The sequence below is a fragment of the Lysobacter sp. Root667 genome (assembly GCF_001427715.1).
GTDB lineage: Bacteria > Pseudomonadota > Gammaproteobacteria > Xanthomonadales > Xanthomonadaceae > Lysobacter.
Window position 1 is genome coordinate 1 of the sequence record NZ_LMHF01000004.1, and the last position, 43,608, is coordinate 43,608.

General features: G+C 66.9%; 41 protein-coding genes and 1 pseudogene. 24 read left to right on the forward strand and 18 right to left on the reverse strand.

What is annotated here, in order from left to right:
* Positions 1-323 precede the first annotated feature (323 nt).
* Positions 324-689 carry a putative toxin gene (locus tag ASD78_RS19770; protein WP_235566433.1) on the forward strand — a complete coding sequence of 122 codons (366 nt, stop codon included), beginning with the start codon at positions 324-326 and terminating at the stop codon, positions 687-689.
* Positions 686-1,303 carry a hypothetical protein gene (locus ASD78_RS20455; protein ID WP_156087555.1) on the forward strand — a complete coding sequence of 206 codons (618 nt, stop codon included), beginning with the start codon at positions 686-688 and terminating at the stop codon, positions 1,301-1,303. Before ASD78_RS19770 ends, ASD78_RS20455 begins: the two co-directional genes overlap by 4 nt.
* 177 nt (positions 1,304-1,480) lie before the next feature.
* Here the strand turns inward: ASD78_RS20455 and ASD78_RS02920 are convergent, their stop codons facing one another.
* Complete coding sequence (locus ASD78_RS02920; protein WP_056098318.1) at positions 1,481-2,092, reverse strand: FMN-binding negative transcriptional regulator; 612 nt, start codon at positions 2,090-2,092, stop codon at positions 1,481-1,483.
* Positions 2,093-2,134: 42 nt separating this feature from the next.
* Positions 2,135-3,022, reverse strand: coding sequence for a type II CAAX endopeptidase family protein (locus ASD78_RS02925; protein WP_056098321.1), 888 nt, complete (start codon positions 3,020-3,022; stop codon positions 2,135-2,137).
* A 336-nt stretch (positions 3,023-3,358) separates the two neighbouring features.
* On the opposite strand from ASD78_RS02925, the gene ASD78_RS02930 reads away from it, so the two are divergent.
* The gene (locus ASD78_RS02930; protein ID WP_056098322.1) at positions 3,359-3,571 is read left to right on the forward strand and encodes a hypothetical protein; all 213 of its coding nucleotides are present in this window, start codon (positions 3,359-3,361) and stop codon (positions 3,569-3,571) included.
* 130 nt (positions 3,572-3,701) lie between these two features.
* Complete coding sequence (locus ASD78_RS02935; protein WP_056098324.1) at positions 3,702-3,953, forward strand: hypothetical protein; 252 nt, start codon at positions 3,702-3,704, stop codon at positions 3,951-3,953.
* A gap of 39 nt (positions 3,954-3,992) precedes the next feature.
* Here the strand turns inward: ASD78_RS02935 and ASD78_RS02940 are convergent, their stop codons facing one another.
* From ASD78_RS02940 to ASD78_RS02950, 3 genes are read right to left on the reverse strand one after another with little or no spacing between them, the layout of a single operon-like run.
* On the reverse strand, positions 3,993-4,460 hold the full coding sequence (locus ASD78_RS02940) for a hypothetical protein (protein ID WP_056098326.1): 468 nt from the start codon (positions 4,458-4,460) through the stop codon (positions 3,993-3,995).
* Positions 4,461-4,464: 4 nt separating this feature from the next.
* Positions 4,465-4,686, reverse strand: coding sequence for a helix-turn-helix transcriptional regulator (locus tag ASD78_RS02945; protein ID WP_056098328.1), 222 nt, complete (start codon positions 4,684-4,686; stop codon positions 4,465-4,467).
* A gap of 1 nt (position 4,687) precedes the next feature.
* The gene (locus tag ASD78_RS02950; RefSeq protein WP_055905879.1) at positions 4,688-5,200 is read right to left on the reverse strand and encodes a DUF2975 domain-containing protein; all 513 of its coding nucleotides are present in this window, start codon (positions 5,198-5,200) and stop codon (positions 4,688-4,690) included.
* Between the two features lie 396 nt (positions 5,201-5,596).
* On the opposite strand from ASD78_RS02950, the gene ASD78_RS02955 reads away from it, so the two are divergent.
* Genes ASD78_RS02955 through ASD78_RS02970 form a run of 4 tightly spaced genes read left to right on the forward strand, consistent with a single transcriptional unit; the run spans position 5,597 to position 12,040 of the window.
* Positions 5,597-6,784, forward strand: a complete 1,188-nt coding sequence (locus ASD78_RS02955) for an efflux RND transporter periplasmic adaptor subunit (protein WP_056098371.1) — start codon at positions 5,597-5,599, stop codon at positions 6,782-6,784.
* 12 nt (positions 6,785-6,796) lie between these two features.
* Complete coding sequence (locus ASD78_RS02960) at positions 6,797-9,991, forward strand: efflux RND transporter permease subunit (RefSeq protein WP_056098330.1); 3,195 nt, start codon at positions 6,797-6,799, stop codon at positions 9,989-9,991.
* The gene (locus ASD78_RS02965; RefSeq protein ID WP_056098333.1) at positions 9,984-11,423 is read left to right on the forward strand and encodes an efflux transporter outer membrane subunit; all 1,440 of its coding nucleotides are present in this window, start codon (positions 9,984-9,986) and stop codon (positions 11,421-11,423) included. The genes ASD78_RS02960 and ASD78_RS02965 overlap by 8 nt, the downstream gene beginning before the upstream one ends.
* Positions 11,420-12,040, forward strand: a complete 621-nt coding sequence (locus tag ASD78_RS02970) for a TetR/AcrR family transcriptional regulator (RefSeq protein WP_055905893.1) — start codon at positions 11,420-11,422, stop codon at positions 12,038-12,040. Before ASD78_RS02965 ends, ASD78_RS02970 begins: the two co-directional genes overlap by 4 nt.
* 170 nt (positions 12,041-12,210) lie before the next feature.
* Here ASD78_RS02970 and ASD78_RS02975 read toward each other — a convergent pair whose 3' ends face one another.
* The 3 genes from ASD78_RS02975 to ASD78_RS02985 form a co-directional block, all read right to left on the reverse strand.
* Positions 12,211-13,053, reverse strand: a complete 843-nt coding sequence (locus tag ASD78_RS02975) for an MnmC family methyltransferase (protein ID WP_056098335.1) — start codon at positions 13,051-13,053, stop codon at positions 12,211-12,213.
* Between the two features lie 196 nt (positions 13,054-13,249).
* Positions 13,250-13,600, reverse strand: coding sequence for a hypothetical protein (locus ASD78_RS02980; protein ID WP_055905900.1), 351 nt, complete (start codon positions 13,598-13,600; stop codon positions 13,250-13,252).
* Positions 13,601-13,787: 187 nt separating this feature from the next.
* On the reverse strand, positions 13,788-14,018 hold the full coding sequence (locus ASD78_RS02985) for a DUF4287 domain-containing protein (protein ID WP_056098337.1): 231 nt from the start codon (positions 14,016-14,018) through the stop codon (positions 13,788-13,790).
* Between the two features lie 293 nt (positions 14,019-14,311).
* Between ASD78_RS02985 and ASD78_RS02990 the strand changes: the two genes are divergently transcribed.
* The gene (locus tag ASD78_RS02990; protein WP_056098339.1) at positions 14,312-15,232 is read left to right on the forward strand and encodes a M14 family metallocarboxypeptidase; all 921 of its coding nucleotides are present in this window, start codon (positions 14,312-14,314) and stop codon (positions 15,230-15,232) included.
* Here the strand turns inward: ASD78_RS02990 and ASD78_RS02995 are convergent.
* Positions 15,229-16,083, reverse strand: a complete 855-nt coding sequence (locus tag ASD78_RS02995) for a class I SAM-dependent methyltransferase (protein ID WP_056098341.1) — start codon at positions 16,081-16,083, stop codon at positions 15,229-15,231. The genes ASD78_RS02990 and ASD78_RS02995 overlap by 4 nt on opposite strands.
* A 75-nt stretch (positions 16,084-16,158) precedes the next feature.
* Between ASD78_RS02995 and ASD78_RS03000 the strand changes: the two genes are divergently transcribed.
* On the forward strand, positions 16,159-16,581 hold the full coding sequence (locus ASD78_RS03000) for a helix-turn-helix domain-containing protein (RefSeq protein ID WP_056098343.1): 423 nt from the start codon (positions 16,159-16,161) through the stop codon (positions 16,579-16,581).
* 56 nt (positions 16,582-16,637) lie between these two features.
* On the opposite strand, the gene ASD78_RS03005 is transcribed toward ASD78_RS03000, so the two are convergent.
* The gene (locus ASD78_RS03005; RefSeq protein WP_055905914.1) at positions 16,638-17,789 is read right to left on the reverse strand and encodes a hypothetical protein; all 1,152 of its coding nucleotides are present in this window, start codon (positions 17,787-17,789) and stop codon (positions 16,638-16,640) included.
* 233 nt (positions 17,790-18,022) lie between these two features.
* Here ASD78_RS03005 and ASD78_RS03010 point away from each other — a divergent pair, with 233 nt between their 5' ends.
* The 3 genes from ASD78_RS03010 to ASD78_RS21365 all read left to right on the forward strand — a co-directional run bounded on the left by ASD78_RS03010 (position 18,023) and on the right by ASD78_RS21365 (position 22,414).
* The gene (locus ASD78_RS03010; protein WP_056098345.1) at positions 18,023-20,572 is read left to right on the forward strand and encodes an MAC/perforin domain-containing protein; all 2,550 of its coding nucleotides are present in this window, start codon (positions 18,023-18,025) and stop codon (positions 20,570-20,572) included.
* A 190-nt stretch (positions 20,573-20,762) separates the two neighbouring features.
* Positions 20,763-21,425, forward strand: coding sequence for a hypothetical protein (locus tag ASD78_RS03015; RefSeq protein ID WP_056098347.1), 663 nt, complete (start codon positions 20,763-20,765; stop codon positions 21,423-21,425).
* A 47-nt stretch (positions 21,426-21,472) separates the two neighbouring features.
* Entirely contained in the window at positions 21,473-22,414 is a 942-nt protein-coding gene (locus ASD78_RS21365; RefSeq protein ID WP_235566434.1) for a lipase family protein, read from the forward strand.
* Positions 22,415-22,517: 103 nt separating this feature from the next.
* Here ASD78_RS21365 and ASD78_RS21370 read toward each other — a convergent pair whose 3' ends face one another.
* The 3 genes from ASD78_RS21370 to ASD78_RS03030 form a co-directional block, all read right to left on the reverse strand.
* Entirely contained in the window at positions 22,518-23,027 is a 510-nt protein-coding gene (locus ASD78_RS21370; protein ID WP_235566435.1) for a hypothetical protein, read from the reverse strand.
* Positions 23,028-23,174: 147 nt separating this feature from the next.
* A complete protein-coding gene (locus ASD78_RS03025) occupies positions 23,175-24,221 on the reverse strand; it encodes a pyridoxal-phosphate dependent enzyme (RefSeq protein WP_056098349.1) in 1,047 nt (348 codons plus the stop codon).
* 112 nt (positions 24,222-24,333) lie between these two features.
* A complete protein-coding gene (locus ASD78_RS03030; RefSeq protein ID WP_056098351.1) occupies positions 24,334-24,810 on the reverse strand; it encodes an Lrp/AsnC family transcriptional regulator in 477 nt (158 codons plus the stop codon).
* Positions 24,811-24,925: 115 nt separating this feature from the next.
* Between ASD78_RS03030 and ASD78_RS03035 the strand changes: the two genes are divergently transcribed.
* Both ASD78_RS03035 and ASD78_RS03040 read left to right on the forward strand, forming a co-directional pair.
* Positions 24,926-26,389 carry a M20/M25/M40 family metallo-hydrolase gene (locus ASD78_RS03035; protein WP_056098354.1) on the forward strand — a complete coding sequence of 488 codons (1,464 nt, stop codon included), beginning with the start codon at positions 24,926-24,928 and terminating at the stop codon, positions 26,387-26,389.
* 115 nt (positions 26,390-26,504) lie between these two features.
* Positions 26,505-27,122, forward strand: coding sequence for a glutathione S-transferase (locus tag ASD78_RS03040; RefSeq protein WP_055905932.1), 618 nt, complete (start codon positions 26,505-26,507; stop codon positions 27,120-27,122).
* 49 nt (positions 27,123-27,171) lie between these two features.
* On the opposite strand, the gene ASD78_RS03045 is transcribed toward ASD78_RS03040, so the two are convergent.
* Genes ASD78_RS03045 through ASD78_RS03055 form a run of 3 tightly spaced genes read right to left on the reverse strand, consistent with a single transcriptional unit; the run spans position 27,172 to position 29,832 of the window.
* Positions 27,172-27,759 (reverse strand): hypothetical protein, encoded by a 588-nt coding sequence (locus ASD78_RS03045; RefSeq protein WP_055905935.1) that lies wholly within the window; start codon positions 27,757-27,759, stop codon positions 27,172-27,174.
* Positions 27,760-27,783: 24 nt separating this feature from the next.
* A complete protein-coding gene (locus tag ASD78_RS03050) occupies positions 27,784-29,295 on the reverse strand; it encodes a DUF2235 domain-containing protein (protein WP_056098356.1) in 1,512 nt (503 codons plus the stop codon).
* Between the two features lie 12 nt (positions 29,296-29,307).
* Complete coding sequence (locus tag ASD78_RS03055) at positions 29,308-29,832, reverse strand: hypothetical protein (RefSeq protein WP_055905941.1); 525 nt, start codon at positions 29,830-29,832, stop codon at positions 29,308-29,310.
* Between the two features lie 444 nt (positions 29,833-30,276).
* Here ASD78_RS03055 and ASD78_RS03060 point away from each other — a divergent pair, with 444 nt between their 5' ends.
* The 6 genes from ASD78_RS03060 (at position 30,277) to ASD78_RS03085 (ending at position 36,005) form a co-directional block, all read left to right on the forward strand.
* Positions 30,277-30,540 carry a DksA/TraR family C4-type zinc finger protein gene (locus tag ASD78_RS03060; RefSeq protein WP_055905944.1) on the forward strand — a complete coding sequence of 88 codons (264 nt, stop codon included), beginning with the start codon at positions 30,277-30,279 and terminating at the stop codon, positions 30,538-30,540.
* 223 nt (positions 30,541-30,763) lie between these two features.
* Positions 30,764-31,870: a hypothetical protein gene (locus tag ASD78_RS03065; protein ID WP_056098357.1), complete on the forward strand. Its 1,107-nt coding sequence runs from the start codon at positions 30,764-30,766 to the stop codon at positions 31,868-31,870.
* A gap of 130 nt (positions 31,871-32,000) precedes the next feature.
* Entirely contained in the window at positions 32,001-32,486 is a 486-nt protein-coding gene (locus tag ASD78_RS03070; RefSeq protein WP_055905949.1) for a hypothetical protein, read from the forward strand.
* A 184-nt stretch (positions 32,487-32,670) separates the two neighbouring features.
* On the forward strand, positions 32,671-33,336 hold the full coding sequence (locus tag ASD78_RS03075; RefSeq protein ID WP_056098359.1) for a hypothetical protein: 666 nt from the start codon (positions 32,671-32,673) through the stop codon (positions 33,334-33,336).
* Positions 33,337-33,456: 120 nt separating this feature from the next.
* Positions 33,457-33,819, forward strand: coding sequence for a hypothetical protein (locus ASD78_RS03080; RefSeq protein ID WP_055905955.1), 363 nt, complete (start codon positions 33,457-33,459; stop codon positions 33,817-33,819).
* Positions 33,816-36,005 carry a hypothetical protein gene (locus ASD78_RS03085; RefSeq protein WP_056098361.1) on the forward strand — a complete coding sequence of 730 codons (2,190 nt, stop codon included), beginning with the start codon at positions 33,816-33,818 and terminating at the stop codon, positions 36,003-36,005. Before ASD78_RS03080 ends, ASD78_RS03085 begins: the two co-directional genes overlap by 4 nt.
* A gap of 12 nt (positions 36,006-36,017) precedes the next feature.
* Here ASD78_RS03085 and ASD78_RS03090 read toward each other — a convergent pair whose 3' ends face one another.
* Entirely contained in the window at positions 36,018-36,218 is a 201-nt protein-coding gene (locus ASD78_RS03090) for a hypothetical protein (RefSeq protein WP_055905961.1), read from the reverse strand.
* Positions 36,219-36,369: 151 nt separating this feature from the next.
* Between ASD78_RS03090 and ASD78_RS03095 the strand changes: the two genes are divergently transcribed.
* Positions 36,370-37,137 (forward strand): SDR family oxidoreductase, encoded by a 768-nt coding sequence (locus ASD78_RS03095; protein ID WP_056098364.1) that lies wholly within the window; start codon positions 36,370-36,372, stop codon positions 37,135-37,137.
* Between the two features lie 898 nt (positions 37,138-38,035).
* Here ASD78_RS03095 and ASD78_RS03100 read toward each other — a convergent pair.
* Positions 38,036-38,335 carry a hypothetical protein gene (locus ASD78_RS03100; protein WP_056098366.1) on the reverse strand — a complete coding sequence of 100 codons (300 nt, stop codon included), beginning with the start codon at positions 38,333-38,335 and terminating at the stop codon, positions 38,036-38,038.
* A 436-nt stretch (positions 38,336-38,771) separates the two neighbouring features.
* On the opposite strand from ASD78_RS03100, the gene ASD78_RS03105 reads away from it, so the two are divergent.
* Positions 38,772-39,914 carry an acyltransferase gene (locus tag ASD78_RS03105; protein ID WP_056098368.1) on the forward strand — a complete coding sequence of 381 codons (1,143 nt, stop codon included), beginning with the start codon at positions 38,772-38,774 and terminating at the stop codon, positions 39,912-39,914.
* A gap of 251 nt (positions 39,915-40,165) precedes the next feature.
* Positions 40,166-43,608: pseudogene (locus ASD78_RS03110) on the forward strand (wall-associated protein); the annotation flags it as partial.

Sequence of the window (43,608 nt, forward strand, 5' to 3'; positions counted from 1 at the left end):
GCGTATTGGTAAAGCTGGATAGGGAGCCAAGCCGCTGGACGAAGCGGGTGAGGTCGGTGGGCTCGGGCTACTGGCGTGTGGTCGGCGAAGCCCAGGATCTGATCGAACTGGCGCAACGACTGGGTCAGCGCTGGCTTAAAGGTGTGGGTCTGGCGGTCAAACTCGCCTAAGACGCCTGAAAATGGAGGGAAGCGCGCGAGTAAGGGCTGACAATTATCCCTCCAGAGGCAATGGACCTGTGGCGCACGCGACGGGGCTGGGCATCCGTCGACCTTTTGTGAATCTCGCGATCCCTCAGGCTGTTAGTATTCGATGGGATATCTGTGGGTGTCCCATTCTTCGCTGCCGTCGGTGGTGCCAAGCTGGTTGGTGCTGGCTTGCTAGCACTGCGGTTAGGGAAGGCTGGCGAAGATGCAGTTCGGGCGACATATGCGATCGGCGGCCGCGAGTTAATATATGTCAATGGCCGCCTCCGTATTCCTGATGGCATTAATCTGGCTATGAAGACCGTCAGTGAAGTCAAGAATGTCTCGTATCAGGCATATACACGTCAAATACGCGACTACGTTGATTATGCTCGAGCAAATGGTATGCAGTTCAACTTGTTCGTTAGGCCTGGTGCGCAATTGTCAGCGCCGCTAGAAGCTGCAGTTAAGTCTGGAGAAATCACTCTGAAGGTTATTCCATGAATGAGAAGCGAAAGACTGCTGCTGAGCTTATCGCTGAGCTAGGCTCTGACCCTGAGCATCAAGCAATGCTTGCCCGGAAAGAGGAGGAGCGAAAGCAACTTCTAGAAGAAAGAGATCGAGCGGCTCGGCCCATCGTGGAAGCGCTGCGTGCGGCCGGCGTGAACGTGCAGGGAGTGGCGGACTTGCTCGATGGTCGAAAACTTGACCCAGCCATCATTTCGATCCTGCTGGAGCACGTAAAACGGCTTGAATATCCAGACCAGATCCGGGAAATGCTGCTGCGTGCCCTCGGTTCGCCGGTAGCACGGCCGTACTGGGATGAGTTGGTCGCGTTGTTCGAGCAGAACGCCGCGCATCTGCCGCCAGCGATTCATTACGTGGCTGCAATTGCGCTGGATGGCGCCTTCAGCCATGAAGCGATCGACGATCTATTGCGGCTGGTCAAGGATCCTCGCTTGGGCCATGCTCGCGCCCCGCTGCTGTTTACGCTGAAACGTTCCAAAGACCCAAGAGCGAAAATGCTACTGTTGGAGTTGCGTGACGATCCCAGCATCGGCGGCGAGGTCAAGAGAATGCGCCGCTTGGATCGAAAGCGCGACGGTGCGGCGGGTTAAAAACTCACCCACAAAAATCCGGGTTAGAACCCGCATATGGATTTCATTCTGCCGATCGGCCTGGCGGCCCTAGTGCTGGTCGCGTCGTGCCTCCATTCGCTGCTCCAAACGGAAGGGCGACACGCCTGACGCCCCGCCTCGTTACAGGTCGTTCTTGTTCCGCAGCCGCAGGCCCGACTAAAGCCCGGCGCGCCTCATCGCATCGACCAAGGCCTGCTGCCCGGTGCACTCCAAGCCTGCGAGGATCTCGCTGCGATCGTCGGGCCGTTCGTTCTGCCCCAGTTTGAACTTGGCGTAGGCGTCGACGACGCGGGCGCGGAAGGCGACTACTGCCGGTGCGAGCTTGTCGTAGCGGGCGCCCATGTCGGCGACCGACCAGGCGTTCGGGCGGCCGCGTTCCATATGGTCGACCAGCCGGGTCAGTGCGGTCCGGATGGCTTCGGCGCTGTCGTCGAACTCGACGTCGATGTCCAGCTGCACGGTTTCGTAGTTCCAGGTCGGGGCCTGGGTGCGGTCGGTCAGCCACGAAGGCGAGATATAGCCGTGCGCGCCCTGGAACACCGCCAGTGCGCGCGGTTGCCGACGCAGCAGGTCCGTGTGCGGGTGGGCGCGCGGCATGTGGCCCAACAAGCTCATCCCGCCGTTGGCGTCGCGTTCGAGCAGCAGCGGCAGCGGCGTGGCCAGTGGTGCGCCGTCGGCGGAGCTGATCACCAGCGCGAAGGGATGCGCGGCGATCATGCGATCGACGTCGGCGGGGGAGTCGGGCTTAAAGATGGGGTGGGTGTTCATGCGCTCGTCGCGTCGGTGCAGTCGGCGATTCTAGGCGCCGGCTCAGTCGGTAGCGACTGCGGCGACTGGCGCGGGCATTGCCGGCTGCGTCTTCGCGCTGCCTTTCCAGCGCCACATCAGCACCACCGCCATCGTATCCACGAGTACCGCGAAGACGCTCGCTTCCGGCCCGAACGCGCCGCCGGTCAGCCACTGCGGTTTGGCGAGCAGTTCCGGCAGCAGCCAGCCGGCTTGGTCGAAGCCGCTGACGTCGAAGCCGAGCAGGGCGCCCTGGGCCCAGTTCCAGCCGAAGTGGAGGCCGATGGGCAGGGCCAGGCTGCGGGTGCGCAGGTAGGCCAGTCCCATCAGGATGGCGCCGAGCGCGGTGTCGAGCGTCGCCCAGGCCAGAGTCGGCCCTTCCATGCCGGGATTACCCCAATGGGCGATGGCGAACAACAGTCCCATGCCCAGCAGCGTGGGCCATGCGCCGATGCCGTCCACCAGGCGCTGGAATACGAAGCCGCGGAACAGCAGTTCTTCCAGCACCACGGCCCAGGCGAACATCCAGGTGCCCATGGCCAATGCGTTCAAGCTGCGTGTCGGGTCGAGGCTGAAGCGGACGCCGCCGGCGGCGAAGATCAGGCCGGTCACCAGGCCGATCAGGGCCATGCCCAAGGCCGCGCCATAGAACAGCTCGCGCGCCCAGGTGAGGTCCGCTCGCAGCCCGACCGCGGCCAGGCCTTCGCGGCGCAGTCGCAGGCAGGCGTAGGTCACCAGGCTCAGGAACAGCACCGGCAGCGGCGCCAGCCAGGCGCCCTCGAATCCCTGATGCTGGATCGCCTTGGACACCACGCGGTAGACCGGCTGGCTGGCCAGGAACAGCACGAGAAACGCGAGGATCCACCAGCCGTTGCGCAGCGATCCGTGGCGGTCGCGAATGATCTGCTTCATCTGCCTTCCCCTGCGGTGCTTGAACCGCAGCATCCAGGCTCGACGCCGCAACGGTAAATAGCCCGTCAGGCCCGGTGCCGTTCGTCACGTAGACGGTGTCGAGGTAAACCCGTTCGCGCGGCGTCGTATCGCCGGCGCAGCGGGATACGGGCAAAGCCGTTCGGCGTAGCGGCTTGCGGACACGGCGGGAATCGACGGGTTCAGCCTAAACGGGGCGGTACGTTCGGCGGTCGTGAAGAGCCGCGAGAGTCGGCTAGACCCTGCGTTAACCGTCCAGGACGCAGCGTGCGGTATCGCCGGCCTCACCGTAACCGGCGTCCTACGAGGTCGAACGACATGGGCAAGGACACTGCAGGTCAGAAGCATCGCGATACCCAGCCGGATCGAGGCGATGGTCCGCCGGGCGGTCAGGGCCACCAACCGCTGCCGGGCGAGAACCCGCAGGACGGCGAGGGACAGGCGCGCCGCAAGCACGTGCAGAACGCGGACCTGCCGGAAGGCGAAGGGCACCAGACGCTGCCGGGCGAGGATCCGCCGTCGAAGAAGTAAGGCACTGGGTCGGTGCATGCGTTTTTTGCGCGTACGGGTTCGCAGTTTTACGAAGCGCTTACTCGGCTTTCACTGCGGTCTGCATGCGCCGTGCTCGAATGCCCGCGAACTCGTATCGGGAGTACGCGCAATGAGGACCTCTTCGATCGCTTTCGCAGCGGCGCTGTTGTTGTCTGTTTCCGGCGCGGCGTCGGCCGGCGTGGTGACCGTGAGCGGGCAGGGCCAGAGTTATGACCCGGGCATCGCATTGGAAAACGCGCGCGCCGACGCCATCGGCCAGTGCACGGCGCAAGGCGGAACGCCGCTGGAAGAGGTCTACAACCACATCACCCGCGCCAACCTGTGGCTGGCGAGTTCGATCTGGCGTTGCGACGTACCTTGAGGCGGTGATCCGCCACGCAAGGGGCCGAGTGGCGTAGCGCTATTTGGCCTCGCCCACCGGCGTCGGCTGCGTTTCTATCGCAAGTCGCGGCCAGGCGAAGTACGTCCTCCACACGTAGCCCCACGGCACCACCGCGGTCAGCAGCGGCAGCGCGAGGAAGGAGCTGGCGACTTCGCCGGTGGGCGTGCCCCACAAGCTATCGGCGCGCCACAGCGGATAGGCGACGAACGCCAGCCAGACCGCCTTGTAGCCGATGGTGAAGAGCATCAGCGGCAGCCAGCGCAGCGGGCGCAACAAGCCGAACAGCGCCAGCGCGGGGTAGGTCGCCCACACCGCGAACGTGACCGCACGCACCGGGTCCCAGGGGCCTTCGTGGGTCAGCAGCGCGCGCCAGGCGGTGGGCGTGACGAAGATCAGCATCAGCAGGAAGAACAAGCGCAGGCCCCAGATCTGGATCGGGCGGACGTTCTCGTGGCGCGGGTCGGGTGCGAACGGTCGGGCGAGCATGGCGTCACTCCTCGGAAGGCAGGGCGGGATCAAAGGCGAGCAGGTCGCCGGGCTGGCACTCCAGCGCGGTGCAGATCGCTTCGAGTGTGGAGAAGCGGATCGCCTTGGCCTTGCCGGTCTTGAGGATCGACAGGTTGGCCAGGGTGATGTCGACGCGCGCGGCGAGTTCGGTCAGGGTCATGCGGCGCGCGTGCAGCTGTTCGTCGAGGCGGACGACGATCGCCATGTCATACCGTCCCTTCGAGGTCGGCGCGCATGCGGGCGCCGTGGGCGAACACGCTGGACAGCACGAACAGCAGCAGCACCGCGAGCCACGGCGTGAACGAGAAGCCGTCGATCTTGCCCGGCTCCCACACGATCGCGGCGATGGTCGCGACGATGCAGCGCAGCAGTTCCAGCGCCAGCACGCTCCACGCGATCAGGTCCAGGCGCTTGGCGTTTTCGAGCAGGAAGGGATCGCCGGCGCGCACCGTGTCGACGATCGCCAGCAGGCGACGCAGCACGGTATGCACGATCGCCGCGCCGATTACGCCGATGAGGACGATCGCGCGCAGCCCTTGCGGCGCCAGCGGATGCAGCTTGGTCAGTTCGAAGCCCAGCGGCCGTTCCGGCCAGCCCTGGATGAAGAAGCTCCAGACCAGCAGGGCGGTGAGGGACGCGGCGTAGAGCAGGTTGAGGACGGTCAGGCCCTGGATGACCGGACGGGTGATGGCGAGGGCGCGGGCGGAGGTGCGGTTCATGGCTGATTCCCGGCTGGGTTGTCGTAAAACGATAATATATATATCGCTAAACGATAAAAATAGGCCGGAAGACAGGGGGCCTTAGGCCCTTGGCGGGCTGTGCGAGGCGGGAAGGAGACTGCCTGCGGAAACCTGCCCGCCGAGACAGAAGGCCAGGCGCCGGGCCTCGCCGGCACGGCGCGATTCGGCTTTGCGGAACAAGGCTGTTCGCTTTCCCTGCACAAAAAAAACACAAGGAAAGCCCGCAACATGCGTCGGAACCGGCCGGAAGCCGGGGCGAGGACACTTGACCTCGCCCGACCAAGAAAAGAGAATGATCGTTCATTCTACGAAGTGGCCGCGGTCCGCCGACCGCAATCAACGACCTGAGGCTCCCCCATGCCGTCGCGCAAGTCTATGTCCCATAACGCTATTTCCGGCGTCCCCACCGTACTCACCGCGGCCGTGCTGGCGCTGGCCCTGGCGGCCTGCGGCAAGGGCGGCGATCCGCAAGGCGGCCCCGGCGGCCAGAAGGGCCAGGTCACCGTGGTGACCCTGAAGCCCGAGACCGTCACCCTGACCCGCGAACTGCCCGGGCGCACCAGCGCCTCGCTGATCGCCGAAGTCCGGCCGCAGGTCAGCGGCATCGTCGAGCGGCGCCTGTTCACCGAAGGCGGCCTGGTCAGTGCCGGGCAGCCGCTGTACCAGCTCGACGACAAGACCTACGCCGCGGATCTGGAAACCGCTAAGGCCACGCTGGCGCGCGGCGAGGCGGCGTTGAATTCGGCGCGCTTGAACGCGCAGCGCTCCAGCGACCTGGTCAAGATCGACGCGGTCAGCAAGCAGGACGACGAAACCGCGGTCGCCACGCTCAAGCAGAGCCAGGCCGATGTGAGCTCCGGCCGCGCCGCAGTGCGCAGCGCCGGCGTGATCCTGGGCCGCGCGCGCATCACCTCGCCGATCAGCGGCCGCATCGGCAAGTCGGCGGTCACCCAGGGCGCGCTGGTCACGGCCAATCAGGCCGAACCGCTGGCAGTGGTGCAGCAGCTCGATCCGGTTCACGTCGACATCAGCCAGTCCAGCGCCGAACTGTTGGCGCTGCGCAAGCAGATCGCCGCCGGCACCCTGACCGAAGCCAGCACGCCGGTGACGATCCTGCTGGAAGACGGCAGCAAGTACCCGCTCGAAGGCAAGCTCGCGTTCTCCGAGGTCACCGTCGACGAAGGCACCGGCAGCTTCCTGCTGCGCGTGGTGGTGCCCAACCCCGACAACCTGCTGATGCCCGGCATGTACGTGCGTGCGCTGATCGGTACCGGCGTGCGCCAGAACGCGTTGCTGGTGCCGCAGCAGGGCATCAGCCGCGATCCCAAGGGCGGCGCGACCGCGATGGTCGTCAACGCCAAGGGCCAGGTCGAGCCGCGCGAAGTCCAGGTCAGTCAGGCGATCGGCGACAAGTGGCTGGTCGAAAGCGGCCTGAAGGCCGGCGACAAGGTGATCGTCGAGGGCCTGCAGAAGATCGGCCCGGGCATGCCGGTCGATGCGACCGAGAAGGGCGCTGCGCCGGCCAAGCCGGCCGCGGCTGCCGCCGCCGCGCCGAAGCAGTAACCGGAGAAATTCATGGCACGGTTCTTTATCGATCGCCCGATCTTCGCGTGGGTCCTGGCGATCATCATCATGCTCGGTGGCGCCATCGCGATCACCCAGCTGCCGATCTCGCAGTACCCGACCATCGCGCCGCCGACCGTATCGGTGAACGCGTCCTACCCCGGCGCCTCGGCCAAGGCCGTCGAAAACTCGGTGACCCAGATCATCGAGCAGAACATGAAGGGCATCGACGGCCTGATGTACATGTCGGCGACCAGTTCGTCCGACGGCCAGTCCAGCGTCACCCTGACCTTCGAAAGCGGCATCGATCCGGACATCGCCCAGGTGCAGGTGCAGAACAAGCTGCAGCTGGCCACCCCCTTGCTGCCGCAGATCGTGCAGCAGCAGGGCGTAAGCGTGTCGAAGGCGAGCTCGTCGTTCCTGCAGGTCATCGGCTTCGTGTCCGAGGACGGCAGCATGAACGGCGCCGACATCGCCGACTACGTAGCCGCCAACCTGGTCGATCCGCTCGCCCGCGTCGACGGCGTCGGCAGCACCCAGCTGTTCGGCACCAAGTACGCAATGCGGATCTGGCTGGATCCGGACAAGCTCAACACCTACAAGCTGACCCCGACCGACGTCATCAACGGCCTGAGGGCGCAGAACGCGCAGGTCGCGGTCGGCCAGCTCGGCGGCACGCCGTCGGTGAAGGGCCAGCAGCTCAACGCCACCATCACCGCGCAGGACCGCCTGCAGACCGCCGAGCAGTTCCAGAACATCGTGCTGCGCTCCAACAGCAGCGGCGCGGTGCTGAAGCTGCGCGACGTCGCCCGGGTCGAGCTGGGTCAGGAGGACTACAGCACCATCGCCCGCTTCAACGGCAAGCCGGCGACCGGTATCGCGATCTCGCTGGCGACGGGCGCCAACGCGCTGGCCACCGCGCAGGCGGTGCAGGCCGAGCTCGAACTGCTCAAGCCCTCGTTCCCGAAGGGCCTGAAGGCGGTGACGCCGTTCGACACCACGCCGTTCGTGCGCGTGGCGATCGAGGAAGTGGTCAAAACCCTGCTCGAAGCGATCGTGCTGGTGTTCCTGGTGATGTACCTGTTCCTGCAGAACTTCCGCGCCACCCTGATCCCGACGATCGCGGTGCCGGTGGTGCTGCTGGGCACGTTCGGCCTGCTGGCGCTGTTCGGCTACTCGGTCAACATGCTGACCATGTTCGCGGTGGTGCTGGCGATCGGCCTGCTGGTCGACGACGCCATCGTCGTGGTCGAGAACGTCGAACGCGTGATGAGCGAGGAAGGCCTGTCGCCGGTCGAAGCCACACGCAAATCCATGGACCAGATCACCGGCGCGCTGGTCGGCATCGGCCTGGTGCTGTCGGCGGTGTTCGTGCCGATGGCGTTCCTCGGCGGTGCGACCGGCGTCATCTATCGTCAGTTCTCGGTCACCATCGTTTCGGCGATGGGGCTCTCGGTGCTGGTCGCGATCGTGCTGACCCCGGCGCTGTGCGCGACCATGCTCAAGCAGATCGAGAAGGGCCACCACGCCTCCGACAAGGGTTTCTTCGGCTGGTTCAACAAGAAGTTCGACGCCGGCAACAACAAGTACCAGGGCGTGGTGCGCGGCATCGTCACCCGTTCGGGCCGTTTCATGATGGTGTTCGCGGCGATGGCGGTGCTGATGGGCGTGCTGTTCTTCCGCCTGCCGTCCTCGTTCCTGCCGCAGGAGGACCAGGGCTTCCTGTTCACCATCGTGCAGGCGCCGGTCGGCGCGACCCAGGAGCGCACCGGCGAGGTGCTCAAGAAGGTCGAGGACCAGTTCCTGTCCGACAAGGCGGTGGACTCGCTGTTCACCGTGCAGGGCTTCAGCTTCGCCGGCAACGGCCAGAACGCGGGCATGGCGTTCTCGCAGCTCAAGCCGTGGGAAGAGCGCGAAGCCACCTGGGGCGACCGCTGGCGCTGGCTGACCAGCTTCGGCAAGACCCCGATGCCGGACAACAGCGTCAACGGCGTGGTCGGCCGCGCCATGGGCAGCTTCATGCAGATCAAGGACGCGTTCGTGTTCGCGCTGGCGCCGCCGGCGGTGTTCGAGCTGGGCAATTCCAACGGCTTTGTGTTCTACATGAAGGACAACGCCGGGCTGGGCCATGACGCCCTGGTCGCCGCGCGCAACCAGTTCCTCGGCATGGCCGGCAAGAGCGAGCTCTTGCAGAACGTGCGTCCCAACGGCATGGAAGACACGCCGCAGTTCCGGGTCGACGTCGACAATCAGAAGGCGTCGGCGCTGGGTCTGAGCATCGCCGACATCAACTCGACCCTGCAGGCGGCCTGGGGCGGTCAGTACATCGACGATTTCGTCGATCGCGGCCGGGTCAAGCGCGTCTACATCCAGGCCGACGCGCCGTTCCGGATGGTGCCCAGCGATTTCAACCGCTGGTACGTGCGCAACGACAAGGGCGAGATGGTGCCGTTCTCGGCCTTCGCCACTACGCGCTGGGAATACGGTTCGCCGCGACTGGAGCGCTACAACGGCGTTTCGGCGCTGGAGATCAACGGCGAAGCCAAGCCGGGCGTGAGCTCGGGCCAGGCCATGGCCGAAGTGGAGAAGCTGGTGGCGCAGCTGCCGCAGGGCATCGGCCTGGAATGGACCGGACTGTCGTTCCAGGAACGCCAGGCCGGTGCGCAGACGCCGCTGCTGTACACGCTGTCGCTGTTGATCGTGTTCCTGTGTCTGGCGGCGATGTACGAAAGCTGGGCGATCCCGACCTCGGTGCTGCTGATCGCGCCGATGGGCATCCTCGGCACCGTGCTGGCGACCTGGCTGCGCGGCATGGAGCGCGACGTCTACTTCCAGGTGGCGATGCTGACCACGGTGGGCCTGTCGAGCAAGAACGCGATCCTGATCGTCGAGTTCGCCAAGGAGAACCTCAAGAACGGCATGGACCTGATCGCGGCCACGCTGGCCGCGGTGCGCGACCGATTGCGCCCGATCATCATGACCTCGCTGGCCTTCGGCCTGGGCGTGCTGCCGCTGGCGCTGGCCTCCGGCGCGGGTTCCGGCGCGCAGCGCGCGATCGGCACCGGCGTGCTCGGCGGCATGGTCGTGGGTACCTTCCTGGGTATCTTCTTCGTCCCGCTGTTCTTCGTCGTGGTCGAGAAATTGTTCGTGAGGAAGAAGCGCGCGCCCGCTGCGCAGGCTTCGGCAGGAGTGCAGAACCATGAGTAAGTTGTCGATTCACGCCCTGGCGCTGGCGATCTCGCTGGCGACCGCCGGCTGCGTCAGCCTGGCGCCGAAGCTGCCGGTCGCCGACGCGGCGATTCCGGGCGAATGGCCGTTGCCGCCGACCACCCAGGCCTTCGTCGGCGCCGCGCCGGCGGGCGAGGCTGGCGAGACGGCATCGGCCGTCGCGGTGGCCGACATCGGCTGGCGCGATTTCTTCGCCGACCAGAATCTGGAAACGTTGATCGGCCGCGCGCTGGACAACAACCGCGATCTGCGCGTGGCCGTGCTGAACGTCGAGAAGGCGCGCGCGCAGTACCGCATTCAGCGCGCCGATCGCGTCCCGGCGGTCGGCGTCAGCGCACAGCTGCAGCGCACCGGCGGCGACAACCAGGCGGTCGTCGACCAGTACACCGCCGGCGTGGGCATCACCAATTTCGAGCTGGACCTGTTCGGCCGCGTGCGCAATCTGAGCCAGTCGGCCCTGCAGCGTTACTTCGCCGAAGAAGAGGCGCGCCGCGGCGCGCAGCTGAGCCTGATCGCGGAAGTCGCCAATGCCTACCTGACTCTGGCGGCCGACCGCGAACTGCTGTCGGTATCCGAAGCGACGCTGAAGAACCAGCAGTCCGCCTACGACCTGACCGTGAAGCGGCGCGAGTTGGGCGCGGTGTCCGGCCTGGAAGTGAGCCAGGCGCGTACCCAGGTAGAGCAGGCGCGCGCCGATGCGGCGCGTTATGCCGGGCAGGTGGCCCAGGACATCAACGCCCTGAACCTGCTGGTCGGCGAGCCGGTCGATCCGGCCCTGCTGCCGCAGCGCCTGACCGATGAGGTGAGCGGCATCGCGGCCTTGCCGTCCGGGCTGCCGTCGGAGGTGCTGCTGCGCCGCCCGGACGTGCTGCAGGCCGAGCACACGCTGCGTGCGGCCAACGCCAACATCGGCGCCGCGCGCGCGGCGTTCTTCCCGTCGATCAGCCTGACCGGCTTGTTCGGCAGCGCCAGCAGCGAGCTGTCGGGCCTGTTCGATGCGAACACGCGGGCCTGGTCGGTCAATCCGGTGATCAACATCCCGATCTTCCAGGGCGGCAAGCTGCGCGCGGGCCTGGCGTCGGCGAAGGCCGATCAGCAGATCGCCCTGGCGCAGTACGAGAAGGCGATCCAGTCCGGTTTCCGCGATGTCGCCGATGCGCTGGCGCTGACCCGGACCCTGGCCGAGCAGCGTCAGGCCCAGGAAGCGCTGGTCGAGGCGGCCGCGCGCGCCGACCAGTTGTCGACCGCGCGTTACAAGGCCGGCCGCGACAGCTACCTCAACCAGCTCGACGCTCAGCGCACGCTGTACGGCGCGCAGCAGGGCCTGGTGACCACGCGCCTGAGCGAACAGATCAATCGGGTGGCGCTCTATAAAGTCCTCGGAGGCGGCTGGAACGAGCGCAGCCCATGAGCGTCCAGGACCAACCCGTCGGCAAGGCCGAGGCGCGCGCGCAGGCCCAGCGCGAGCGCATTCTGGTTGCCGCGCAGAAATGCTTCGTCCTGCACGGCTTCCATGCCGCGAGCATGGCCAGCATCGCCGAGACGGCGGGCATGAGCGCCGGCCTGATCTACCGCTACTTCAAGGCCAAGAACGACATCATCCTGGCCATCATCGAGCGTCAGCTCGAGGAGGCGCGGGCCGATATCGCGAAATTGCATGCGAACAGCGACGTGGTCGAGGGCATCGCCGAGGTGTTTCAGCAATGGCAGGCGAAAGATCCCGGCATCACCAACGCGGCCCTGTTCCTGGAACTCACCGCCGAGGCCACACGCGACACCGAGATCGCCGCGGCCACGCACGCCTCCGACAAGGTGCTGCGCGCCGATCTGGTGGCCTGGTTCGCGCGCAGTTCCGAGCAGGGCGGCATGGGCGTGCCCGAGTCCGAGGTCGAGATGCGGGTGCTGATCGTGCAGTCCCTGATCGAAGGACTGGCGATTCGTTCGATCGCGCAACCGGATCTGAGCGTGGCTGAGGTCAAGGCGGCGCTGGAGCACATTCTGCCGGCTCTGCTGTCGCCCCGGGCCTGAGCGAAGGGCGCCGCGGCGCTGGAGAATTCGGCGTGCAGGAGGCAGCCGCCGTTGGGCGGCTGTCCAGCGTCGGCGGTGCCGCGATCGGAGCGCGCTGCCGCCCGGCGTCGGGGATCGGTGTCGTACGCAGCGCGAGTGGACGCCGGGCAGGGCGCGTCCGGCCCGTAGGCTCAGCGCCGTATAGCTAATACTCCGTCCAGCGCCAACTGCGCCTTGAACCCGGCCTTCTCCAGGCGCTTGGCCACTTCGCGCGGCACATCGCGACCGCTGGTCAGCTTGTTCGGGCTGCCGGTGTAGTGGAACAGCCGGCCGCCGCGCTTGAGCACGCGTGCCAGATGGTCGTAGAAGGTCTGCGAATACAGTTCGCCGGCGATGCCGAAGCGCGGCGGATCGTGGAGCAGGGCATCGACCGAGGCGTCGGCGATCTGCGCGATCGCTTTCGACACGTCGGCATGGCTGAGTTGCAAGCGGCCGCCGCTGTCGGGCGCGTCGGGATCGGGCGACCAGGGGTTGAGCGTGCGCAGCCACAGCACGTCCTCGTTTTTCTCGAACGACTGGATGCGGGCCGCGCCGGCCTCCAGGCAGCATGCAGCGAAGTAGCCCAGGCCGCCGCAGGTGTCCAACACGATCTTGCCGCGCGGTTCGACCAGCGCGACCTTGCGCTGCGCATCCTCGACCGGCGAGGTCTTCGCCGTGGGCAGCATCTTGATGCCGTCGATCTCGAAGGTGGGTGCGCCCCATTCGGTCGGCACCAGCTTGATCAGCGAGCCGGAGAAACGCGACACCGGCGCGAACTCCTCGCCGTCCCAGTGATAGATCGTGCGGTCCTTGAGCGCGGAAGGATACGGATAGCGCTGGCCGCGCCATTGCCAGGCGTCGGTGGCCAGCCGTATTTCGTCGTTCGAACGCCCCAGGTCCAGCGAGCCGGTCCATGCGTCCGCACCGGCCTCGCGTGCGCTGCGCAGTGCGTCGGCGACGGGGCGGGTGAGCAGGGGGCCTGTGTAGTGCGGCACGGCGGGCGGTCTCGTGTGATGGTCGGGTGCGATGGCGCAACCTACGCATCGAACGCAGTCAGGGCAAGCCCGGGAGGATGCGGCCTGAATATGAATCGTACTCCGGCGTGCCGACACCGGGTCGAAGCGTGCCTTCACGCCGGGGCGGAGCGATACGATCGCTCCGCCCCCGCGCACCACTTACATCCGCACCGGCTTACATCTCCGGCATCGGCAAACACTCCATCACCTCGACCCCGTCGCCGGGGAAGATCGCGAAGTGCGGGTGGTTTTCGAACAGCGTCGCGGCGGCTTCGTGCGACTCCGCCTTGACGACGGTGTAGGCGGCCATGGCGTTGCGGGTGTCGGCGATGCCGTCGCTGGTGATGCGCTTGGTTTTGCCCAGCGGCGCGCCGTGATCGACGATGACCGCGGCATGGGTGGTCGCCCATTGCTGCCAAGCCTGCATGCCGGCCTTCTCGCGCGCTTCGCGCGTGGCGGCGTCCAGGTCCTTCCAGGCCTCCATCGCTGCGGGGGAACCGGTAAAGATCGCTAGGAAATGCTTCATTGTGGTCTCCTGTGGGGGTACATCACGGGGGCGGCGAGCCATGGCTGCCATGCGTGAACTGGGATCCGTCGGTAGTGCAGGGGCGACTTGATCTACCGTGCGGATGTCGGGAGGGCCGTCGGCGGCGAAGGAGCCGATGGTGGTCGGGGGGAGGTCGCGATGGGCTTGAGCCCAGCCTGCGCCGCGTTTACTTGTCGCCTTCTTTCTTCATGCCCTTCAGCAAGGCCACGATCGCCATCGAATGACCGTGGCCCAAGTCGAAGTCCTGCTTCAGCCAGGCGATCACGTCGCCGGCCTTGATCCCCGTCAACAGGCCCTTGGGCCCGGCCAGGCCTTTCTTGGCGGCCAGGGTGCGGAAGTCGGCCGGGGTCTTGCCGGTCTTGGTCTGGATGTTGTCGAGATAGGCCTGGAACGACATGCGGGCGGCTCCTGATGAGTGGGCGAGCGCCTGGCGCCGGAGGGGCGGTGCGGGGCTCTTACCAGGACGACGAACGGGGGCGGGCGAAATCGACACGCCGGCACGAATAAATGTGCGGTCGGCTGACCTGCGTCTGTGCCCGCCCCGGACCGCGGCGACAGGGCGGTCGCCTGCATCCTGGCACCGCGAACCAGACTGTCCGGTGATGGCGGGCCGGGTCCGTGCGCGCGCGGCGAGCGGTTTTAACGCGGTGTTAAAGTGTGGCCCCTCCTTCACCCAGCGCGAACGCCACGATGACCGTCCCAGCCTTCTACCCGATCGGCACCCCCGGACAGCCCTGGGGCGCGGCGGAAGTCGCCGAATGGCGTTCGCGGCAGGTCCGCCATCGCAGCTACGAGGCCGACGTGGTGGGCAAGATCGACGCGCTGCGCGCGCAGTTCGACGTGGTCGAGTACGGCCGCCTGGACTACGCCCCGGACAGCTACCCGCTGTTCGCGATCAAGAGCCGCGACTGGCGCGACGATCTGCCGACCATGCTGGTGACCGGCGGCGTGCACGGCTATGAAACCAGCGGCGTGCACGGCGCGCTGCAGTTCGTCGAACTCCATGCCGCGGGCTACGCCGGCCGCGCCAACCTGCTGGTCGCGCCCTGCGTCAGCCCTTGGGCCTACGAGCGCATTCATCGCTGGAACCCGGACGCGATCGACCCGAACCGCTCGTTCCGGGAGAACAGCCCGGCGCAGGAATCGGCCGCGCTGTTGCGCCTGGTCGCACCGGTCGGCGCCAGCGTGCGGATGCACATCGACCTGCACGAAACCACCGACAGCGACGAATCCGAGTTCCGGCCGGCCTTGGCCGCGCGCGACGGCAAGCCCTACGAGCCCGGCGAAATCCCCGACGGCTTCTATCTGGTCGACGACGCCGAACATCCGCAGCCCGAGTTCCAGCAGGCGGTGATCGCGGCGGTGGCGATGGTCACCCACATCGCGCCGGCCGGCGCCAAAGGCGAGATCATCGGCTCGCCGGTGGTCGCGCCGGGCGTCATCAACTACGCCTTGCGCCCGCTGGGCCTGTGCGCCGGCATCACCGACGCGACCTACCGCACCACCACCGAGGTCTACCCCGACAGCCCGCGCGCCACGCCGGCGCAGTGCAACGCGGCACAGGCCGCGGCGGTGTGCGCGGCCATCGATTTCGCGCTGCAATCCAGCTAGGACGCGCCCCCGGATCGGGCGCCGATCATCCAGCAGGCCGCGGTGAAACGGACTTCCGCGCCATGGACGAAAGGCTCGAAAGCCGCGCGGACCGTATCGATCACCCGTTCGCGGGTTGCGTCGTCCGCCGTCTGCAGGCTTAGTCCGACCGGACCGAGCCGGCTGAGGTAGGGAATCAGGTCCGGCTCGGGCAGGGAGCAGGGCACGTCGATCGGTCGGATATCGATCTCGCTCCAGCCGCTGTCCTGCAGGATGGCCTGCACTTTTCGCCGCTCCGCGAAGGCGAATTGTCCGGGAGCGTCGGGCTGTCGGATGGGCAGATCGGTCAGCAGCGGCGCCGCGGCACGTTCGGCGGTCGTCATGAACGGGTTCTCCGCCGCGGCGCGCCAGGCGATGAGTCGGAGCTCGGCTCCGGGCTTTGCGGCGCGGCGCAGGTTCGCGAAGGCCGCGACCGGGTCGCTGAAGAACATGACGCCGAAACGCGAAAGGACGAGGTCGAAACTCTGCGGCGCGAAGGCATGCGTTTGCGCATCGGCGGCTACGTAGTGCGCCGACGCACGCTGTCGTTCGGCGCGGGCCCGGGCGGCCGCGATCATCGGCTCCGAAATGTCGACGCCGACACAGCGGCCTCGCTCGCCCAGTCGTTGCGAGACCGCGAGCGTGATGGCGCCGGTGCCGCAGCCGATATCGAGCACCTGGCGCGCGGCTGCGAATGGAATCGTCTCGAGCAGCAGGTCCTGGAATGGCTGGAATAGCCGGTCGAGCATCGCCTGCGCGTCGACCCAGGCGCGCCCGGCGGAGCCGTTCCAAAGTGCGGCCTGGGCGTCGTCGGCCTGCGGTTTCGTATTCATGCGGTCTGCCTCGGCATTGCCTTCAAGTGGTGGAAGCCGCATCGTGCAACTTCAAGCCGACTTGAGGTCAAGCGCATGAGCGAACTGGATATCGCCCAGGTCGTGCAGCGGTCCGGGCTGCCCGCCTCGACGCTGCGCTACTACGAGGAAAAGGGGCTGATCGCCTCGATCGGCAGGCGCGGCCTGCGCCGTCAGTTCGATTCCGGCGTGCTGGAGCGGCTGGCGCTGATCGCGCTGGGACGCGCCGCCGGCTTCTCGCTGGACGAGATGGCGCTGATGTTCGCGCCGGACGGCCAACCGCGTATCGACCGCCAGAAGCTCAAGGCCAGGGCCGAGGAGATCGATCGGACCATTCGCCGCTTGAGCGGTCTGCGCGACGGCCTGCGGCATGCGGCCGCGTGCCGTGCACCCAGCCATATGGAATGCCCGAGCTTCCGCCGGATTCTGCGCGCGGCCGCATCCGGCGTGGTCGGATCGAGACCCGGGGCGCGATCGTAGCGCCGCACCGCCGATGCCGAGCCCGCTAGTTGGCGCGGGCTCGGCAACCGCAAGCGCTAGCGATTCACCGACGGCCCGTTCACGCCCACGTAGCCGTTCGCGCAGCCGGTGGTGCAGGTGGTCGCCAGCATGTTGTAGACGATGCGGCCGGCGTTGCTCTTGGAGCGGAAATGGCCGATGCCGCTGCTGGTGTCGCCGCCGCCCGCGTTGTACGGGCTGCCGTCGCTCCAGTCCCAATCGTAGGCGTAGGCGCTGCTGCCGACGCCGATGTCCACCTGCGCCTTGACGTTGCCGGCGGCGTTGAACAAGGCACCGCTGCTGCAACCGCCGGAGTAGCTGGTGGTGAAGCAGTGGACCTGATCGTAGAGACCGGCGGTGATGGTGTAGAACGAGATCGTGCTGAGCAGGGTCGGCATCGCGCGCAGGCTGTTGCTGCCGCTGCCGGTCCAGCGGTTGTAGCCGTAGTAGACCGCGCCGCTGCTCGGATACAGGCCGAAGGTGTAGTAGTCGTACGGGAAGACGTAAGCCTCGGCGTTGCAGGTGGGCGCGTACGGCGACTGGTAGCCGGTGCTCAGGCAGGTCTGCAGACCGCGCAGACCGCCGGCTATGTTGACGAAGCGGCGCACGCTGCCCTGATAGCCGTAATAGCGCAGCATCGCCAGGGTCATCGACGAGCCCAGCGAGTGCGCGACCACATCGACCTGGCTGCGGCCGGTGTAGAGCTTCACCTTGTCGATGAAGGTCTTGAGGATCTGGTATTTGGCCGGCTCGTGGTAGTTGTACTGCGGCGTGGCGCGCTCGTCGGCGTCCAGGTAGGTCACGCCGAACAGTTCGCAGTCGTTGTAGCCACGCGCCTTGAGCTCGTCGTAGATCGAGTTGGCCGGCGTGGTGTAGCCGGCGACGGGCGAGGGCGGCATGTCGAAGCTGATCGCACTGTCGCCGTTGCCCGACACGAACACCACCGGCGTGCGCGTGGCGGTGCAACTGCCGCCGCCGAAACCGCCGCTGCCCACGCCGGGGCTGAAGCCGCCCGCGTACTGGCTGGCCGCGCCCTGGCAGGTGTAGCCGTTGTTGCTGCCGCAATCCAAGGCCTGCGCGGCCGTGGGCGCCAGCAGGGCCGCTCCGCCCAGCAGCGGCAGCAGGACCGTCATCGCCAGGCTGGAAACGCGGATACCGGAAGAAACGAACTTCAGCGTGCTGCGGAACATGAGGTCCCTCCCCAGGGTGTCAGTTCGATCACAACGAAAGCCGGATCGGACGATGGTGGACCGGCGGAATGGGCTTGGGTATTGCACCTATGGGCATGTGCGAGGCGTCTTTGTCGCGGCACAAGCCATTCGGGCGCTTGCGCGGTTCCGCTTCACAGCGCGCTATGGGACGCGTTCCTGGCTAAAGGGCGCGAATCCGCGCCCTCCATCCCTGGTGACAATGGAGCGCGTTCATGCCCACCCCCGCCAAGAAAAGCGACGAAGCCCAGCTGGAGGACTACCTGAAGTCGCTGGGCCTGAAGAACCAGGTCAAGGTCATCAAGGACTACGGCATCGGTTCGCTGGAATTCCTCAAGGCGGTCTGCGGCAATCCGGCCGAGCGCAAGGCGTTGGCCAAGCAGATCCGCGGCGACACACCGGACGGGCCGGCGCGCATCGCCGCCGGAATCGTGGAGAAGCTCACCGCCAAGCAGGTGCAGGCGCGCATCGACCAGCTGGCGAGCGAGACCGACGAGCCCGGCAGCGCCGGCTTCGACAGGAAGAAACAGCAATTGGCCGAAGCGATCGAAGCGGTCGAGAAGTTGCGCAAGGAAACCGCCGAGGCGGCCGCCACCGACCGCGAAGCCGCGACCAAGCAGGCGCAGGCGCAACTCGACCGCATCCTGGCCAAGGTCAGCGCCAAGGACCTGCTGAAGGGAGGCGACGCCAGCTTCGCGACCATCGCCAGTGCGACGGCGCTGATGGAACGTATCCAGGACGGGCTGCAGAGCAAGATCGTCGACAGTCTCAACAGCTATCTGGATCAACGTCCGCGTAGCACCGCCGAGCTGCTGGAGGAGAACCAACTGCTGCGCGGCTACTGCGCCACCGCCGCCGGTCTGGTGCGCGCCAGCGGTTCCAACCTGCTCGACATGGCCGCGCTGCTCGGCAAGCCGGCGCCGATCCAGACCCAGGATTTCGAATTCAGCAGCGAGACGGCTTATAGCGAGGCTTCGCAGCAGTTCGAGACCTCCGCCAGTTCCTACGCCACCGCCAACAGCGCGCGCGGTGCGATGTTCCTCGGTTCGGGCATCGGCGCGGCCAGCCTGATGGTGCAGTACGCCAATGCCGGCCAGCGCCAGAAGGACGAAACCGCGATGAAGCGGTCGCAGAAGGCGACCAAGCTGCGCGTGCATTACCAATGGGCGCCGCAGGCGACGCTGACCCTGCCCAGCAACCGTTTCGCCCTGAGCGAGGACGCCCTGGATGCCCTGCGCGCGATCGAGGCTGAGCCGCCTGGGCAGCGGCAAGCGGCGGCGGCCGAGTTCCTGCGCGGCTTCGGCAGCCATGTGTTCTGCACCGCGGCGCTGGGCGGCTGGTACAAGCACGTGGCCAAGGCCAGCTGCAGCTCCGTCGAGCAGATGAAGACCCTGGACGAAGCCTTGTCCACCGCCACCAACTGGGCGGTATCGGCTTCGGCGTCCTACGTCGGCCTGACCGGTGCCGGCTCGGTGTCGACCGCGCATGCCGGCGGCGTCAGCGCCGCGCGCGCGACCTCGACCGCGATGTCGTGCATGGTCAAGGATCAGCAGGTGTCGGTGGCCACCAGCGTGTTCGGCGGACTGCCGGAGCTGCCCAGCGATCTGTGGCTGACCAGCGTCAAGGCCAATGCGCATTGGCAGGTGATCGACCGCAGCGACGAACAGCCGGTATGGAAGATCGTGGGCCTGCTGCCTGCGAAATCGCTGGGCTTCGATCGCAAGCTCATGGCCGAATTGCTGGAGCGGGCCTGGGTCAACGAAGTGTTCATTCCGTCCATCGCCGATGCGAAGGTGCGCGAGACGATGCGGCTGAAAGCGCCGGCGACCGCCGCGGCCCTGACCGAGACCTTGCTGGCGCTGACCCGGCCGCCGGCGATGCGACTGACCGTGTTTCAGCGCCGCTGGGACCAGCCCCAGCAGCACTTCAGTGAGGAGGTCGCGTTGCCGAAGGGCTACAAGATTCTCTCCGCCGGCGTGTCGGGAGTCAGCCAGCGGCTGGGCAACTTCGTCGTCGCCAGCTACCCGAAAGTCAGCGGCAAGGGGCGCGACGAACGCTGGAGCTGGTGCGCGCGCATGAAGGACATCAAGTTCGTCTCGCCGATCTGCCACGCCATCACGATCGTCGCGCTGCACGACCCCGACGATGTCTGGGACGTGCGGATCTTCGCCAAGGAGGCCACCGGCCATCGCAGCCTGCACGAAATCGCGCTGCAGCCGCCGGACGACTACCTGCTCACCGGTTGCGGCGGCGAAGTGGATGTGTTCGCGGGCGTGGCGCTGAAGGCCTGCGGCTTCGCCCAGTTGGACGGCAAGCCGCCGGCGGCGTTCGAGCGTCAGTGCCAGGTGGTGGTGCGTACCGCGGACTTGATCACGCCGTTCCCGCACACGGTCAAAGCCTACGCGATCGGCATCCGCGCACGTGCGGGTACGCCGCTCGAAGCGCAGTACCAGTACCACCGCTTCGGCGCCTCCAGCAACCACGACCACACCGTGACCCATCCCATGCATCCGGGCGGCGACGAGAGCAGGCGCAGCGTGATGATCGGCGGGGGCGCGTGCCTGACCGATGCCGACATGCACCACTGCCTGACCGGATCGCGTCCGGTCGTGTCCGATGCCTGGCGCGCGGGCGCGGCCCCGGTCTATGGCTGGCTGGCGACCAGCAAGGATCACGAGACCAGGGCGCCCAGCGCGATGACCATGTATACGCTGGGGCTGTCGAACGTCGAGATCGTGTGGGAGGAGGAGCCCGCGGCGGGTTGAGGGTTCCGGAGGCGGTACGACCGATGCCCGGTAGCCGCGGTTTTCGTCCGTAGCCGCACGGTCGTCGGCATGGACGTCGGCATATCCCTGTCGGCGCACGGCTTCGGTTTGCCGCGATGCACAAGAAATTGGGCGCTACCCCCGATTTGCCTGCTACGCTTACCGTACGCACTTTCGTCGGGGGGACGAAATGGGCAACAAGGACGTGGGAGCCTGGCTGCTGTTGCTGGTGCTCGTAGGGTGCGCCGAGTCTTCGCGGCCCGAACCGGCCAGGCCGCAGCAGGCTGGTCAAGCGCTCGATCCGGCGCGCACCGCCGCGCGTATCGCGTCGATGCGGGCGAATGCGATGCTCGGAGATCAAGAGGGCGCGCAACGCGATGCCGAAGCCTTGAGCGCGGATTTCCTGCGCTCGATGAAGCTCGCCGATCCCGCACGCAGTGTCGACCGCGAGTCGGCGCGCATCGCCGCGCGCAGGGTGGCGGGCGTGAGGTCGGTGGTGTGGATCGACCATGAGAACCTGCTGGCGCTCGTCGAGCGCAACGAGCAGCGCAGCTACGACACCATCGACAGTATTTGTCTCCAACTCGAACCCCTGGGCGACACCCTTGGGGTCGTGGTCAATCTGCAAAGCGGAGCAGCCAGCAACGGCGATGAATTGGAAATACTGAGCCGGAACTGCCAGCTCCATCCCGGCGACCGGGCCTTGCTGCAACGCAATCGACAGGTCGACGTGGTCGATCCGCGCATACGTGCGCAGCATCGAGCGAACCAGGTGCGCGCCGCGCGAGTCCCCGACCCGGCCGAACAAGCCGCGAATGCGCGCATTCTCGAAGCGAGCACGCCCGAGATGTGAAACCGTATCCAGCTCGCACGAACTCACCCATCACAAGGAAGGATGCCGTGAACCAGAACGCCAGCACCGCCACCCAGCCGATGCTCGACGACAGCCTGACCATCGCCCTGGCAGTGGCCTCCAAGGCCGCCTACGACTACTACAGCGGCACGCCCTTCACCTCGCCGCAGGGCTACGACCAGATCGATGCCTGGACCGGCTGGGACGCGTTCCTGTTCACCGGCTCGGAGGAGAAGTACGGCCTGGTGTTCCAGTCGATCTCCGACCCGGGCACCTACATCTTCGCCTTCCGCGGCACCGATTCGGACATGGACGCGTACGAGGACGTGCATTTCCTGACCACCGACTTCGTCCCCAGCAGCGGCAGCATCACGCCTGTTCCGCGTGTGGCCTCGGGCTTCTACGGCATCTACAACGGCATGGGCGACAGCATGACTCAGTCGATGCGAGAGCAGTTGTTCGCGCTGATCGACAAGTACCAGCCGCAGCAGGTCTACGTCACCGGCCATAGCCTGGGCGCGGCGCTGAGCCAGCTGTTCTCGCTGGACCTGGCGATCAGCCAGCCGCTGACTTCGACCAATATCAACTTCTCCAGCCCGATGGTCGGCACCGACAGCTGGCAGGTCGCTTATGCCAACACCATCGCCGACGGCGCGAGCATCCGGGTCTACAACTATTGGGATTACGTGCCTTCGCTGCCGCCGTCGGACCTGGGCTATGCCGCGGTGGGCAGCGGCTTCCGCACCGCGTTCTACGTGCAGGACGAGTGGTACCCGCACGAACTCTCGCGCCATTCCATCGTGAATCTGACCACCGTGTTGAGCAACGCGTTGCCGCTGAATCCGCAGCAATGGCCGGGTACCTTCCCGGATTATGTCGAGCCGTCGTGGACCATGCTCAGCACGGTGCCGCCGTCAGGGCCCGACGTGCGCTGGGCGGATCGGATCGGCGGTTACATGGCGTTCGAGCGCAGCTTGCGGGTCGCCTGATGCGATAGCGCCTGCAGTCTCGTCGGCTGCTTGCGGCAACAAGAATGGCGGTCCTGAGGCCGCCTTTCTTGCTTCCGGTCCGGTGGGGGAGCGGACCGGACGATTACGGCAGCGGCGTTCCCTGATCGGAGATCGCCAGCCACTTGCCGCGATCGTAGGTGTAGGTGACGCCGGTCAGCGCGTGCGAGCGGAAGCCGATGCGCGGGATCTCGTACACGGTTTCGTAGAGGATGTAGGCCGAGCTGCAGCCGTCGACGACGCGATAGCGCTCGGTCCAGCTCCACTGCGCTTCGCGATTGGCGAAGTGGCTGGCGAAGGTGGCCATGATCGCGTCGATGCCGATGCGGGTGGCGCCGCTGCCGAACACGGTGATCGCGCGTTCGTCGTGCACGGCGCGGAAGGTCTCGGCGTCGTAGTCGCGGAAGGATTCCATGTCCATGCGCTGGGCGATCTCGAACTGGCGCGCACACAGACGGGTCAGGAAGTTGTCCTTCCAGTCCATGCCGACGTGGTGGGCATCGCCGGCGACGGCGGCGGTGGTCGAGCTCAGGGCGATCAGGGCTGCGGCGCTCAGGGCGAGCGTGCGGATCGGGTGGGAAGTGCGGGTCTTCATCGTCGGTACCTCCATGTGGTTGGACACGGCGGACCTTAGGCCGCCGGCGCGCCGGCTTGGAGTGCCAATTCGTGTGCGGTGGAGAGGGCCAATCGTCGCGGCGGCCGGGAGGCCGGCCATTAGGCGATCCGATTGCGACGCCGGAGATCAGGCAGGTGGGCGTTCGGTGACGATCAACAGAACGCGGCTGTCCTCGGTCAGCGCATGGGCGCTACGCAGCGCGGAGTTTTCGGCGCAGCGCAGCAGGCCGGCGACGCCGGCCGCGCCGGAAGGCGTGGTCTGCGGGCCGTCGGCGTCGCGCAGCGCGCCTGGTGCGGCGAGCAGCTGCGCTTCGTCCACGACGATCGACGCGGCTCCATGGCGTTTGAGGATCGCCATGGCCGGCGCCGAGGCCAGCCCGCACGACAGCATCTCCGCCGAGGTATGCAGTTCGCCCGGTACGCGCAGCGGCCGGCCTTCGGACAAGGCCTGCGCCACGCAGGCGGCATTCGCCGGTTCGACCACGAGCAGGCGGCCCGGCCCGGGCAGCCGCTGATGCAGGCCTTCGGCGACCGCTGCGGCGAGGCCTCCGACGCCGGCCTGGACGAAGGCATGGCTGATCCGGCCGTCGCCGTGTTCGTTCAATTGCTCGTGCAGTTCGTGCAGCAGCAGGCCGTAGCCGGCCATTACGTCGGCGACGACCGGATCGTCGGGCTCGTCGCTGGTGTCGGCGATCAGCAAACCATCGCCGCGCGATGCCGCGGCGGCGGCCGTGTCGACCGCGTCGTCGTAAGTGCCGTAGATGCGCACGACCTCGGCCCCGAGTCGGGCGATGCGGCGCGCGCGGGCGGCGTCGACTTCACTGGGCAGGTAGACCGACGCGGACGCGCCGGCACGCGCGGCCGCGGCGGCCACGGCCAGGCCGTGGTTGCCGTCGCTGGCGCAGAGCAGGCGGAGCGCGCGGACCTGGTGGCGGCGGTCTTCGAGCTCGCGCAGCGAGTCCGCGCCGATCGCGCGTGCGAGCGCGCGCAGGCCGGCGTACAAGCCGCCCAAGGCCTTGAAGTTGCCCAGGGGGCGCTCGCCTTCGCACTTCACCAGCACCTGGGCGACGCCGGCGCGGCGTGCCAGCGCCGGCAGGGCGATCAGCGGGGTGGGGCGGTAGTCGTCCCAGAGTTCGGCGATGTTCCAGTGCGCGGTGCGGGCGTCGGTATTCATGCCGACAGTCTGCCCTGCCGGCGCGCGGCGCGGCCGCGTTGTGGCGGCGCGGACGCGGAAAAAAACCGCGATGGCGCCGGCCGATGCGGAAATCCGTCGCGGCGCCGTTGCGTCATTCGTCTCCGTCCAGCGGAATCGGAATCGTCAGCCCGCGCTTGACCACGCCCAGCGCGACATTGGTGGTGAAACGCTTGACGTTGGGGTTGTCGCCGACCAGGCGCGCCATCAGTGCGTCGTAGGTTTCGGTGTCGGGCGCGGTGATGATCAGGACGAAGTCGGCTTCGCCGGTGACGTAGAAGGCCTGCTGCACGTGCTCCTGCGCGGCCAGCCATTGCCGCAGTTGGGCCAGCAGTTCCGGCCGTTCGCGTTCGACCTGCAAGGACACCACGAAGAAGGTCGGGCGGCCGACCTTCTTCGGATCGACCACGGCCGCATCGCGCACGATCACGCCCTGCTCGCGCAGGCGGCGTAGCCGGCGCTGCACCGCCGACGGTGACAGGAACACCTGTTCGGCCAGTTGCTCGGCGGTCTGGCCGGCGTCTTCCTGGACCAGGTTCAGCAGTTGTCGGTCGAATCGGTCCAGCGGCATACGGGCTCCGGAACGGGGTTGAAACGCGGAAAAAAAGCGCGCGAACGCATGGCATCGCGGCCAAACCGCGGGGACGCGCTCCTAGGATGCTAGCTCCAAATCGCAGGCCCCGCCCATGGATTTCCCCGCATTGCAGAATTTCATCGCCCGTCGCTGGCAGGACGACCTGCTGCCGGTGCTGACCGAGTACATCGCCATCCCCTGCCAGTCGCCGGCGTTCGAGCTGGACTGGGCCGAGCGCGGCCACATGCAGCGCGCGGCGACGCTGATGACGGACTGGGCGCGTGCGTGCCTGGCCGAGGTGCCCGGCGCCCAGGTCGAAGTGGTGACCTTGCCGGGGCGCACGCCGGTGATCTACGTCGATGTTCCCGGCGAGGGCGGCGCGCCGGTGCTGGTTTATGGGCACCTGGACAAGCAACCGCCGATGGACGGCTGGAATCACGGCCGCGATGCCTGGACGCCGTCGCTGGAAGGCGAGCGCCTCTACGGTCGCGGCGGCGCCGACGACGGCTACGCGATCTTCGCCGCGATCCTGGCGCTGCAGGCCTTGCGCGCGCAGGGCTTGCAGCATCCGCGCTGCAGCATCCTGATCGAGGCCTGCGAGGAATCCGGCAGCGGCGACCTGCCGCACTACATCGAGCACCTGGCCGATCGCATCGGCGTGCCCGCGGTGGTGATCGCGCTGGATGCGGGCTGCGGCAACTACGAGCAGCTGTGGCTGACCACGTCGCTGCGTGGCCAGGTCGCTGGAACCCTGAGCGTGCGCGTGCTGGAGGAGGGCGTGCATTCGGGCGACGCCTCCGGCGTGGTGGCTTCGTCGTTCCGGATTGCGCGGCATCTGTTGTCGCGATTGGAGGACCCGGGCAGCGGCGAGATCGCAGCCGAGTTCCAGGTCGCCATTCCGGAATCGCGCCGTGAGCAGGCGCAAGCCGCGGCGGCCGCGCTCGGTGCCGGGCTGCACGCGCAGCTGCCGCTGACGGCGGGCCTGCGGCCGGTCGACGAGGATCCCGCCGAGCTGCTGCTCAACCGCGCCTGGCGAGCGCAGCTGGCGATCACCGGCCTGGACGGCATGCCGGGCGTGGCCGATGCGGCCGCGGTCATGCAGCCTGCGACGCGCCTGAAACTCAGTCTGCGCCTGCCGCCGACGCTGGATGCCGACGCGGCGGCGGTGCGGCTCAAGGCCATGCTCGAAGACGATCCGCCGTACCGCAGCCAAGTCGCATTCCGCGTCGACATGGTGTCCAAGGGCTGGCACGCGCCGGCGACGGCGCCTTGGCTGGCGGAGAGTCTGGAGCGCGCCTCGCAGTCGGCCTTCGGCGCGTCGGGCGCGTTGATCGGCGGCGGTGGCGGAATACCGTTCCTGGCGATGCTGGGCCAGCGTTACCCCGACGCGCAGTTCGTGGTGACCGGCGTGCTCGGGCCGCAATCGAACGCGCACGGCCCCAACGAGTTCCTGCACCTGCCGACCGCGCAGCGGATCACGGCGGTGGTGGCGAGTCTGCTGCACGATGCGCAGGCCGCGCCGGCCGCGGTCGCTCAGGACAGTGCGAACCCAGCCGCCGCAGCCGCCGTCGCATGATCGAATCCTGGTCCGATCCGGTACGCGGCCCGCTTCAATGTTCGTCCGCCAAGACTGGATCGAACGTTCGACGAACCGAATCCCATTTCTCAGCCCACCTTCGCAGACGGCACCCATGAAGCTTCTCTACCAAACCCATTCTCCCTATGCCCGCAAGGTCCTGGTGTTCGCGCACGAGGCCGGCATCGCCGACCGCATCGAAGTCGTACACCACGAAACCAGTCCGACGCTGCGCAACCCGGACGTGTTCGCCGCCAATCCGCTGGGCAAGGTGCCGGTGCTGCTGCGGCCGGGCCTGCCGGCCTTGTTCGATTCCGACCTGATCTGCGCCTACCTCGACACGCTGCACGACGGCCCGCGGCTGATTCCCGCCGAGGGCGAGGCGCGCTGGCAGGCGCTGCGCGTGCAGGCGGTCGCGCAGGGCTTGGCGCAGGCCGGGATAGCGGTGCGCTGGGAAACCGTGCGCCGCCCCGAGGCCTTGCGTTATCCGGCGCTGCGCGACGGCTACACCGACAAGCTGATCGCCAGCTACGACTGGCTGGACAGCGAACTCGACATCGAAGGCCCGATCGACGTCGGTCATATCGCGCTGGCGACCACCCTGAGCTGGCTGGAGTTTCGCGGGCTGCCGAGCTTCCGTGGCCAGCGTCCGCGCCTGAGCGCCTGGCTGGACGCGTTCGAAACGCGGCCGTCGATGCAGGCCACGCCGCTGTCGGGCGAGACACAGGACTGAAGCGCGGCGGGCGGGCAGGGCGGTCGCATGGCGCCGCCCTGCGCCGGGGTTACTGTTCCAGCAATAGGTACTCGCCCTTCTGGCCGTAGCGCTTGGCGTTCGCGTCCACGCGCGCGCACAGGGCCTGGCCGCAGCGGCTCAGGGCGCCGGACTTGGTCGCGCGCAGGATGTCGCTGGCGAACTCGGCGCGCTTGACCTCGCGCCCGCTCTGCCAGATCAGGTAACCGGCGCCGCTGGCGGCGAGCACGGCGCCCAGGCCCAGGCCGATCAGGCCGGTCCAGATCAGCGACTTCTGCTCTCGCTTGAGTTCCTGGCGCTGTTCGTCCATTTGCTGCAAGGTCTTCTCGGCATTGCGCGAGACCTCGCGCAGCGCGGCGGCGGTCTGCTGCAGTTGCTGGCCGTACTGCGCCGACGCGGTGCCCACGCCTTGTTCGATCGCGTCGCGGGTTTGCGCGCCGACCGTGCTGACCAGGTCGCGGGTCAGCAGTTGCGCGTTCGTCTCCCAGATTTCGGCGGTCTGGCGCAATTCGGTGGCGCTCTGGGTGAAGCGGTCGGTGGCCTTTTCGCAGACCACCTCGAACATTTTGGCGACGCCCATCAGCTGGACGGCGAACAACTCCAGATCCTGTTTCTCCATCGTGCGCGTACTCTCGTCCTGCTGTCAGAGCCGCGGCGTCATGCGGCGTTCGGGGCCGTCGTGGCCGGTGGGCGGCAACGTCGGCGGGTTGGGTTGCGCCGGCGATTCCTGCTGGCGTTCGCTCGCTGCGGTACTTGCCTGGTTCTGGGCTTGGTTCTGAGCCTGGCTCTGGGCCTGGCTCTGGGCCTGGCTCTGGGCCTGGCTCTGCGCCCGCTCGCCGCCGCGGCGCTGCAGCGACTGGCCCTGCTCCGACGCGAGGAAGCTGCCGCCCACGGCGCGTGCGCTATCGACGTCGCCGTTCACCGCGGCCTGGCCCAGTCGCTGGAACATCGCGTGGGTGTCGGCGGCGATCGGCGCCGGGTCGGTGTCGAGGCGCGGCTCCGGCGACGGCCGTTCCGGCGGCACCGGTCCGATCGCGACCGGGCGATGCGGGAAGCCGGCGTTCATGGCTTCGTCGCGCGGCTCGTTGTTGTGCGGATCGGGTGCGCGCTTGTCCGGCGTCAACTGGGTCATGCGGTCGCGCTGGCCGTCCTTGTCGAAGTCGGAAGTGCGGTAGAACCACTGATGCTCTTCGGAGCGGTGGACCACGTTCATTTCCGGCGCCGAGGGCAGGGGGCGCTTGTCCAGGAACGGCTGGTCGCTGAGCGAGTTGAGGTAATCGACCATCAGGTTGCCGCTGCGCACCGACAGGCCGTTGAGCGCATAGCTGCCGCCGATGTCGCTGTGCGCGCCGCCGACGGTGACGTTGAGGAAGCGGCCGTCCTCGCTGGCGCCCGGGTCCAGGATGCTGGTGGACTTGAACAGGTTGCGGCGCTCGTCCTCGGCGGTGATCTGGAAGCCCGACAACACCGACGGCGGCTGGCGGCGGTCGTGCTTGCGCGGCTCGCCGGTGCCGACCGGATCGAACAGGGCAACGGCCTGCGCCACCTGGTGCGCGGGTACCAGCGGTTCGCCGGTATAGCGCACGTCCTTGAGGTTGCCGAACAGGTCGCGATCTTCCACGCGTCCCTTCGGATCCTGGATGCCGCGTTCGTCGACCAGACGGGTGAAACCGGCGGCCTGCTCGGCGCCGCGGCTGAAGCCGAGGCTGACCACGCGGATCTGCGCGTCCGGGTCTTCGGCCAGCCACTTCTTGCTCTGCGCCGTGAAGCGCGCATACATCTCTTCGATCCGGTCCTCGTAGGAGTTGCCGGTCATGCCGTCCCAGCCGCGCTTGAGCGCGCCGTCCTGGGTGCCCGGGCCTTCGACGTAGTCCACGCGGATATTGGACAGGCCACGGCTGTTGGCCGCCGCGGTCTGGCGCACCACATCGGCGATGTTGGTGTGGTTGACCGGCGCGTCCTTGAGCATGCTGTTGCCGGTGCCGTCGAAGGCCGCGATGAACAAGCGTTCGTGCGGGTTAGAGCTGTGCACCAGCACCGGCGTGGACAGCCGCGACAGCGCCTCGCTGGCCTGGTCGAAGCTGGCCAGGTCGTGGGCGTCGGCGGCGTAGGTGCTGACGCCGTCCGGGCCTTTCTTCTTCTTGTCGTCCGTCATCGCACTACTCCTTTAGTACGTATGGCTGAACACCAGGACCGGATCGTTGCGGAAGTCGCTGTGCTTGTTGCCCGGGATCTGCAGCTCGCGGGTGTGGACCATGGCGCGCATGTAGACGTTGACGGTGCGGTCGTTGACCTCAAGCAGGATCTCCGGGTCCTCGGCGATCACCCCAGAGTCGGCGAGTTCGGCGCTGGGCACGTTGTGGCGGATCACGCGGTCCTCGAACAGGTCGGGGATGTCGATCTGCGCTTCGTGGGCGCTGCCGTCCTTGGAACGCCAGCTCACCTGCGCCGGGCCGGGGAAGTTGCGGATCGCGGCCCAGGGCGCGGCGATGTGCTTACGGTAGTCGGCGCCCAGGGTGGCCGAGGACGGTGTCTTGGCGTCGTCGCTGTCGCGCAGGGCGTACTCGCCGTTGTAGAGCACGGTGCAGCCGAAGGTGTCGTAGGCGACGGCGCCGAAGTCGTGCTGCGCGAAGGTCAGCGGCCGGCTGGCGTCGGTCTTGTTGGGCGCGACGTAGGCAGGTTGGGTGGACATGGCGGGTTGGCATCCTGTTGCGAATAGGACAGAAAGCGCGAACGCCCGGGCCAGGACGGCCAGGCGCGGACGAAGGACGGAAGCGCGGGTCTTGCGGCGAGAGGCGGGGAAGGGCGAGGCGCGGTCCGCATCGGAACCGTTACGCCGGCTGCGTGGGCCGGTGTCGCCGCACGGTCGGGAGCTGGCGCCCCGGCCCGGTACTGAATCCATGTTTCCCCCTCCCTTGGAGACCGTCGCCGCGGTCCATCGCCGGCATGAGCGTCGGCCGATGGTAACGCAGCGGCGCTGCGGACACACGCCGGCGTATCGTGAGCGGAGACGCAGGTCCGCTTGCGGCGACGTTGCAGAGCCCGCGCCGGCTAGGTTCGCCCGACCCGCGGTCGCGCGGCGCTCAGGTCCGCTCCGTTATGCTGTCGGCCCTATCCACCACACCCGGAGGCAGCCATGGCTACCGGTTGGGCAGGCGACGGCGCCGTACAGGATCAGATCGACGCTACCGTCAAGGACGCGATCAAGCGCGCCCGCAGTCAGTTGCCGCAGGGCCCCGGTCTGGAGCGCTGCGAAGAATGCGACACCGAGATTCCCGAGGCCCGGCGTAAAGCCGTGCCCGGCGTGCGCTTGTGCGTGAGCTGCCAGGAGGCGCACGACCAGGAGCAGGGCGCCAGCGGCTACAACCGCCGCGGCAGCAAGGACAGTCAGCTGCGCTAAGCCCGTAACGCGTCGACATTGGGCGTTCGCGTGCCTGAACTGGCAGGGCCCGATAGCCGTGCTATATGCTCGCGATGCTCGCCATCCAGGAAGGGACGGCGGTGTTCGCACCCATCGGCCGCCGCGCCGGTGCGGGTCGAAACACGGTTCGCAAGGCGGTGCGCGCCAGGGGTGGCGCTCATCGTCCGAACCCACGGACGCGGCGTCGTACACAGGGGATCGCATGAAGCGCAATGCATTCGGACAGGCCTGCGGCCTGATCGTTCTGTTGGTCGCGGGCGCTGCGGCGACCGTCCATGCACACAAGCTCTCGCCCACCGGAACGGCGGAGGAGCGCAGGCTCAGCGGCGTCAGCGGCAGTTGGCTTTCGGGCCTGGAGCGCTATGCCGCCGGATTGGGCCTGAAAGCCTTCGGCGAGCCGGTGCATGAAGAAATCACCAACCGCATTTACGGTTGCGACGGCAATGTCTGCTCCGGATTGGAGAGCACCCGGGCGCCCGCAGCGGTGCTGGCGGGCCTGCGCTGGAACGACGATCCGCCGTTCCGCATCAGCAGCGGCGAAGGCAAGGGCACCCGCTGCAAGGTCACCCAGACCATCCGTTTTCAGACCCAGCCCTATTGCTGGTACCAACTGTTCGACGACGCCAACGACCGCGCCGCGGACGGTGCCGTTTTCGATGCCGCCTCGCGCTCGGCGATGCTCTATCGCACCCATTTCGGCGACCTCCAGTTCCTGCATGCCATGGCCTCGGCCGACGGCGTGGATCCGGCGCAGACGCAGCGCATGATGCTGGACTGGGCCGAGTTCAACTGGCGGATCATGCGCGGCGAATACCGTCTGGACACGCGTCTGAAGGACATTCCGAACGAGACCGTAAGCAGCCGTTTCGGACGCACCGACTGGTACGTGCAGGATCTGTACACCCTGGGCAGCCCCGGCCTGCGCCAGCAGATCGATGAGGTGGCGTTCGGCAGCATCCTGCATACGCTGCAGGACAGTTTCGCCGAGGGCCATGTCGATCGCGCCAGTGCGGTGACATCGCGCAGCTGTTCGATCGGCGATGCGCGCATCGACGCGCCGGGGCTGATCACCGAGTTCCATGCCTACAACCGGCAGGACCATAGCCTGCATGCGGAGGCCGATTCGGCGGGCGCTCTGGCCGCGCACCTGCAGGACGAACCGGATGTGGTCGACCTGGGGCGGCAGCTGTTGCGCGCGCACCGGGCTCGGCGCTCCTGGGACGAGGTCCGGCCCTTCTTCGAGTGCGTATATGCCTTGAGCGACAGCGCGCGCGATGCGACGCCGGGGGATCGCTTCGCCAGGCCCTGATCGCCTCGCTCGACCTTGGGCCCAACGCTGGAAGGCCGGCGGCGCCGCCAACCCCCTGCCTTCGGCACATACGCGGCCGTCGGCGCGGCCCTATGATCCGGCCACCATCCGAGTACGAGGGAGCTCCGGCATGTCTTCCAGCCTCAATCACGCCTCGCGTTCGCCCGCTTGGGCGCAGGTACTGCTCGGCGGCCTGCTGGTGGCCTTGGGCGACATGAGCTTCGCCGCGACCCTGTGGTTCGGCTGGAACGGCGCCGGCATGGAGCGCTTGTTCCAGACCATCGCCGTCGGCGTGCTCGGTCCGGCCAGCTTCGACGGCGGGATGCAGGCGGCGGGCTTGGGCGTGCTGCTGCACGTGTTCATGGCGACCATGTTCGTGCTGATCTACACCCTGGTCGCGCGCCGTTACACCGGCCTGCTGGCGCGGCCGCTGGGCTACGGCGTTCCCTATGGCGTGGTGCTGTACCTGGTGATGAATTTCGTGGTGCTGCCGCTGTCGCGGGTCAACGCCTCGCCTTCGTTCAAGCACCTGGACTGGATCGCCTGGAGCGTGCTCGCGCATATGGTCTTCGGCGTGATCTGCGTGGTGTTCGCGCGGCGCGCATTGCGCCGCTGATGCAGCGAACCGGCTCGTCGCAGCGCGGCGGCAGGTTCGAGACGAGGTTGGGCGGGTTCTGGTCATCCGGGCCGCCGATGCGTCGGGCACGGCGGCGCCGAAGCCGCTGCGATCTGCCGTTGAGTGGCGCCGGAGCGAGTTTGCCCTTTACCATCGACCGTGCCCTCCGTGGAGCCGATCACGCATGAACCCGCCCCGTCATTCCGGCGCGCGCAGCGCCGGCCGTCGCCGCGTCGCGCGGCCGTCCCGTCGCGCCGAGGCGCGTGCCTTGCGCTTGATGCCCGGCGAGCTGGCCTGGTACGTCACCGGGCGCTTCTATCTGGCCAACGACAACACGCTGGCCGACTACGGTTACTTCCTGCATCTGTCCGGCATCGACAATGACCTGTTCAACGGCGAACGCGGCGAGACCACCGCGCATTTCACTTTCGCCGCGCGTCCGTTCGTCGCTCGCAGCGCGAGCAATGGCGCCCTGCAACTGGGGCTGGATCCGATCGGCGAGTTCTCGGTGTTCCTGCAGCGCGAGCCGATGGGGAATTTCGACGACCCCGGTTCGTTCGCGCAGGGCGAATGCATCGCCACGCTGCGCCGCACCGGTATGGTCGTGGGGACCACGGTCGAGCAGGGCATCACCACGCCGACGCCGGTGATGGCGACCAACGTATTCTCGGCGCGGCTGCTGGAAAGCCGGCCGTTCGAGTTCGGCGGGCGCCGCTACGATCTGGCGCAAGTGCTGGGCGCGGGCGTGACCCAGTTCGGCACCGCCGCAGGTACGCCCGCGACCACGCCGGCCGGTTACCAGCTGGCGGTGCCGTTCACCGGTTCGGCTTTGGCGTTGGGCGCGAAGTAGCATCCGACCGCCGTTGGGCAGCCCGCCTGGCCTGATCGGCGCGCGCGCCGCGTTGGTGATCGTTGGCGCCGGGGAATGGCGCGACGCGGGCTGCGGCCCGCCATCACAGGGAGTGAGGCCGTGAAGAAGGCGCTGGGTTTGCTGTTGGCGGCGCTGTTGGCGTTCGCCGGCTATTGGCTGTGGCGCGGGTCCGGGTCGACCGAGCCCGCATCGACGGCGCCGGCTTCGAGCCCCGTGATCGCGTCGTCCGCCGCACCGCTGGCGCCGGGTTGGCCGCAGGGCGATGCCTTGCGGGTAACGCTCAAGCCCGATCCCGGTGCCGTGTCCTTGACCAAGGCGCTGTACCGCGACGGCGATGCGGTACTGGAGCAGCGTTGGCCCGACGGCAGCACCGAGCGCTGGTGGTACCCGCCGTCCGCGCCCTCGCGCTATGTCGGGCGCGACGGTCGCGAGGCCCTCGCGGGTGTCGAGGTCGCGCCGTGAGCGCGGGCCGCGAGCGCTTGCGCCTGCTGTTCGTGGTCGCATTGGCGCTGGTCGGCGTCGATGCCCACGCGCAGGTGCAATGTCCGTCGCCACGCGCGGCCGGCGATAAGTTGCGCAAGATCAACGAAGGCTTCACCCAGAACATCACCGAGCCGCTGATCCGCAACAACGTCGGCGGCTTGGGGCCGGTGCTGTGGACCTACATCGCCGGACAGGCGCGCGCGGAAAGCCTGGGCGGAAAAGTGGATAGCGCGGGCAATCACACGGTCAAGGCCAGCAACAATCTATGGAACGTGCAGAAGGACGCGAAGCTGGGCTGCGCGCAGATCACCATCGTCAACTGCAAGGCGAGCAACCTGGGTAAACCCCTGGCCGTGTCCAAGGCCGAGGCGTTGAAGGCACCCATGGACACGCCCTGCTGGATGGAGAGCGGCCAGTCCATGCAGGCCGTGACGGTATGCTTCCCCGCGTACCCGAGTCTGAAGGACGCCGCAGACGAATACCTGGCGTTCCGACCTTCCTACACCGACCAACTGAAGGCCATGGCCGAGGCGGGCACGCCGGGCATCGACGAATTCCTCCAGCATCTGGGTGCGACGGGTTGGTCGTCGCGGATGCGCGCCGACCCTGCCAACTACAAAGAAGAAACCCACGACAACATCGACGAAGCCCTGCGCGGCATAGCCGAACGCCGCGACACCACCGAACGCGAACTGGAACAAGTGCAGCAAGCGATGTTGGCTTGGTGCGTAGACCCGCACGGCACCGGCGATCTGGCCCAGCGCGAGGCGCTGGTACGGCAGCAGGACGCGCTGCTGGAACGGGTGGCCCTGTACGACAGCGTCTGCCTGCGGCCCACGTCCGGCGGAAGTCCGCTGCCTGCGCCGACTCGCAGCAACGTCAGCGAAGGCTGCCGCAAGCCCGATCCGAAGGATGATCCTCCGGGCGCCCCGCCGGCGCCGACGGGCAGTAGCGCGCACGGCGCCCAGAACGGCGGCGGCGTGGTCGGCGAACCGCACTACATCACCCCCAGCGGCGCGGTGTTCAGTACCCAGCGCGCCGGCGAGTTCTGGTTGTTGCGCAGCGCGCGCGGCACGCAGATCCAGGTTCGTCAGGAGCCTTGGCACGACAGCGCCTCGGTCGCGGTGGTGAGCGCGGTCGCGTTACGCGCGGCTGGGCGCCGCGTAGGCGTGTATGCGGACGGCATCCGCATCGACGGCCGCCCGCTGCAGTGGGCCGGCGGCTTCGTTCAACACGACTTGGGCAACGGGAATGCGCTGGGTGTGTGGGGCACGCCGACTCAGCCCGAGGTGAGCGCGGTGATGTGGGCCGACGGCAGCACGCTGCGCGTGATCCATCATGGCAGCTGGTTGGATGTCGATTATCGGGTGATGCGCGGCGCCGACAGGGCCCAAGATGCGGGCCTGATCGGGCGTGCCGACGATGACCCGCGCCACGACTTCGTGCCGCGCTCCGGCACCGTGCTCGAAAATCCCGATGCGACCGGAGTCGACGCTTTCGTGCAGAGTTGGCGCATCGGGGAAAGCGAGTCGCTGTTCGACTACGCGCCGGGCCGCAACGCGGCCAGCTACGACCTGCGCGATTTTCCGCGCAGGCCGGCCGCGCCAACGACCGCGGTGCTGACGCAGTCGCGAGAAGCTTGCGTTGCGGCAGGCGTAGCCCCAGCCTTGCTGGACGCCTGCGCTTTCGATCTGGCGGTCACCGGCGAACGAGGTTTCCTGCGCTCGCACCAATTGGGTTCGCAAGCGCTGGGCCGGGTGACGAAAGCGCCCGTCGCGGTAGCGCGCAAGCCCGGCTCGACCACCTACTTCGCCGCGCAGTGGGCACCCGACATCAGCCAGGCCGTAGCGCTGCAGAACGGCAGTACCTACACGGTGGCGATCGAGACTGGGCAACGCAGGACCTATCTGATCGACATCACCAAGCCGGATGTCGGCGACCTGTTCGTACTCTCGCATCAGATGAGTTGCATCGGCGACCCCTACGACGGCAAGTCGCCAGGCTATCAGCTGTTCGACGCCGGCGGTCGGGCCTTGTCCAAGAGCTTGGCGATCTGCTCGGATCTGTACTCGGGGCCGATCCGTCCGGGCAAGTACTACCTGGTGTTGGTCGGCGCGGCATCCGGGGCGGCGGCCACGATCAAGTTCGAGGCCTTTCACCATTGAGCCGCGCCGCGCTCAGCGCCGGGTCTGCTCGGCGGCGCAGCGCGGGCAGGCTTCGGCCCGCGCATAATGACGCAGGGCTACGTGCAGGGCATCGGCCGCGTGCACGAACTCGCCCAGGTGGATCCGGTACAGCGGCAGACGCGGGCAACCCAGCGCATGCACTTGGTAAGCGCCGTTGGCCAGCGGCGTGCGGTTGAGGTAGTAGCTGGGCATGGGGGCGTCCCGCGTTCGCGACCTCTTACTGTGCGGCGCACCCGTCTCGCAGCTTGAGACGATGCACCGCAGGAATCGGATATCTCTGCGTGGCTCCGCGCCGCATTCTTTCCGTACCGCCGCGCATGCGGCCCCTGCCGGGAAGATACCCATGACCGCAAGACTGCAAGACAAGATCGCCCTCGTCACCGGCGCCAGTTCCGGCATCGGTCGCGCCACCGCGCTGTGCTTCGCCCGCGAAGGCGCGAAAGTCGTGGCGGCCGCGCGCCGCGGCGACCTGCTCGATGCCCTGGTTGCCGAGATCGTTGCAGCCGGCGGCGAGGCCACGGCGCTGGCCGGCGACGTGCGCGAAGAAGCCTATGCCCAGACCCTGGTCGCACTAGCCCAGCGGCGCTACGGCGGGCTCGACATTGCCTTCAACAACGCCGGCGTGCTCGGCGCGCAGTCGCCGACGACGGAGCTGTCGCTGCAGCAATGGCAGGACGTGCTCGACACCAACCTCACCGGCGCCTTTCTCGGCGCCAAGCATCAGTTGCCGGCGCTGCTGGCGCGCGGCGGCGGTTCGTTGATCTTCACCTCCTCCTTCGTCGGCGACACCGCCGCGTTCCCGGGCGTGGCCGGTTACGCGGCCAGCAAGGCTGGCCTGCTCGGCCTGAGCCGCTCGATCGCGGTCGAGTTCGGCGCCCGCGGCATCCGCAGCAACGCGCTGCTGCCCGGCGCGACCGACACGCCGGCTTACCGCGAGTTCGGCAACAGCGAGGAAGCGCGGAACTTCATCGCCAGCCTGTACGCGCTCAAGCGCGTGGCCGCGCCGGAAGAGATCGCGCAGGCGGCGCTGTTCTTGGCCTCCGACGCATCGTCGTTCGTGACCGGCAGTGCCTTGGCGGTGGAGGGCGGGGTGTCGGTCAATCGCACTTGAGGGGCGGGCCGGAGCGGCGTGGGTCGCCCTGGTTTGTCGTGCTTGAGGAGAGGCGTCCCCGCCTGGTTGTTCGTACCTGGATTCTCTATCGCCAGGCAGGCCGGCATAGCCCGCGGACGCGGCCGACACTTGGAAACGCACTCGGCACGGTCCTGCACGCCAGCCCCAAATTCCCGGACGCAAGGCTTTTGGCCTCGCGCGCTCGGCGGATACTCCAAGCCTCGCGTCCAGGTGCCCGGCCTTCGGCACGGCGGGCTCGCCCGCAGCGCGATTTTGCTCGCGCCGGCAAGCCGTCACGCTGCAGATGTGAGGCTTGCTGCCACAGGCGTGGAGCGAAATGCTCGGCCGTCGGCTCGCGAGGCTTGCTCGCAGGGCTTTTCCCATAGCAATTGCAAGGTGTTGGGAGCGGCGTGCAAGGTGTTGTGTGCGGGAAACGGAGCCGTGTGGTGCAAGGTCGCCTTGTGCGAGCTTGCGGTCCGTGCTTGACGTGTTGCGGATGGGGAAAAACGATCGGCGATCCGAGTGCCGTCGCCCGACAGATCGGCCGTAGCGACCCAAGCTCCGCTCGTCGGTGACCGATCTTGTCCTTGCGCGAGTCGCGTTCCGAGCGCACTGCTCGGAACGTGGCTCACGACGCTGCGACGCCCGAACGCTGACGCCCACATACCTCCCAATGAGCCTTGCGGTAGGGGAGATGCAAGTCGCGACTCGCGCAGTCACCCGAAGGATCGCCATCGCGGCTCACGCCGCTCCCACAGGGAAAGTCCGTGCTTACCATGGGAGCGGCGTGAGCCGCGATTACGCAACGGGTCGACGCAACGCGGTCGTGGCTAACGCAGCTTCTACTGGAGCTAGCGCGAACTCGGGTAAGGCCGCGCCTGCACACGAAGGCATTGCTTCAGTCGCCGCCACCGCCATCGCCACCACCGCAATCTCCGCCGCCGTCGTTGTCGCCAGGGCTGCAATCGCGGCTGTCGCCGTTGCCGTTGGAGGCGTTCCAATCGGCGCTGCCGGAGTTTTCGTTCCAACTGCTGCCGCCGTCGTAGCCCGAGCCGGTGTTGGTCGTGAGCCGATTGCGGTGGACGGCGGTGGCGAGCATGGCGCCTGCGATCAGCAGCAGGGCACCGATCACCCAGTGGCTCTGCACCGCCAGCACGATGCCGACCACGACCAGTACGACTCCCAGGAGCTTATGCATCGTTGCCGTCCTTCCGACCGGGAGCGGCCGGTGGCGCGCCGCGATTGCGCGCATTGTCTACGGCTTTTCGGCCGGCGCCAGTACCGTCCGGCGGGATGACTGCAGCCGGGCGTCGGCCGGGACCCAGTGGCCGTCGCCGCGAAAAGGCCGGCTACGCCGATCCCCAGATGGCCTTGGGCGCCACCCGCTTGGGGTGCGACGAGGCTGGCGGTTGCTGGCGTCGCGACGGGCATTCACACGTCGACGGGAGGCCTCGCCACCGATGCCGAAACGATTCGGCAAAACATCGCCGCGGCGTATAGGCAAGACCGATGCGGCGTTCTATGCTGATGGCCGCGGACGCAGCCGAGTGTCGCGACGGCGCCCGCGAATCCCCCATCCCTTCCTCTGTCGCGCGCGGCCTGTCGCTGCGCGCGGCGATGCCATTCGAGTTCCCATGAGTCGTCTGCCCGGTCTGGACCTGCTGCGCGCCATCGCCATCGTCTGGGTGATGCTGTTTCATTCCTATCTGGTCGGCGGCATGGGCGAGTTTTGGCAAGCCGGCATCACGCACGGCTGGATGGGCGTGGACCTGTTCTTCGTGCTCAGCGGCTACCTGATCGGCGGCCAGCTGCTCAAGCCGCTGAGCCAGGGCCTGCCGCTGCGGCCGGGCGACTTCTACCTGCGCCGCGCGTTCCGCGTGCTGCCGGCATTCCTGGTGGTGCTGGCGATCTATTTCACCGTGCCCGGCTTCCGCGAAGCCGAGGGCATCCAGCCGCTATGGCAGTTCCTCACCTTCACTCTGAACCTGCTGATCGACTACCAGCACAACAAAGCCTTCTCGCACGCCTGGTCGCTGTGCGTGGAGGAGCACTTCTACCTGGTGTTCCCATGGCTGGCCTGGTGGATGACGCGGCGCCCGTCGGCGGCCAAGTTCGTCGGCCTGTGCGTGGCGGTCGTGGCCATGGGACTGGCCTTGCGCGGCTATGTCTGGGTGTACGAAATGGCCCCGGTGCGCGGTCTGGACGACGTCGAACGCAGCTTCGGCCGGCGCTTCGTCGAAGACATCTATTACCCGACCTGGATGCGCCTGGACGGCTTGCTGTTCGGCGTGGTGCTGGCGACGATCCAGGTCTACCGGCCGCAGCTGTGGTCGCGGTTGCAGCGCCACGCGAATGGATTACTGATCGCCGGCCTGGCGGTAGTGGCCGTCGCCATCTTCCTGTTCCAGGAACGCACGGCCCTGTTGCCGACCGTGATCGGCTACCCGCTGCTGTCGTTGGGCCTGGCCCTGCTGGTCGCCGCCGGCGCCAGCACTCGCAGCTGGCTCGGCCGCTGGCGCGTGCCGGGCGCGGGCTGGATCGCGGTGGCCTCCTACAGCCTGTACCTGATCCACAAGCCGGTGTTCCATCTGGTCGAAACGGCGTTCGGGGCGCAGTTGGAAGGGCGCGGTGTGGTTGCGTTCGCGGTGTATGCCGTGGCGACGTTCGCGGCGGGGGCGCTGCTGCATTACGTGATCGAGCGGCCGTTCCTGAGGCTACGGGATCGCTGGAAGGCTGGGACCATACGGACCGGTGCGGCTGCCGTAACTCAGGGGTGATAGTTGACGGTTTGTCGCAGTTCTTGCGACATGGCCGCGGTAACGTTGCGCTTACGGTCGGCAGTTGGCTTGGGCGCGAAGTTGTCCATGCTCAGCGGAGCAAGGGTGAGATGCGGCTCGGCTTCCAATGCCGGTAGAGCATGCGCAGGGCGGTTTGCAGTCAGCCGCTCCGAATTCGACTCCTTATCTTTTGGGGAAGGGGCTGGGGCGGGGCTAGCAATTCAAGCAAGGCAAGAATCGGGGATAAAGGGATGATGAAGCGGATAGCGTGGGCGGTTGCCGGCGTGTGGCTGGCGTTCGCGGGCAGTGTGCAAGCGCAGGCGATGAACTGGGGCGAAGAGTACGCCAAGCGTATCAAGGCGACCGAAGCCGTTTCTCCCTTGGGCGATGAAGCGTTCGGCGACCGGGTCAATCTCTTTAACGGCACTACCAGCTTCTCGGCGACCGATATCTCGCTGCCAGGCAATAGCGCCCTTCCAGTGCAGTTGAGCCGCACATTCGATCCTCAATCTATTTCCGCAGGTCGTTTGATCGGCGGGCAATGGGACATCGATGCGCCTCACCTCGTCGCCATCCATCCCGAATATGCGGCTGGCAATTGGGCCCCATTACAGCGATGCTCGACGGTCGGAGCGCCTCCTGATGTCTCCATGCCTCCATATACTTTCACCGCGCGCGAGTACTGGAGCGGCACCCAGCTGAAGGGCGTGGCGGGGGGTGGTACTTTGCTGGAAATCAGCGCTAATCCCAAGCTCGTTAAGCCCACCACGCCGGGCGTTGCCTTCAAATGGAATACCAAAGGCGGGTGGTATTTCAGCTGCCTGCCCGCGCTTCAGAATGGACAGGGTGAAGGCTTCGTTGGCCTGGCGCCGGATGGCACGAAATACACCTTCGACTGGATGACGGTTAGCGACTATCCGGGAATCAGCTTCCAGGCGCCTACCGGTCTGTATCCCGTGTTCCTCAATCGGAAGTCGGTGCGCTTGGTCGCGACGCAAGTCGAAGATCGTTTCGGCAATTGGGTCAAGTACGACTGGGCCAATAATCGCCTCAACCGCATCTATGCCAACGACGGCCGCGAAATAGTCCTGAGCTATACCACCGACGGCCGCCTGCAAACGGCAGTCGCAGCCGGTCGAACCTGGACCTATCAATACGATTCGTTGACGTTGACGGCTGTGGTCAACCCGGACGGAAGCCGTTGGCAGTACGCATTCCAAGGGCCGGGGAGCATCGCCCGAGTGCAGTACTACGAAAGCAACGGTGGCCCCATCGAATGCGTCAACATGAGCAATATCGTCGAGAACACGGCGGGATACTCGATTGTGCATCCCTCGGGAGCGAAGGCCGAGTTCACCTTCTCGCCCAAGCGCCATGGGCGTACCAACGTGCCGTACGTATGCCTGCCTGGCGTGAACCCTGACGACTATGCTACGCAGGACGATTACAACGATATTTCGGTTTTTCACGATGTCATGTCGCTGCAGAGCAAGCGCATCACCGGTCCTGGGCTTCCGGACGCGACCTACAGCTACGCCTACACCAGCTTGGAAGGGGCGTACGCCGACCACGGCAGCCCGACACCGCCGCCGCATCACAAGCTGGTTACGGTCACTGAGCCAGACGGTACGCAAACCATCAACTGGTTCGGTAAAGATTACGACCTAAACGAAGGACAGCTGATCTACTCCGAGGTTCGTAAGGGGGGTGTGCTCTACAAGGCGGTAAGCCAGAGTTACGTCACCGAAGCGGAGGTGCCCGGTCAGCCTTTTCCGAGCAAGGTCGGCGTGGATTTGACCTATGGCTCTGATGAGTTCAACAGTGCCGCGCTTCGGCCCCAGCGCAATACCATCATCAACCTGGATGGCGTGACCTATAACCAGACGGTCACCGGGTATGATGCTCAAGCGCGTGCGGTATCGACGACGGGTGCAAGCAATATAGGCAGCGGTTATAGCCGTGCCGACGCGACCGAGTACCACGACGACCTGTCCAAGTGGGTGTTGGGCCAGGTCAAGCGTTCATTTACGGGCGGGGTGGAAGTCAGCGAGACCGAGTTCACGGCCAATTCGCAACCGTACCGGGCCTTCCGATATAACGACGCCACTCCGGTTCAAACGTTGACCTACAATGCCGACGGCACTGTCGCCACGGTCAAGGACGCCAATAACAACGTCACTACGTTGTCGAACTGGAAGCGAGGCATTCCGCAGACCATTCAGTATCCGGCCACGCCCGAGTCGCCTTCGGGCAGCTCGGAGTCCGCGGTGGTCAACGATGCCGGTTGGATCACTTCGGTCACCGACGAGAACGGAGCCGGCTACACCACCAACTATGGCTACGACACCATGGGGCGGTTGTCGTCCGTTACTTATCCCACGGGTGACGGGATCAACTACAACACGACCAATCGTGTGTTCGAACAGGTCAACCAAGAAGAGTTCGGCATCCCTGCCGGGCACTGGCGACAGGTAAATTCCCAGGGCAACTATCAGAAGGTAACGGTCTTCGATGCCTTGTGGCGCCCGTTGTGGGAATACCAGCGCGATATCGCAAACAACGATGCGACGTTCTCGCTCATCGGCAGGTCTTATGACACAGCTGGTCGTGAGGCGTTCGTCTCCTATCCACGCAACCCCTACGCGGACGGCAATTGGGCGATCAACACCGGTACTCGCACCACTTACGATGCGCTGGGGCGTGTGACCAAGGTCGAGCAGGACTCCGAACTCGGCTCACCCGTTTCCACCACGACCGAGTATCTGGCTGGCGGTGAAATTCGAACCACCAACCCGCGCGGTCAGCAGACACGCACCCGATACGCGGCCTGGGATCAGCCGACTACCGACTACCCGATCGAGATTTTCCATCCTGAGGGCGCCGTAACGCAGATCAGTCGCGAGCTTGGTTTCTTCAAGCCGATTCAAATCCGCCGTTCCGGGACCTATGCGGGCCAAACAGTCGAGGCGGTGCGCAAGTACTACTACGACGGTGCACACCGCCTGTGCCGCACCGACGAGCCGGAAACCGGTTCGACGGTCATGGGCTATGACTACAACGACAATCTGACCTGGTCGGCCGCAGGCTTGTCCGGCCTGAATACTGTCGATTGCGATCACCTCGCGGCCTATGGCGCGGGCCGCACGGTCAACCGCAGTTACGACGCTCGCAACCGCCTGCACCAAATGGGCTTCCCCGACGGCCTGGGCAACCAGACCTGGACCTACACCAAGGACGGCCTGCCGGCTTCCATTACCACCTACAACGGCGCCAACAACACGGCCGCGGTGGTCAATAGCTACGGCTACAACAAGCGCCGCCTGCTGACTTCCGAAACCATAAGCGAGCCTGGCCTCTATACCTGGCCGCTGGGTTACGGCTACGACCAGAACGGCAATCTGGCCGCGCAGACCTATCCGACCGGCCTGGCGCTGACCTATAGCCCCAACGCCCTGGGTCAGGCGACCCAGGTCGCCACGGCCGCAGGCAGCACCACCACCGGCACCTACGCCACCGGCGTCAGCTACTACCCCAACGGGGCGATCAAGCAGTTCACCTACGGCAACGGCATCGTCCATACGATGATCCAGAACGCTCGTCAGCTGCCGCAGACCACCCAGGACGGCAGCGTCGTGGGCTTCACCAATCTCTACGATGCCAACGGCAACACCACCCTGATCGATGACCTGGTCCA

Bases quoted from the DNA above. Each gene is read 5' to 3' on its own strand.
- ASD78_RS03105 (WP_056098368.1), top strand. From the start codon at position 38,772: ATGAGTCGTCTGCCCGGTCTGGACCTGCTGCGCGCCATCGCCATCGTC.
- ASD78_RS02940 (WP_056098326.1), bottom strand. From the start codon at position 4,460: ATGCTCGCCCGACCGTTCGCACCCGACCCGCGCCACGAGAACGTCCGC.
- ASD78_RS03025 (WP_056098349.1), bottom strand. From the start codon at position 24,221: ATGAATACCGACGCCCGCACCGCGCACTGGAACATCGCCGAACTCTGG.
- ASD78_RS02985 (WP_056098337.1), bottom strand. From the start codon at position 14,018: ATGTCGTTCCAGGCCTATCTCGACAACATCCAGACCAAGACCGGCAAG.
- ASD78_RS03075 (WP_056098359.1), top strand. From the start codon at position 32,671: ATGAACCCGCCCCGTCATTCCGGCGCGCGCAGCGCCGGCCGTCGCCGC.
- ASD78_RS03070 (WP_055905949.1), top strand. From the start codon at position 32,001: ATGTCTTCCAGCCTCAATCACGCCTCGCGTTCGCCCGCTTGGGCGCAG.
- ASD78_RS02970 (WP_055905893.1), top strand. From the start codon at position 11,420: ATGAGCGTCCAGGACCAACCCGTCGGCAAGGCCGAGGCGCGCGCGCAG.
- ASD78_RS03030 (WP_056098351.1), bottom strand. From the start codon at position 24,810: ATGCCGCTGGACCGATTCGACCGACAACTGCTGAACCTGGTCCAGGAA.
- ASD78_RS21370 (WP_235566435.1), bottom strand. From the start codon at position 23,027: ATGAAGACCCGCACTTCCCACCCGATCCGCACGCTCGCCCTGAGCGCC.
- ASD78_RS03040 (WP_055905932.1), top strand. From the start codon at position 26,505: ATGAAGCTTCTCTACCAAACCCATTCTCCCTATGCCCGCAAGGTCCTG.
- ASD78_RS03060 (WP_055905944.1), top strand. From the start codon at position 30,277: ATGGCTACCGGTTGGGCAGGCGACGGCGCCGTACAGGATCAGATCGAC.
- ASD78_RS03005 (WP_055905914.1), bottom strand. From the start codon at position 17,789: ATGTTCCGCAGCACGCTGAAGTTCGTTTCTTCCGGTATCCGCGTTTCC.
- ASD78_RS02990 (WP_056098339.1), top strand. From the start codon at position 14,312: ATGACCGTCCCAGCCTTCTACCCGATCGGCACCCCCGGACAGCCCTGG.
- ASD78_RS03000 (WP_056098343.1), top strand. From the start codon at position 16,159: ATGAGCGAACTGGATATCGCCCAGGTCGTGCAGCGGTCCGGGCTGCCC.
- ASD78_RS03015 (WP_056098347.1), top strand. From the start codon at position 20,763: ATGGGCAACAAGGACGTGGGAGCCTGGCTGCTGTTGCTGGTGCTCGTA.
- ASD78_RS02930 (WP_056098322.1), top strand. From the start codon at position 3,359: ATGGGCAAGGACACTGCAGGTCAGAAGCATCGCGATACCCAGCCGGAT.
- ASD78_RS03065 (WP_056098357.1), top strand. From the start codon at position 30,764: ATGAAGCGCAATGCATTCGGACAGGCCTGCGGCCTGATCGTTCTGTTG.
- ASD78_RS03045 (WP_055905935.1), bottom strand. From the start codon at position 27,759: ATGGAGAAACAGGATCTGGAGTTGTTCGCCGTCCAGCTGATGGGCGTC.
- ASD78_RS03035 (WP_056098354.1), top strand. From the start codon at position 24,926: ATGGATTTCCCCGCATTGCAGAATTTCATCGCCCGTCGCTGGCAGGAC.
- ASD78_RS03100 (WP_056098366.1), bottom strand. From the start codon at position 38,335: ATGCATAAGCTCCTGGGAGTCGTACTGGTCGTGGTCGGCATCGTGCTG.
- ASD78_RS02935 (WP_056098324.1), top strand. From the start codon at position 3,702: ATGAGGACCTCTTCGATCGCTTTCGCAGCGGCGCTGTTGTTGTCTGTT.
- ASD78_RS02925 (WP_056098321.1), bottom strand. From the start codon at position 3,022: ATGAAGCAGATCATTCGCGACCGCCACGGATCGCTGCGCAACGGCTGG.
- ASD78_RS02950 (WP_055905879.1), bottom strand. From the start codon at position 5,200: ATGAACCGCACCTCCGCCCGCGCCCTCGCCATCACCCGTCCGGTCATC.
- ASD78_RS02945 (WP_056098328.1), bottom strand. From the start codon at position 4,686: ATGGCGATCGTCGTCCGCCTCGACGAACAGCTGCACGCGCGCCGCATG.
- ASD78_RS02955 (WP_056098371.1), top strand. From the start codon at position 5,597: ATGTCCCATAACGCTATTTCCGGCGTCCCCACCGTACTCACCGCGGCC.
- ASD78_RS03090 (WP_055905961.1), bottom strand. From the start codon at position 36,218: ATGCCCAGCTACTACCTCAACCGCACGCCGCTGGCCAACGGCGCTTAC.
- ASD78_RS20455 (WP_156087555.1), top strand. From the start codon at position 686: ATGAATGAGAAGCGAAAGACTGCTGCTGAGCTTATCGCTGAGCTAGGC.
- ASD78_RS03055 (WP_055905941.1), bottom strand. From the start codon at position 29,832: ATGTCCACCCAACCTGCCTACGTCGCGCCCAACAAGACCGACGCCAGC.
- ASD78_RS03095 (WP_056098364.1), top strand. From the start codon at position 36,370: ATGACCGCAAGACTGCAAGACAAGATCGCCCTCGTCACCGGCGCCAGT.
- ASD78_RS02965 (WP_056098333.1), top strand. From the start codon at position 9,984: ATGAGTAAGTTGTCGATTCACGCCCTGGCGCTGGCGATCTCGCTGGCG.
- ASD78_RS02995 (WP_056098341.1), bottom strand. From the start codon at position 16,083: ATGAATACGAAACCGCAGGCCGACGACGCCCAGGCCGCACTTTGGAAC.
- ASD78_RS02980 (WP_055905900.1), bottom strand. From the start codon at position 13,600: ATGAAGCATTTCCTAGCGATCTTTACCGGTTCCCCCGCAGCGATGGAG.
- ASD78_RS02960 (WP_056098330.1), top strand. From the start codon at position 6,797: ATGGCACGGTTCTTTATCGATCGCCCGATCTTCGCGTGGGTCCTGGCG.
- ASD78_RS03010 (WP_056098345.1), top strand. From the start codon at position 18,023: ATGCCCACCCCCGCCAAGAAAAGCGACGAAGCCCAGCTGGAGGACTAC.
- ASD78_RS02920 (WP_056098318.1), bottom strand. From the start codon at position 2,092: ATGAACACCCACCCCATCTTTAAGCCCGACTCCCCCGCCGACGTCGAT.
- ASD78_RS03050 (WP_056098356.1), bottom strand. From the start codon at position 29,295: ATGACGGACGACAAGAAGAAGAAAGGCCCGGACGGCGTCAGCACCTAC.